The sequence below is a fragment of the Nocardioides allogilvus genome (assembly GCF_003047285.1).
Taxonomy (GTDB): Bacteria; Actinomycetota; Actinomycetes; order Propionibacteriales; family Nocardioidaceae; genus Nocardioides; species Nocardioides allogilvus.
Genome location: NZ_PZYX01000002.1, coordinates 1 through 55,984 on the forward strand (window position 1 = coordinate 1; position 55,984 = coordinate 55,984).

A 55,984-nucleotide genomic window follows, 5' to 3' on the forward strand; every position below is an offset into this window, starting at 1 on the left:
GGAACTCCTTGGGATACGGCTTCGGCATGGTGAACATCCTTCCAGCGAGGACGAATCCTCACAGGTCAGGTGTCAACCAAAGTCTGGGCAGTCCCCTATGCCCAGCCCCTGTGGTGTGTTCACGGCCGCATTCTCGCAGGACGCACCTGTCTGGACGAGGCGGTCCAGCCCCGACGCGAACAGCGATCCCACACTGGCACGCTCCGCGAGCCGATCGTCACGCGGAGCGACCCCCCTTGACGTGATGCTGGTCGCCAGCTAAAGCCGTCTCGTCAACCGAAGCGGGACATTCCCCCGTCCACAGGAACGAGGGTGCCGGTGACATACGACGAGGCTGGGGATAGCAAGAATGCCGCCACCCGGGCGAACCCATCCGGAGTTCCGTGCCGACCAAGGGGTACGGCGCCTGGTTCGAGACGAGACGAGTCGTTGGCACTTGCCAGCAGTCCGTTCACCCTGGTGCCTCGCGGCCCGAGCTCACCTGCCAGCTCGAGGGCCACAGTGGCGAGACCACGTTCCAGCGCGTCAGCGACAGCCTGACCGGTGCCCGGCTCGTAGACCGCAGTGGACAAAGCGAGAGCAATCGACCCGCCGGCCGGCAGGGAGTCAGCAAGGACTCGCATGGCACGAACGGTGCGGAGGAACATGTCCTGGAAGGAGTCGGTCCACGCTGCATCGGTCACCTCCAGAGCCCCTCCCTCCCGGATGTCCCCAGCCGAGATGACCGCGCCGTCCAGCCGTCCCCACGTGGCCTCGGCGCAGGCGACCAAGTGGGCAGGGGCCTGCCCTTCTCCGGGCGCCACAGCAACAGCGTGGGAGGCACCAAGGTCTTCCACAAGCGTGGAAAGGTCGTGTTCGCCGCGGGCCCCGAGCACCACTCGCGCGCCCTCAGAGATCAGTACTCGGGCCACTTCTCGGCCCAACGTGGTCGCCCCGTCGTCGACGAGGTACACCCGCCGGTCGAGATCGAGGTTCATGTCGCAAGCCTAGGCCGTCATCACCGCTGTATCTGCATGACGACGGCCTTGGGCTCGGTGAAGAACTCGCGGCTGAAGTTGCCGCCTTCACGGCCTACGCCTGAGTCCCCGACACCGCCGAAGGGCGTGCGCAGGTCGCGGACGAAGAAGCAGTTCACCCACACCGTCCCCGCGCGGAGACGGGAGGCGACGCGGTGCGCCCGGGACAGATTTTCGGTGAACAGCATCGCGTTGAGTCCGTAACGAGTGTCGTTAGCCAGGCCGACGACCTCGTCCTCGGACTCGAAGCGGTTCACCACGCACACCGGTCCAAAGATCTCGTCGCAGTACGCCGGCGCAGTCAGCGGCAGGTCGGCGACGATGGTGGGACGGACCAGCCACCGGCCGTCCTCGTCGACGCCCCCAGTGAGGACCTTGCCTCCGTCGGCACCAACGCCCTCGACGTACGACGACACCTTTTCGAAGTGCTTCCTGCTGGCCAGGCTGGAGAACTTCGTCGCCGGGTCGAACGGGTCGCCAATGACCAGAGCTTCGGCGGCAGCCACAAAGCGGGCCATGAACTCCTCGTAGATCGCCGCGGCGACGTAGAGCCGCGATCCAGCGAGGCAGATCTGACCTGAGTTGCGGAAGATCGCCTCGACCGCCCAGTGCACGGCGTTGTCGAGGTCGGCGTCCTCGAAGATGATGTTGGCGCCCTTCCCGCCGAGCTCGAGCGAGACCGGTGCAAGGTGTCCGGCGGCCGACGCCATCACGTGCTTGCCGGTCGTGGAAGACCCCGTGAAGGTCACCCGGTCGACGCGGTCGTCGGCGGTGAGGGACGAGCCGGCCGGGCGGCCGTGCCCATTGAGCACGTTGAGCACGCCCGGAGGGAAGCCTGCCTCCGTCGCGAGCCGACCCAGCATCGTCACCGACGCCGGCGTGTCCTCGGACGGCTTGATGATGCACGTGTTGCCCCAAGCGAGCGCCGGCGCGATCTTCCAGCTGGCCATCATGAGGGGGAAGTTCCAGGGACTGATGGCCGCGACCACGCCGGCGGGTCCGTACTCGCTGTACGAGTGGTGCCCGGAGTCCATCGGGTAGACCTCACCGCAGTGGTCGCGCTGGTGATCGGCGAAGAAGCGGAAGTTCCACACCGAGCGCCCGACGTCGTGCTTGGACTGGGCGAAGGGCTTGCCCATGTTGGTGGTGTCGAGGGTGGCGAGCTCGTCGGACCGCTCCTCCATCAGGTCGGCCAGCTTGTGGATCGCAGCCGCCCTCTCCGCCCGGCCCAGTCGAGGCCAGTCGCCCTCGTCGAAGGCCTGGCGCGAGCTTGCCACGGCTCGGTCGGCGTCCTCGGCGGCACCCTCGGCCGCGTCGGCCCAGACCTCCTGCGTCCAGGGATTCCACACCTCGAAGGTGGTGCCGTCCGCGGACGGCACCTCTTTGCCGTCGATGACGTGACCAAAGAACTGGCGCTCGCTCATGGCGTCCCCTCTCGTTGCTTGCGCTCGGCGATCGTGACGTCCCCGGCAGCCCAGTGGGTCTCGGGCACCTCGCGCACGACGATGCGCACACTGGCCAACGGCGCGTCGACGGACTCGCTCGCCGCCTTCGTCAGCGCACTGATCAGCGTCCGGATCTGCTCGGGAGTGCGGCCCTCCGTCAGGGTCACCTCGATGAACGGCATCACTCGCCTCCGTTGATGAAGATCGAACCCAGGTGGGTGAAGTGCATCGCGGTCGACGAGTTCGGCGGCGCGGGTACGGCGTCGGTCATCCCACCGGTCAGCACGATCCAGCCGGGCTTGATGACGTGTCCGCGCTTCGCGAGTTCGTTGGCGGCCAGCGCGAGCGCCTCTCCTGGGTGCCCCAGGACCGCAGCGCCGGTCGCCGAGTCGACGACCTGCCCGTCCACCTCCACCAGCGCTGCCTCCAGCGTCAGGTCCAGTCCGCTCGGCGGCAGCCCGACCGGACCGGTGACGAACACGCCGGAGGAGGCGTTGTCGGCGGCGACGTCGCCTGCCTTGAACCGGAAGTCGCGGTAGCGGCTGTCGATGATCTCGGCACCGCCCCAGACGGACTCGACCGCACGCATCGCGGTGGCACAGCTCACGCCTGGACCGGTGAGCTCCCGGCCCATGACGAAGACGATCTCGGGCTCGATGCGGGGGTGGATCAGCCGGGACTGCGGGACCGGGTCACCGGCGGGCAGGACCATTGCGTCGGTCAGCCACGCCACGAAGGGCACGTCGATGCCCATCCGCTGCTGCTTGGCCTTGCTGGTCAGGCCGAGCTTGATGCCGACGAGCGTCTCGCCGCGGTCCAGCCGCGCCTGCAGGTTCCGGTCCTGGATCTCGTAGCCGGTCGCCAGGTCCAGCTCGGGCCACTCGTCGGTGAACGGTGCCCGATCGACGCGCTCGTCCTCGCAGCGCAGCAGATCGGCTCCGACGGAGGCGACATCCCAGGCCATCAGCGGACCCCCGACCCGGCGAGGTCGCCGAGCTCCTTCTCCTGGGCGAGCTCGAGCGCGATGTCGATGATCATGTCCTCCTGGCCGCCGACGTAGCCGTACTCGCCGACCTTCTGCAGGATCTCGTGGGCCGGCACGCCGTAGCGCTCCGCCGCCCTCTCGGCGTGCAGCAGGAACGAGGAGTAGACGCCGGCGTACCCCTGGGTGATCGAGGACCGGTCCATCCAGGGCAGTCGCGGGATGAAGGGCCGCACCACCTCCTCGGCCGCCGAGAGCACCTCGCCGAGATTGATGCCGGTGCGGATGCCCATCCGCTCGAACGTGGCCGCGAGGACCTCGGTCGGCGAGTTGCCGGCACCCGCCCCGAGCGCGCACAGGGCACCGTCGACCTGCACCGCGCCGTTCTGGTACGCCAGGACGGAGTTGGCGACGCCCATGCTGAGGTTCTGGTGGCCGTGGAACCCCACCTGCGCGCCGTCCCGACCGACTTCCTCGACCACCGCGGTGATGCGCTCCTGGGCGTCAGAGAGGATCAAGGCGCCGGCCGAGTCCACGACGTAGACGCACTCCGCACCGGCATCCACCATGGTCCGTGCGTTCCTGGCCAGCACGTCGGGGGTGGTGCTGTGCGACAGCATCAGGAAACCGACGGTCTCCATGCCCAAGGCCCGTGCCTCGCCGAAGTGCTGGGTCGACACGTCGGCCTCGGTGCAGTGGGTCGCGATCCGAGCCACGGAGGCTCCGACTGCGTGCGCCTGCTTGAGGTCCCGGACTGTCGCCAGGCCAGGGAGCATCAGCACCGCGATCTTCGCCTGGGTGGCCTCATCTACTGCGGCCCGGATGAGGTCGAGCTCGTCGACGAGGCTGAAGCCGTAGTTGAAGCTCGAGCCGCCGAGACCATCGCCGTGGGTCACCTCGATCACCTGGACGCCGGCGCGGTCGAGCGCCGAGACGACCCCGCGCACCTGCTCCTCGGTGAACTGGTGGCTCATCGCGTGCGAGCCGTCTCGCAACGTGGAGTCGGTGATCCGCAGGTCCCGCTCGCCACCGGCCGCGGTGGCGTTGGCGAGCACCTCCGTCTCGGTCACCTCGCGGTCGACCACCGGAACGTCCTCGGGGCGGATCGTCATGTCACCCATCGCGGTCAGACACCTGCTTCCTGGGGCATCGTTGTCGTGTCGGGCAGGTCGCCGAGGTCTGCCGACGACTTCCACGTGGTGTCGACGCCGAGCCGGTGCGCGACCATGAGGTCACCCACCCGCGCGGCGGCGGCGGTGATGATGTCGAGGTTGCCGGCGTAGTCGGGCAGGTAGTCACCGCGCCCCTTGACCTCGATCGGGATGAAGACCCGAGCCTGGCCGCGCCAGGCGTCGCGGGCCGGGTCGAACTGGGGTGCGGCGCGCAGGTGGTAGCCCGGGACGTACTCCTGGACCGTGGCCTCCATGGCGTGAATCGACTCGAGCAGCCGGTCCTGGAGCTCGCCGGGCTCGCCAGCCTCCGGCGGGATCGCGCAGAACACCGTGTTGCGCATCATCAGCGGCGGCTCGACCGGGTTCAGGATGATGATTGCCTTGCCACGCTCTGCCCCGCCGACGACCTCGACGGCGTTGCTCGTCGTCTCGGTGAACTCGTCGATGTTGGCGCGGGTGCCGGGCCCGGCCGACCGGCTCGACACCGACGCGACGATCTCGGCGTACGGCACCGGGACGACGGAGGAGACGGCGCTGACCATGGGCACGGTGGCCTGTCCCCCGCAAGTGATCATGTTGACGTTCGGGGCGTCGAGGTTGAACGACAGATTAACCGGCGGGCAGAGGTAGGGTCCCACGGCGGCCGGGGTCAGGTCGACGGCGAGGATGCCGGCCTCGGCATAGCGGGGCGCGTTCGCTGAGTGCGCCTTCGCCGAGGTGGCCTCGAAGACGATGTCGGGGAGCTCGTCCTGGGCGAGGAGCCAGTCAACACCCTCGGCGCTGACCTCCAGCCCGAGCCGCTTCGCACGGGCGAGGCCGTCCGAGGTCGGGTCGACGCCCACCATGTAGCGGGGCTCGATGATGTCGCTGCGTCGGATCAGCTTGAACATCAGGTCGGTGCCGATGTTGCCGGGCCCGACGATCGCTGCCGTTGCCTTGCCCTTGCTCATGCGGTTTCCTCTCGAGAGCTGTCGAAGCGGGCGGTGACGCTGCCCAGCCCGGCGAAGGTGGCGGTGACGGTGTCTCCGGGGGCCACCGGGACCATGGCGCAGACCGCGCCCGGCAGCACCACGTGGCCCTCCTCGAGCGTCACGCCACGCGCGCCGACAGTGTTGGCGAGCCACACCAGGGTCCTCAGGGGCGAGCCGAGCACGGCTCCCCCGGCGCCGGTCCCGACCACCGACCCGTTCCTGGTCATCACGGCTCCGGCGAGGCGCAGGTCGACGTCGCTGATCGCGGTCGGGGTGGACCCGAGCACCAGGGCCCCCGAGCTGGCGTTGTCGGCGATCGTGTCGAGCAGTCCGATCTTCCAGTCCTCGATGCGGCTGTCGACGATCTCGAGCGCAGGAAGGACGAAGTCCACCGCAGCCAGCGCCTCGTGCGCGGTGACGCCGGGACCACGCAGGGGCCGCTTCAGCACGAACGCGATCTCCGGCTCGATGCGTGGCTGGATGAACCTGTCCGCCGGGATCGGCTCGTGCTCGAGGTAGAAGAAGTCCTCGAGGAGGTGGCCGTAGTCGGGCTGGTCCACCCCCAGGAGCCGCTGCATCGCGGCGCTGGTGAGGCCGACCTTGTGGCCCCTGACGGTGCGGCCGGCTTCGGCGAACCAAGAGATCTGCAGCAGCTGGATGGCGTAGGCGTCCTCGAGGGTCAGCCCGTCGTACGTCGACGTCAGCGGCTGCACCGGCTTGCCGGTCGTGTAGGCGTCGAAGAGCGACCGCGCCGCTGCGGTGCGGGTCTCCTGATCGAGTCCAGGGCGTGTCACAGGTCCAGCTCCAGCCGCTCGCAGGTGGGCTTCGAGCAGCAGATCATCATCTTGTCCATCGCAGCCTGCTCCCGCTTGGTGAGCACCAGGTCCTGGTGGTCCACGGTCCCGGACAGCACCGGGGTGACACAAGAGCCGCAGATCCCGTCGCGGCAGTCGTTCTCGACCTCGATGCCCAGGGCCAGGACGGTCTCGAGAATGTTCGCGTCCGGGCGCATGCGCAGCGTGTGACCCGACCTCGCCAGCACCAGCTCGTAGTTGTCGCCGTCGAGCGGGACCGGCTCCGGACGGTCGACACCGGCCCTGCTGAACAGCTCGAACCGGACGATGTCCTGGTCCGGGCCGTGCACGCGCTCGGCTGCCGCCTGGACCGCACGCAGCAACGGGAGCGGCCCGCAGACGTAGACGAGGCCGTTATCAGGCAGCGCCTTGACGACCTCGTCCAGGTCCGGCCTCCCGTCGGTGTCCTCGGCGAGGAAGGTGGCCCGGTCACCGAGGGCGCCGAGCCGCGTGCGGAAGGCCATCGTGCCGCGTGAGCGGCCCCCGTAGGTGAGCGTGAACGGGCGGCCCTCGCGGTCCAGGTGCTCGGCGAACGCCATGATCGGGGTGATGCCGACACCGCCGGCGACCAGGGCATGGAAGGGCGCGTCCTCGAGAGCGAAGCTCTGCTTGGGGCGGGTCACCAGCAGCCGCTGGCCGACCCTCAGCTCGTCGTGGACGTACCGCGACCCCCCGCGCCCCTCGGGCTCGCGAAGCACCGCGATCTGGTAGTGGGACAGGTCGGAGGGATCTCCGCAGAGGGAGTACTGCCGGGTGCTGCCGTCGGGCACGTACACGTCGATGTGCGCGCCCGGCTCCCAGACGGGCAGCGGGTCGTTGCTCTCGATGCGCTCCAGCCGCAAGGACAGGACCCCTTCCGCCTCGAGGGTCATCTGGGTGACGACGAGCTCGCGCTGCTCAACCATGGGTCGGCCCCTCCACCAGGCCGAGGAGCTTGCGCACCTCGGCGAACGACGTGTCAGGGTCCGACACGTCGAACCACACCGACGGGATCCCGAGCGCCTCTGCACCGCGGATGTTCGAACTCTGGTCGTCGAGGAAGACCATGTCGGCGAAGCCCACGTCGAGTCGCTCGGAGAGCAGCTCGTAGAGGCGCGGCGCGGGCTTGAGATGGCCCTCGACCGAGCCGTCGACCACCACGTCCACGTCGCCGACGATCTCGATCCCGTCGATCCACTCCTCGCTGTGGAACGCGCGCAAGTCGTTGGTCAGGATGGCGACCTTCAGCCCCTCGGCATGTGCGTCGCGGACCAGGGCTCGCGCCTGCTCCCGCACCAGCGCGGGGCGGGGCGGATCGTAAAGGTGGGCGATCATCGCGCGGATGTCGGACCCGTGACCGGTATGGCGGTCCCACTCAAGGGCTCGCTCGTCCCAGTAGTGGCGCTCGGTGATCCGCCCCGCCTGGAGGTCCGCCCACGTCGGGTCAGGCTGGTCCACCGTGGCCAACGGGCCACGCTCGTGGAGCAGAGCGTGGGCCGGTGTCCCGGGCAGCTTGGCCACGAGCTCGAAGGGCGTCAGCAGCACCGGGCCGCCGAAGTCCAGGACGAGTGCAGGTCGGGTCATCTCAGTGCTCCGGCTCCTCGATGATGGCCCGGTCGAAGAGCACGACGTTGCCGGTCCACTTGCAGGCCGCGCACCAGGTCAGGAACACCCGGTCGGTGCCGCTCCACCACTCGGTGATCAGCCCGCGATCCAGCGCAGCAGAGCAGCCCGGGCAGAACTTGGGCTTGTCCAGGAGGTGGTGGGCGGCATCGGAGGCGAACCAGTCACCAGGAGGCGGTAGCCGGTACGGGTCGGGAGGAAGTGCCGGCATCGGCCCGTGATGGGCCGCGCGTCGCGCCTCCTCGTTGAGGTCAGGCACCGGAGCCTGCCTTGTCGCGCGTCTCCGCCGCAGCGTGGTGCAGGGCGAGCAGGTCCTCACGGATCGGGCTGTAGCGCATCGACCCGCCGTTGATCCACGCATCGACGAACTCCGTGCCGGCCCCGAACTTGTCCTTCTCGCACGGCAGGTGGATCACGTCGTGCTTGTCGCGCACGACACCCGGCGGGTCCTCGCCGTCCTCGACCGCGGCCATGGCCTCCTTGAACATCTTGCGGAGCATGGCGACGCCCTGGTCGGAGCGTCCGAGGTGTTCCTGCGACCGGTCGGTGATCGCGCCCTGCGAGACCCACGCCATCACGTCCTGCCCCTCGACGTAGTCGGTGATGAACTCACCGTTCTCGTCGCGGTACGGGAACTCGTAGACCGAGGGCCGATCCTGCTTCTCCCACTCCCCTCCCTCGGGGTGGTGGAGGGTGTAGAAGAGCTTCCAGGTCGTCGTGTCGTCGATGGGGACCCGGATCTGCATCTGGTCGATCCACTGGCCACCGACGCGCATGCCGTAGGGGAACATCAACGGGTGGCCGATGGCCCAGTCGTCGCTGTCCTCGCCGTGACCCTCGAGCACGCGGCGCTTGATGATGCCGTACTCGAACTCCTCGAAAGCGACCTTGATGTGCTTCTTCTGGAAGGACTTCGGTGCGTCGAATCCCTGGGTCTCGCCGAGGAACTGGAAGTACGCGCCGTGCAGCCACTCGACGTGGTGCGGGTCGACGGAGTTCTCCATGATCTGCAGCCAGTTGCACGGCAACGTCGCCGTGCCGACCTCCCGGATGCCGTCGAGCACGTAGACGTCGAAGGGAGGCAGCTCGGGCACCGGACCGGGACCGACGTAGACCCACACCATCCCGCCCATCGTCTGGGCGGAGCCGGCCTTGGCCTTGATTTTCTCGCGGAACGTGGTGTTGTCGTTCTCGGCCGGCTGCTCGACGCACTGTCCGTCGAAGTCGTACTTCCAGCCGTGGTAGCCGCAGCGGATGCCGTCCTCGTGCACGATGCCGTAGGTCAGCGACGCACGACGGTGCGGGCAGGCTTCGCCGATGATGCCGTACTTGCCGGACGGGGTCTTGTAGAGCGTCCAGTTCTCCCCGAGCAACCGGACGGTCTTGCTGGGCCTGGCGTCGAAGTCCTGCTCGAACGCGATCGGGTACCAGTAGCGGCGCAGCAGCTCGCCCATCCTGGTGCCGGGTCCGACACGGGTCATTTCTTCGTTCTGTTCAACGGTCAGCATCGATGTTGCTCCTTCTCGTCTGGTGGTCCGGGGCGCCCGGTCCGGCTGGAGAGCGCGTGCTCTCAGTCCAGGACCGTGACCTTCCCGGTGTTGCCGTCAACCCGGAGCATCTGTCCGGTCTTCAGGTTCTTGGTGCCGAAGGCCGTGCCGGTGACCGCCGGCAGGCCGTACTCGCGGCAGACGATCGCTGCGTGGCTCATCATTCCGCCGACGTCGGTCACGGTGGCTTTGATCTTCCCGAAGACCGGTGCCCACGAGGGGGCGGTCAGCGGGGCCACGAGGATCTCCCCCTCCTGGATCTCGCCGATCTGGTCAGCGTTGAAGATCACCCGCGCCGGTCCCTCGACCAGCCCCGGCGACGCGGCGAACCCGCTCAGCGACCCGTCGTCGGAGTCACTGCCCGTGTTCAGCCAGGCCGCCACCGAGTCGGAGGTGATGCCCCACAACATGACGGTGAAGGGCTCGGTCACGACCTCAGGCGGAACGCCGAGAGCGGGCGGCGCCGACCAGGTCTTGAGGGACTCGTGGACGCCGTGGCGACGCTCGATCTCCGCCGGCCAGTACGCCGGACCGCGCGAGGGAGCGCCCACCGACCATCCGGCGTAGAGGTCGAAGAGCACGTCGGCGAGCTCGTTCCGGCGGAACATGAAGACGTCGTCGACCTCGGTGATGAAGCCTGCGGTCTTGAGCACCTCGCCGAGCTCGCGCATCTTGCGCCAGATCACCGAGTGCGCCCAGTGCTCGACGTAGAAGTTGTGGTTCTCGACGTAGGGGAAGACGGTGCGCGAGAGGCCGAGCTTGCCGTCGAAGGCGGCGCGGTCCTCGTCGGAGTCGAGCAGCTCGCGGTACTCCGACACGACCCGGTCGCGCTCGGTGTGCAGCGCCTCGACCGGTCGGTTGAGGTCGACGCCCTCCTTCACCTTGGCGATGTAGTCGGTGATGTAGCCCAACGGCACCTCGACGTTCTGGATCCAGATCTTGTCGGAGTGGTAGAAGCCGGAGCCGGTGGAGAAGTTGAACCAGGGCTCGGCGGCCTTGTCCCACTCGGCGATCCAGGCACGGCCGGCCTCGTCGGTCTCGAGCTTGGCCCACACGTCCTCGGGGCTGCCGCCGTCGAAGTGGCTGTCGATGCCGCTGCTCACGGCCAGCCGGGCGAGCGACTTGAGATGGTCGTCGGGCTTGAACAGGTCGACGTCCACGCCGGCGACCATCTTGGCGATCGCGAGGTCGGGGATCGAGGGAAAGGCGGCCTTGCAGAACCCGAAGAAGTCGAGGTAGGCGGCGTAGCCGAGGTTGAGGAACTCGAAGTGGTACTGCCACAGCGTGACGACGTGGTCCAGCAGGCGGTGGTACGTCGACAGCAGCCGGTCACCCGAACCGCGCCCGGCACCCGAGGTGATGACGTCGAGGTCCTCCATCTCCGGCAGGGCGCTGAAGTCGAGCTCGGTCATCTGCTGGACGAGGGCCCGCACCTTGACCAGCCAGTCGTCGTACAACCGGTCCCAGTTGGCGAAGTAGAAGCCGGCCCGCTCCATGAAGTGCGGGACCCGGGCCTCGATGTCGGCCTCGGGGGCGGGGACGGGGCTCAGGAAGACGTAGCCGTTCAGGATGCGGAAGTCGACGCCGTAGGCGGGCGGCACCAGGTAGTGCCGGGTGTTGTACTGCCCGAGCGAGGCGATGGCCACCTCGAAGACGTGGGCGTCCCAGGGCGTGAGGGCCTCAGGCCAGTGGACGCCGTCGTGGAACCAGAAGCCCGCGTCCTCGTAGTCGCGTCGCTCCTCGGAGAAGACCGCGGAGTAGGAGTAGAGGTCCTGCCAGCCCTCGGCGCCGTCGGGCGCCTCGATCTCGAAGGGGCTCGGGAAGCGATCAGCCATGGGAATCAGTCCTTGCGTCTGGGTGGGTTCGAGTCGGAGGGGATGCGCGTAGCGCTGTGCTGACCCGAGTCAGCCCGTCGCGGCCCCCTTTCTGGCGGACAGCGGATTGACGAGGGTGTCGACGATCGAGGCCATCAGGTCCGTCGTGCGGGCGACGGAGTGGCGCTTCTTGCTCCACACGGTCTCGGGGCGCGCCTGCAGGAGCACCACGTCGGAGCCGGACGGCAGGTCGTCGTCGAGCGCCCACTCGATGTCCTGGGGGCAGCCGTAGTGCTTCTCCGCGGTCCTGGCCAGCCGTGCGATGGCGATGATCTCGTCGTCGGTGAGCGACGGTGCGTTGACCTTGTCGTCGGACAGCTCGACCCGGGTGACCCTGGGTGCGGCGCCGTCGTCGGACTCGGTGAGCAGGTGGGCGTGGGTCTTGGGGCTGATCGTGCGGCGGTTGATGGTCCACATGACCTTGTCGACCAGGAAGTTGTCGGGCGTGACGTCGCCGGAGACGACGCCCTCGCCGAAGCCCCAGGCGGAGTCGATGCAGATGCCGGACCTGTCTCCGTTGCTGGGGTCGAGAGTGAAGGCGACCCCGGCGGCGCGCGGACGGACCATCTTCTGCACGGCGACGGCCATGTCGACCTCGTCGTGCGGGTAGCCCATCTCGGCGCGGTAGACGATGGCGCGCTCGGTGAACAGGCTGGCCCAGCACTCGCGGACCTTCTGGCGCACGGCGTCGATCCCGCACACCCAGAGATAGGTGTCGTGCTCACCGGCGAAGGACGCGTCGGGCGAGTCCTCCGACGTCGCAGAGGAGCGCACGGCGACGGGCACGTCCGGCACGCCGGCGAGTGTGCACAGCTCGGCGTAGCTCTCGTCGAGGAGGCTCTGGTGCTCGTCCAACAGCCGCCAGCTCGTCACCATCTCGCGCGCCCGGGCCGCTGCCTCCTTGAGCGCGGCGGAGTCGGTGATGTCGGTGGCAGCGAGGAGCTCGCTGATGCTCGGCATCAGGCCGGAGGCCTGACCGGCCTCGGCGAACGCTCGGGTGGTGATCGCGAAGCCCGGCGGGACGGGAAGTCCTGCCTGGCTCATGACCCCCAGCGAGGCGCACTTGCCACCGACGTGCGGGTGGTGCTCGGTGGCAAGACTTCCGAACGGCACGATGCTCGGGTACTCGGTCATCTCGTGTGCTGTCATGTTAGTCATTCCTGGAAGCGGGGGTCGGAGTTGGCGGGCAGGGCATCGAGGTCGGGGATCACGACCTCCTGGACGCGGTTGCGGTAGAGCACGAGCGCGGTGTGGCCGCCCGCGACGAGCCGAACGCGCACGAACTCGGTGTTGAAGGGCTCGCCCGGGTCGTAGCCCATCGCGAGGGTCGCGAACGCCCGGATCGGGCCGGAGTGCGTCGCGACCACGACCGTGTCGGCCGATGTCCGCGCGTGGGCGTCGAGGATGCCGCGCCAGAAGCGACGCACGCACGAGACGGGCGGTTCGAAGTAGAGCATCGGCATCGTCAGCCAGTGGGTGATGGGGTCCCCACCGCCCTTCTGGATGCCCCAGAATCGGTCGATGTCCACCAGCCAGCCGGGCCGTTCGCCCAGGCCGACGCGCTCGTACTTCTCGATCTCCCGGTGATAGATCCGGAAGGCGCTGGTCACGTCGCGCGGACCCTCGGGGGTAGCGACCTCGAAGTTGCGGAAGTTGGGGTCGTCGAGCAGCTCGCCGATCTCGGGGCGGCCCCTACCGAAGAGCTCGACGTTGTCGAGGAGGCCGCGCCGTATGTGCTCGGCGGTCTGGCGGGCGCGATTGGTCGGGGCGCACAACAGCTCGAGCTTTGTGCCGTCGGTGACCCGGCGGGCGAGCTCCTGCCCGCGCCGGTGGGCCTGCCAGGAGCCGAGCGGGGTGAGGCCGGACTCCGAGGAGTAGCCCTGTGTCTCCCCGTGCCGGACGAGGTAGATGTCGCAGTCGACGTCGGCGATCTGGTCACGGCGCTCCGGGACGATCTCCTTGGTGCGGGTCACCTCGGCCCACGCGCGCGAGGAGCCGACGACGTTGCCGTCGTACTCCACGGGCTCCGCGCCGGCACCCCGGTTGCGGAACTGACGCAGGTAGAGCGGGACGGACTCGTCGGACTCGTCGGGCGTGGCCGGCGGCGCTCCCTTGCGGGACTGGTGACGGTTGAGGTATGCCGGCGCGTCCGGTCGCTCGGTGCGTGGCAGGGAGGCCGGCTTCTCGATGGTCATCGCCGGCCTCAGCTGTGCACCGTGAGGAACTGCTGGTTCACGACGCCGTCGTAGTAGAACATCGCCCGCCCCATCTCGGCCTCGGTCCAGGTCACCGGCTCGGCCCCGGGGTCGACCCAGTAGCCGCCGGTGAACATCTCGTTGCGATTGCCGACCGGGTCGAAGAAGTAGAGGCACTGACCGCGCGTGACACCGTGGCGTGTGGGGTTCATCTCGATGTTGACGCCGTGGTAGACGCAGGCGTCTGCGGCGTTGCGCAGGTCGTTCCAGCCGTCCACCCAGAAGGCAAAGTGGTGCAGCCCCTGGTTGGGCCCGGTGATGAAGGCGATGTCGTGCGAGCGGTGTGACACCTCGAGCCAGCTGGCGATCTGGTAGCCGTCGTCGCCGACGATCTGCTCGGTGAGCCGGAAGTCGAGGTGCTCGGTGAGGAACCTCGTGTTGGTGTCTACCTCCTCCGCCGTCAGGAACACGTGGTCGACCCTCGGCGGCGCGATGCCGACGAGACCCATCGGGCGCGGTGGCGGGTTGGTCTGCGGGAGCAGGTTGCCGACCTGCTGCATCCCGTAGACCAGTTCCATCTCGTGCCCGCTGGGCAGGAGGAACCGGATCGACGTGCCGTGGCCGGGCGCCCATTCGTCGGCCGCATACCGGCGTACGGCGATGCCGGCTGCCTCGAGGCGCTGCTGGTAGTGGTCGAGGTCCTCCGCATCGGTAACCTTGAACCCGAAGTGGTTGAGCCCGTGGGTCGGCTCGTGGGTCAGGACGACACTGTGGTGCTGGTGCTCGTCCCAGCACTTCATGAAGACGCGCGAGGAGTCGCGCGCGGTCTCGATCATGCCGATGACCTCGGAGTAGTAGGCGGTCGCGAGCTCGAGGTCCGGCACGCGGAGCTCGACGTGGGACAGGCGCAGGATCGTCATCAGGTGTGCACTCTCATGAAGCGTTCGTTGAGCTCGCCCTCGTAGTAGAAGACGGCGCGACCGATGTTGTCCTCGGTCCAGGTCAGGGTCGGGAAGTCGGGATCGGGGCGGTAGCCACCGGTGAAGACCTCGTTGCGGGTGCCGAGGGGGTCGAAGAAGTAGATGGTCGAGCCGCGAGTGATGCCGTGACGCGTCGGACCGACGTCGAGCTGGATGCCGTTGTAGGCGAGCACGTCGGCCGCGTCACGGACGTCGTCCCAGTCGTCGAGCCAGAACGCAAAGTGGTGCAGGCCTCCGTTGGGGCCGTGCACGATCGCCAGGTCGTGCGGTGAGTGCGAGCGCTCCAGCCAGGTGCCCAGCTGGTGGCCGTTCCCGTCGAGGAGCTGCTCGGTGATGCGGAACCCCAGCACGTCCATGTAGAACTGCGTCGACTCGCCGACCTCCTCGGCGTTGATGAGCATGTGGTCCATCCGCGGCGGCGCGATCATGTCCCGCGGGAAGGGCTGATCGTCCGACGCGTTGTCGGGCAGGTGCCGCGGCCGGGTCGTCCCGACCTTCTCCACGTCCGCGACGAGCTCCATGACGTGGCCGCTTGGCGTGGAGAACCGGATCGACTCCCCCTGGCCCAGCGTCTGCCCCTTGCTGATGCGCTCCACGGGGAACCCGTAGCGCGACACCCGATTCTCCAGGTCAGCGAGGTCGTCCTCGTGGTGGACCTTGAACGACATCAGGTCCATCCCCATGCGTGGCGCATAGCGCAACCGCAGGGAGTGGTGGTCCTCTTCGTCCCAGCACTTGAGGTAGACCGAGTCCTCGGTGCGGGCGGTGACGTCCATGCCCATCACGCCGGTGTAGTAGGCGGCGGCCAGGTCGAGGTCGGTGCAGGTGACGTCTACGTGACCGAGCCGCAGGATTCCGCGAGGACGGCCGGCGACGGTGCCGCGGGATTGCTGCCGCGAGTCGGATGGGTCGACCCGCAGACCGTCGGCCGGTTCACCGAACGGAAAGTCGCGGGTCGTGCCTGCTGGAGTCCCCTCGGCGAGATCGACATGTCCCGCCTCGGGAGCTGTGACGCCGTTCACTTTTGCCATGTCCTGAACGTAGGACGGTCTGGACCCAAGCCGGATACGGTGTTCCTCCATGCGGAACGCAAAGTCCTACGTGGTCGCAGAGGGGTGACGCTGGGATGGTGGACAGCAAGGCGACCCCCGAGGCCAAGCGCGAGGCGGTGCGCGACTACGTCTGGGCCGTGCACACGACCTACCTCGACCATGTCCAGCACCTGCCGCCCGGTGAGCGGGCGCGGCTACCCCTGGTGGCGGCCGACAACGTCACGGTCATCGCAGCGGCCGCCCGCGGGCTGCACCTGATCGCCACCTCCGATGCGCTCCCTGCTCCCATCGGGCAGGAGGTCGAGATCGTCGACGAGCACCTCGGCACGCGGTGGTCACTACGGTTCTTCGACCCGTCGGTGATCCCCGCCCTCGGTGTGTCGTCCGATGACCGCGCGGAGTCGGTCCGGGCAACCCTCGGCGTCTCCGGCGCGATCTACCACCTGACCGTCGCGGACGGTGGTGGCCTGACGCCGCACCACGCCCAGCACTCCGGTGTCGCGCTGGCCAACCTGCACGCGAAGACGTCTCGCGACCTCGACCGGCTCCGGGGGGAGCTCCCGCGCCAGGCAGCGCTGGTGGACGAGTTCGCGGCGTGTGTACGCCTCGACCTGGACCAGGCCGCAGCGCTGGTGGCCGCCGAGCTCTCCAGCGGCAGGCTGGTCCCGGTGCCCGGGACGACCGCAGCCTCCTCCCTTGCCGCCCTGCTCGAGGACGTTCGGTCGCGATGACGCTCTCCAGCGTCGCCACCGCTGCCCGGATCCTGCGCGAGTTCGGCAAGCACAGCACCCAGTTGGGAGTCAGCCAGCTCGCCCGTCGTGTCGGGGTCGGCAAGAGCACCGCGCACCGAGTGCTGTGGACGTTGGTCGAGGAAGGCCTCATCGAGAAGGTCGAGGCGACCGGCCTGTTCCGGCTCACCTCGACGATGGGCTCGCTGGGCGCCAGCGCCGAGACCTCGCAACGGCTGCACGAGGCGGCGACCAACCCTCTCGACCAGCTTCGCACCAAGACCCGCGGCACGATGCACGTCGCCATCCTCGACGGCATCGACGTGCTCTACGTCGAGCGCCGAGAAGGCCTCGGCGCCATCCAGGTCTTTCGTGCCGTCGGAAGTCGCAACTCCGCCTACATGACGGCCAGCGGAAAGGTGCTGCTCGCATTCCTCCCCACCGAGCAGCAACGAAGCCTCGTGCAGGAGATCCGCCTGACCCCGAAGACCTCGCGGACGATCACGACGCGTCCCGCGTTCCTCGCCGAACTTGGTCGCGTGCGCAGCCAGGGATACGGCGAGAACCGCGGCGAGTGGCAACCCGGCATGTGCTCGATCGCAGCACCCATCCGCGACCCGCTGGGCCAGGTGGTCGCCTCGGTCTCCGTGGCGGAGTACGTCGAGGACGTCGAGCCCGGCCTGCGTCACCTCGCCGGCCCGATCATCGAGACCGCGAAGCGCATCTCTGCCGGACTGGGGTGGCTCGAGTGACCGGGTCCTGGGAGCGTCTGTGCCTCGTCGAGGAGGTGCTCAGTGACCGACCTCTCGGCCTCGTGGTCGGCGACACCGGCCAGGACCGCGACCGTGTGTGCGTGGTCGCCAAACCGGACGGGCAGTTCATTGCGATGCTCGACCGCTGCCCGCACCGCGACATCGCGCTCTCCGGCGGGCTCGTGAAGGCGGGGGTGCTTACCTGCCCCGGCCACTTCTGGTGCTTCGACCTCGAGACGGGTCGGCGCACCGACGAGCCAAGCCACGCGGCGACCCTTTACCCGACTCGCGTGGTCGACGGCTGGGTCGAAGCCCAGGTGCCGGCACCCGCGCCCCGCGTCTCGATGCGCGAGTGGCTGCTCGCACAAGCCGAGCGCGCCAAGGATCCCGAGATCGGTGAGTCGGTGGTCGTAGACGGGGTGATGACTAACTACCACGACGAGGGTTCGGGTCCGCCGGTCGTACTCATCCACGGCTCCGGGCCAGGAGTCAGCGCCTGGGCCAACTGGCGCCTGACATTGCCTGCGCTCGCCGAGAACTTCCGGGTGCTCGCGCCCGACGTGCTGGGCTTCGGCTACACCGAGCGGCCCTCGAACCCTTGCTACGACCTCGAGGTCTGGACGGGTCACCTGCTCGGGTTCCTCGACGCGCTCGAGCTCGACCGCGTGTCCCTCGTGGGGAACAGCTTCGGTGGCGCCCTAGCGCTGAGCATCGCCACGAGGTTTCCCGACCGGGTGGACAAGCTGGTCCTAATGGGCAGCGTCGGCGTCCCGTTCGAGCTCACCCCGGGCCTTGATGCCGTCTGGGGCTTCGAGCCGTCCCTTCCTGCGATGCTGGATCTCATCGGCGTCTTCTCGCACGACCCATCACTGCTCACCGAGGACCTGGCCAGGCTCCGCCTAGACGCGGCCATCCGACCCGGCGTGCAGGAGGCCTATCGCGCGATGTTCCCGCGACCGCGGCAGGCGAGGGTCGACGCGCTGACCATCGACGAGGATCGGGTCCGCGGCCTCCCGCACGAGACGCTCGTCGTACACGGACGCGACGACCGGGTCATCCCGCTGAACAACTCGCTGCGCCTCCTGGAGCTCATCGATCAGGCTCAGCTGCATGTGTTCGGACGGTGCGGACACTGGGTGCAGATCGAGCACGCCGAGCGGTTCAACCGGCTCGTGGTCGACTTTCTCAGTTGAGCAGGAATGCAACGAATCCGCCTCAAGCACTGCGGAGACTGGCGCGACTGCAGGATCTCCCGTAGGCCGAACCTCCACCGACAAGGCTCCGGCCTAAGGAGTCGGCCGCGGTGGTCTTTGGCCGTTTGACCCGTCCGGTGACTTGTTCCGGTGACGGGTCCCTATCCGGACGAGCCAACAAAGCTCCCCCGGGTTGCCCTCACTCCCCAAACTTCGAACGCGAGTCCACGACAGCGGCCCTGCCCGCATCGCCTTCCTGACGATCCCGACACTCGGTCCGCCGTCTTCTCACATGTTCCTGTCCACACGTCCCCGGTCCCTCCACCGCCTTTGCCTCCGCCCTCCCTTCGACTGCCCCTGTCCTCCAGCCCCTCTCTGACCCACCTCCCTTCCTTCCCCTTCATTCGCCACACACCTCTTTCATCCAGGTTCGCCCCCCTGGCCACTCGGAGCAGGGTCGTGGCCTTGAGGGGTGTGACGATGACACTGCACAAGCTGGCGGCCGGGTCGGGGTACGAGTATCTGACCAGGCAGGTCGCGGCACTCGACTCGACGGAGAAGGGCGCCACTCCTCTGGCTGACTACTACGCAGCCAAGGGCGAGGCGCCGGGCCGTTGGCTGGGCCGAGGGCTGGTCGGCATCGACGAGCTCGAAGTCGACGACGTCGTCACGGCGGAGCAGATGACTCACCTCTTCGGCAGCGGCTGCGATCCGGTCACCGGGCAACCCTTGGGGGCCGCTTACAGGGTCTTCACGAATGAGACCGCCGGCGCCTTCGCTACCCGGGTCGGCGAGCTCCTCGCGGATACGCCGAAGCCGAGTGCGGCCAAACGGGCAGCGGCGCGGACCACCACGGCCCACGAGATGTTCGTCGACGAGCATGGCCGCGAGCCGACGGCATCCGAGTTGTCGTCCGCGGTGGCGCGCTACTCGCGACCGCGGCAGACGGCGGTGGCGGGCTTCGACCTGACCTTCAGTCCGGTGAAGTCGGTCTCCACGTTGTGGGCGATCGCACCACCGGAGATCGCCCACAAGATCGAACAGGCCCACGCCGCGGCAATCAACGACGCGTTGGCCTTCATCGAGCAGAAGGCTCTCTTCACGAGGGAGGGCAAAGACGGCGCCCGCCAGGTCGAGACGCGCGGCCTGATCGCCACCGCGTTTACGCACCGTGACTCTCGGGCCGGCGACCCGGATCTGCACACCCATGTCGCGGTCGCCAACAAGGTGCAGACCAACGAGGGCAAGTGGCTCTCCATTTACGGGCGGGTGCTGCACCAGCACGTGGTCGCCGCGTCGGAGACATATAACACCGCACTCGAGCGCCACCTCGCGACGACCCTCGGCGTGAGGTTCGCCGAACGCCCCGGGACTGAGCGCGAGAAGCGGCCCATCCGGGAGATGGTCGGCATCGGCGGGGAGCTTTGCGTCGCGTGGTCGAGCAGGCGGGCCGACATCGTCGCCCGACAGCGCGAGTTGGCGCGTGAGTTCCACGAGACGCACGGACGGTCGCCGACCCCGATCGAAACGGTGGCACTCGCCCAGCAGGCGAACCTCGAGACTCGCGAGCGGAAGAACGAGCCACGCTCGTCGGCCGATCAGCGCAGGACGTGGCGGGCCGAGGCGGTCGAGTTGCTCGGCTCGGAGCGAGCCGTCGAGGCGACCATCAGCGCCGCCGTACACCCGTCCGAGGACTTTGCTCCGGTGTCGGTGAAGACCGGCTGGCTCCGTCAGGTGGCTGCAGACACATTGGCCGAACTGGAGCAGCACCGCGCGACCTGGCAGAGCTGGCACATCCACGCCGAAGTCCAACGGCAGATCCGAGATGCGGATCTGCCGCCCGAGTACCTCCCCGAGATCTCTCGCATGATCGCCGACGAGGTCGTCCGCCTGTCGGTCCACCTCACCCCCGACCTGGATTCGATCCCTGAGCCCGGCACGCTCCGCCGCACGGACGGGACCAGCGTCTACCGCCATACCGGCCGCGACCGCTTCAGCTCGACGCGCGTACTGGAAGCCGAGCAACGCATCGTCAGCGCCGCGGCAGGCGCAGACGCGCCGAGATGGACCAATGACGACGTCGAACTGGCCATCCTGGCCGCCCGCATCAACGGCACCGAACTCAACGCCGACCAGGACCAGTTGGTCCGCGCGATGGCCACCAGCGGCCGGCGCGTGCAGCTCGCACTCGCACCAGCCGGAGCAGGCAAGACAACAGCGATGCGGGTTCTCGCGAACGTGTGGACCGAAGCGGGGGCGGGCGTGCTCGGGCTCGCCCCGTCTGCAGCAGCCGCGGCCGCACTCCGCGACGCCACGGGCGTGCCGTGCGAGACGCTCGCCAAGCTCGCGCACGACCTCGACATGCACCCCGACTCGGCGCTGGCGGCCGCCGTCGGCCCCAACACCTTGCTCGTCGTTGACGAAGCTGGCATGGCCGACACCATCACCCTCGACCGGATCATCGGCGCCGCGATGGAACGCGGCGCCACGGTCCGGCTGATCGGCGACGACCAACAACTCGCCGCTATCGGCGCCGGCGGAGTTCTGCGCGACATCGCTCGCACCAGCGGCGCCGTACGACTGGATGAGGTCGTGCGGTTCGACGATCCGATCGAAGCCGACGCTTCGCTGGCGCTGCGGGAAGGAAACCGCCGGGCCCTCGGCTTCTACCTCGACCACGAGCGCATCCACTCCGGGGATCAAGAATCCGTCCTTGCCGAAGTCTTCGACGCCTGGCGCCGCGAGCATGATGCGGGCCGGGACTGCCTGATGTTGGCGCCGACCCACGAACTCGTGCGCGAGCTCAACGAGCGAGCGCGCACCGCGCGGTTTGCAGACGCGATCCCTGACGACGAGGTGCGACTGAGGGACGGTACCCACGCGTCGGTCGGCGACGTCGTGCTCACGCGCCGCAATGAGCGTCGGCTCTCTTTGAGCGGCAGCGACTGGGTCAAGAACGGCGACCGCTGGATCGTCGCCGGCATCCGGGACCGCGGCCTGACCGTGCAGCATCGCGACTCCGGACTCATCACCGTGCTGCCGGCCGAGTACGTCGCCGCCCACGTCGAGCTCGGCTACGCCTCCACGGTCCACACCGCCCAAGGCTTGACCACCGATGTGATGCACAGCGTCATCACGGGTGAGGAAACCAGGCAACTGCTCTACACAATGCTGACGCGCGGCCGCGTCGAGAACCACGTCCACGTGATCACGGACCACCTGGGCGACGAGCACGAGTTCGAGCTGCCCGGAATCACCGAACAACTCACCGCCACCGAGGCCGTCGAACGCGTGCTGGCCCGCGACGGCGCTGCCGTCTCAGCGACCTCCACCCGTCACGACTCCGCCACGCCCGAAACACGACTCCACGACGCCACCACGAGGTACGCCGACGCAGTGGCCCTGGCCACGCAACGGATTCTCGGCGCCTGGGATGACGAGTCCGTCGCGCCCGGCCCGCTCCCGTGGCTGCCTGACGCGCCGGCCGAGGTGGCCGACCACCCGCGGTGGGGCCCATACCTAGCCGCCCGAGCACGCCTCGTGCACACCCTCGCCGCTGAGGCCCGCGAACGGGCCGACGCGACGCTGCCCTCTTGGTTCGATGACTACGACGACGTCCTCACCACTGACCTGCGCTCCGAGCTCGCGGTCTGGCGGGCAGCACACGGCGTGGCAGCAGACGAGCGCACCATGACAGGACCAGTACCCGCGGACGATCGAGCCGCGCGGTACCGCCGACGCCTCCTCGGCAGGATCAACAGTCGGTACGACGCAACCGTTCGTATCTGGGAACGTCGGGTGGTCGCGTACGTCGGCCGCCACGACGAGCAAACGCTCGATCTGGCCCGAGAGCTGGACCGGTTGCGGCGGCAGGGCTTCGATCCCGAGCGACTACTCAGGAGTGCCATGGCCAGTCCCCTGCCCACGGAACACTCGACGTCAGCCCTCGCGTATCGGATCCGCAAGGTCACCCGACCCAGGCCGGCCCCCCAACGCGAGCGGGACCTGTCACACGCCCGAACAAGTCCGCGCGCGCAGGGGCCTGGACTGGGGCTGTGAGTGTTAGGCCGGATAGTTGAACTGCGCCGCGTGCTCGTCGATGTGGGCCCAGAAGTAGAGCTCGAGGAGTTCCGCCAACTCCACCGGTGGTAGGTCATGCGTCGCGACGAAGTCCCGCAGGTCGTCGACGATGTGCTCGTCCCGGGCGAAGGCTCCGAGTTGGTCGAGCGACGTTGCCGCTCGTCGCCGCGCCGTTCGCGTCGGAATCTTGCCGAATCTCATGGCGGACTCCACGGCTTTGGGAGCGGTGAGACCGCCGCGTCCTCGACGTGACGGGGTTGCGTGCTCATCAGCAGCCGTGGCGAGCCGATGAAGCAGGCTGGCGTCCTGGAAACTGATTGCGCCGGCGAGCAATGCCGCTTGAATGAGGTGGCCCGACTCGGATTCCGCGTTGGTCTCCAGGTCGGGGACGCTGGCCAGCGACTCGAGAACGGCATCGTCGTCACACACCCACGTGTTGGCCCAGGTCTTGTCGCTCCTGCGCGCCGAGTCGCCATGCCCGAGTTCGTCGAGTAGAGCGCGGCGGACTCTTCGGAGGATGGTGGCCGCAACGCACCGCTCCACCGGCTGGTTCCTGATTTGCAGCCAAAGCTCGCCGGCCGTCAGTGCGTCGATGTCCGGCGAAAGATCGCGCAACCCGTTGGCCACTCGCGTGGCGCCCGGAAGCATCAGCCAGGCCAGGACCACGGCCGCCTCGGCATCTTGTTGAGCCAGCAGATGCAGATGGGCCAGCAAAGGGTCCTTGGTCGTCGCGGGAACCCGACGTGTCCACTTGGATAGGTCGAGCACGTCGTCGACCACAGCCAGCTCGGGATTCTGGTGACACCAGCGCTTCCACGCAACGGCCGCCGCCTTCATCGCCGGGCCATCGACGTCATCCACGCCAAGACACTTCGCCACGCTCATTGCCCCACTCCTTCCAATGTCCGGGCAGACGCCTGCCACGGTGCGGGCAGACCCGCTTCACTAGGTAGGTGCGCAGGCACGTCCGGATTTGGCCAGGAATCGCCGTACCCACCGCGCATCAGGTGTCTGTGGTTGCTGCCATCTGTGCAGGTCGGAGCGCGAATCGCATGATCTGCCCATCAAGATCTGGTCGGATATCCTTGGAGCATGTCCGGGCATTCCTTGCTCGTGTACGCCCGCCGCGCGGCCGGGCTGACGCAGGCTGCACTCGCGCGGCTCGCCGGCACGTCGCAGCCGACCCTGTCGGCATACGAGCGCGGCACGAAGTCGCCCTCATTGGCCGTCGCCGACCGGATCGTGGAGGCCGCCGGCCACCACTTGGAGGCGGTGCCGAACTTGGAGTTCGTGGAGGTGCCAGGCCAGCACGGCTTGCACCCGTTCTGGCTGGCCAACGAGCTGTGGCGGCTGGATCCGGCACGCGCGTTCAGCACAGTCCTGCTTCCCGGACCCGATGACCACTGGCCGGCGCCTCGTCGCCTCTACTACCTCCACGAGCGCAACGACCGGGCGCGCGCCTACGAGCTGATCCTCCGTGACGGCAGTCCGAGCGACTTGCTCGACTACGTCGACGGCGTTCTGCTCGTCGACATCTGGAAGGACCTCGACCTGCCCGGCCCCATTCGCCGAGCCTGGCAGCCGTTGATCCGCAAGACCTTGCGAACGAGCCGGCAGCGGCCCGTGCCCCGTCCGGAAGGCGACGGACCACCCGGCGCACTCCTGGGACTGCGACCGAGTCAGCGGTCCCAGTATCTGCAGTTGGGGAAGCACATGTCGGAGGACGATCGCAGCAGTTGAGCCGCCTCCCCCCAACGCCGATCCGCCAGCGTCACCTCGGCGGGCCTTCCCGCCTTCGAATGGGCGTGTGGCCCGATGCCTCCAACCAGCTCCGTGCTCGGCCGCGCTGACGGTCGCTTGAGAACGCGTGCCAGCGGGTGATCAGTGCTGGTCGCTCGGACAACCTGTCCTTGAACCGGCGGAAGGCACCACGCCCCGAGATGGCGTGGGCCAACCGGTCCCCGAACTCCTGATCGTCAAGGTCCTCAATGAACCTCTCCATGTCCCGGTATCCCTGATGCGATCCCTCGCAGTGCACCCACAGCCAGCGTTCCGGGTCGTCATCGTCTTCCTCGATTTCGCCGACCTCCTCGGCGTACTCGATGGCGGATTGGGGCCATACCTCCCCTGTGCGCAGGTCGATGCGGCCGCCGCCGTGGACCGGGTCGCCCTCAAGGACCATGGCGAGCTCCTCCAGGTCGACCGGCAGTGGGCGCAGCATCGGGGTCGGTCCGCTGCCCAAGGCCGCGGCGAGTGCGTCAGCCAGCTCCTGGTCTCCGTCCCAGTCCCGTTCACGCAGGGCGGTGACGCACGCGTGCGCGAGGTCGACGGCCCCCTCGGCACTGTCCCAGACCGCCGCGAGCAGGCCGTCGCCGATCAGCTGCAGCGAGTCATCGGGCCACGGCTGGCGGCGTAGCTCGGTGACCAGTTCCGCATGGTCGCAGCGCATCGCCATCGACCGCAGCTGAGTCAGGGCTTCGCGATCGTCCACGGTCACCCGTTCGCCAGCGCGTTGTCGCGGGTCTCCATCAGCTTCTTGCGACGAGCCGACACGAGGAGCCCCGGATCTCCGAGCTCAATGGAGCTCGTGGCGTGCCTGGTTGACATTCCGGCAGCCCGCATCAGGGTGCCCGCGCGGTCTGACACGGAGCCATTGATTCCGAAGTGCGCGAGCAGGTCCTTGGCCGTCAACGCGGCGGACCACACACCGGCGGTCCGGTTGCCCGTGGTGATGACCCACGCGACGGCGGCAGCGCCGCGCACCGGTGAGCCCTTCCGGGCGAAGACCTTCGGGTCATTGCGAGCGGCGCGAGACAGGAAGCGCCGCATCGCCGTTCGGTGCTCGACGTCGAACAACTCCTCGGCACAGCCGTCGCACAACTCGAGGATCGCGCCTACGGCAGGCCGAATCTCCTCAGGGATGCCCTGCCAGTCCAAGGTCTCGTCGGGCAGCGGCAGATCGTCGAGCACCATCAGGGTGTCTAGTCCCCCGACGTCGCGCGCGATGTACTCCAGCGTCCACTCGCTGTCGCTCAGACCGCCGAGCCGCTCGGTCGCCAAGAGCGCCTCCGCCAGACCGGCCATCGCCTGTTGTCGATCGCTGTGGATCAGCTGCGCGTATTCCGGCTCGTGCTGGTCGACCGCGGCCAGTGTCTCGGTGGTCAGATCGGCGCGGATGTCGTTGCGGTCGTGGCAGTAGCGAATGTAGGCACGCACCAGATCCGGCAGCTTGGCGAGATACGACGGCTCGGCGATCACCTTGCGCGGGAACCAGTCGGCCAGAAGCATCTCCACCGTCACCGGGCTCCACCGCCACGGGTCGCCTGTCGCATAGCCGGTGCAGAACCACAGCACGCTCTCCAGAAGGGTGCGCCGCTCGTCATCGTCGAAGGCCGCACCGAACCGGGAGGCGAAGAACTCGGCCGCCACCGCCGTCGTCTCCTCCGCGGACCATTCCTTCCAGTCTGGAGCAGCGCCTCCGGCTGGCATCATCCGAAGCATCCACTCGACCAGGGGACGGCACATCGGCCAACCGTCCGAGGTCAGCGGCGGATACAGCTGCGCCCCGGAGCTGATCGCCGCCTCGATCACCGCCCGCGCCGTGGCCGGATCAGTTCGAGTCAGCGACTGGTCCGCGTCGTCGATCAGCGTCCCCATCTTGATCGCAAGATCCTCCAGCGGCTCCGGGACCACGAACGCGTCCTTCACGACCGTGCCGAGGTTGTGGTCGACATACACCAACGCCGACAGCTGCTCCCCCGACGGCAGCGTCACCCCGATCAGGTAGTCGTCGCCGTCGCCCAGCACATGGGTCATGAACCAGACGTCCGGGTCCAGCCGTGCTTGATCGAGGCACGTCAACCAAGACGGCAACGGGTGACGACGCGTCTCGAGCTCCCGACTGATCCGGGCGGCCATCACCTCGTCCGTGGTCAGCGCCCTGATCACGAACAGCGCGGCGGTCGTCTCGGCGTACGGCGTCCCGACGAACGACTCGACCAAATCGCCCAGTCCCGGCCGCTGCTCCTTGACCGCGAACGGATCCCGGTTTCGCGGGTCGGTCACCTCCAGCAACCCGCTGACCACGGCAAGGAGATCCAGCGGGTCGCCGGACCGGAGCCCTCGACGCAGGCTCTGAAACAGATCCTGGTCCTCCGCACCGTGACCTGGGCGGGTCTGTGCGGCCGGCTGGCGTCGTCGCTGCGGCTGGTGTCCCTGGACGCGGCCATGCTTCTTCTTCGGCACACCCAAACCCTACGAGCAAGGGAGTCCAAAGCGCGACGTCACCGGATCAACGGGATTCAATCCGATCGACGAAAGCCTGGACTCGCACGACCGCCTCGTCGACGGTGGAAGCAAGGCCGAGTTCCTCCAGCCCTTCCAACGCGCGTTCGTAGATAGGGCCCCAGTGCGGATGTGCCACCACCGTCGCCGGCCATTCGTGCTTGGCACGTGCCTCGAACACGGCGGCGCAAGCCGCACGCGTCGAGGCCAACGGCCCGTCGATCATGAGTGCTTCGAGCAGCTGCAGGTCCACGAGGTCGTGAGCGCGGTCGTTAGTGCGCGGCTCGTCAACGCGGTCCGTGCACGCATGGATCTTCTGAGCGATCTGCCAAGGCAGCGTCATGCACGGCACGGCTGCACTGTCCGGCAGACCAACGAGTGCGAACGCCTCGGAGGAGACATTGTCGTAGCCGTCGGCGTTGCCGGCCTCGACGGGCGAGACCTCAATCGGCACCGAGACGAACGGCCGACGTTGATAGTTGAGCTTCGCCGTGAATCGATGTGGGTGCGTGATCAGCCCAGGGACCTCAAAGGCTGCCGGTGGTGTGAACACCGCGGTGAAGCCCTCCCACCCGGAGGCGCCTGCCTCTACCAGGCGATCGTGGACGGTCTCGACGTCAACGCGGATGACGGCATCGAGATCCTTCGATGTACGCGATTCGGGAATCCCGCGCCGGAGTTCCAGTGACGCGCCGCCCTTCACCAGCAGCAACGGCTCGCCGCGCTCGTCGATCAGCGACGCCATGAACTGGGTGACGACGAGTACGCCGACGTGCTGCTGCAGTCGACCGAACACGACGCCCTCTCGCTTCGCCGCTGCGGTGAGACGATCACGCAGCGCTCGCAGGTTGGACGGCGAGGAGTCGTAGCGGGACGTCATGCCGAAGCACCCGACGCCGCAACGTCTGCACGAAGCGCCTCAGCCACGGGCTTGCGGATGAGCCCCTCTGCCTCGGCACGGTCGATGGCTCGCCGAAGCTGATAAGGGTCCGTGCCGTCATCGAGGCAGTCTCGGATGGTGCGCTCCGCCGTGGTGACCGCAATTCCAGTCGACTCCGTGACGTCGGAAGCAGGGAGTGCGCGACGGTGTAGTCGATAGAGATTCCCACCCGCGGCCCGCGGATAGTTGTCCCGTGGCACCGTCAAGTGAACCCGCGAGGGATTCACGTCGGAGATGCCATGCAGCACCAGTGCCGACTCGTGCGACACGACTCCACGCCCCAGTGACCACGCGACAGCCTCAGCCAGCTCGTCATGCTCGCCGCGAGGGAGGACGCTCACCCGATAGGCACCCCGGGCGACTCGTTCCAAACGTCCCCGCGCAGCGAGCAGACGCAGTTGTGTCGGGTCGATCCCCAGGTCGTGGGCGTCTCGAATCGTCACGTAGCCGTGTTGATCGGCCGCCCGTTCGACCAATTGGTCCCAGATTGCCATGTGCTCTAGCGTATCAAATAGATACGTTTCAGCACACATGCTTGAACCATTCATTCCGCCACCAAGGCCGACAAGCGCCGGGCGATTTCGGTGTCGCGGTCGGCGGCGGCGTGCTGATAGCGCATGGCCGCACCCGGAGTAAAGTGACCCAACCGCCCCATGAGCTCGGCAAGAGTCGCGCCAGTCTGGGCGGCGAGCACAGCTCCGGTGTGGCGCAGGTCGTGCCAGCGCAGATCCTCGCGTCCGGCCGCCTTCCGAGCCGGGTAGTAGACCTTGTAGAGCGTCGACGGCGCCATGTGCGCGTCGTGGTCGGCGGCAGCCGAGAACAGCAACGCGTCTTTGCCGGCTCCCGTGTAGTCCTTGAGGTGAGCACTCACGAGCGGCAGCAGGTGCGGCGGGATCGCCACGTCTCGAATGCCGGCGTCGGTCTTCGGCAGGCCGACGATCATCTGGCCGTCGGCACGGACGACCGCGCGGCGGATCTTGACCTGCTTGGTCCGCAGATCGATGTCGCAGCGTCGGAGCTCGGCAAGCTCACCGAAACGCATGGCGCACCAGGCTGCAAGCAGCGCCATCAACTGGTACCGCGGCGGGAGCTCACCAACGATCTTCTCGAGCTCCTGCAAGGACGCCGGCCTCACCTTGTGAACGCGTTTGGCATTGCCCGCTCCCCTGATGTGCGCCGGGTTGTACGGGATGAATGCACGCGGCCTCTCGGTCGCAGCACTCGTGAAGATCGTCCGCAGCAGGCTGTACGCCTGAGCCCGGATCGTCTCGCGACCCGGGGCCAGAGCGTCGTACCACTTGTTCACGTCGTCGGCCGAGATCCGATCGATGCGCTCGTCCCCGAAGGTCGGGTAGATGAACTTGTCGAGAAGCATCCGGTACTGCTGCCGCGTGGTCGGACGGAGCTCGCGTCCGCGGGTCTTCCTGGTCTCCAACCACAGGTCGCCGTACGCGCGCAGCGTCGGTGCCGCCCGGCGAGCAGCACCCCGGGCGGCAGCGTCCGGCGCCCAGACCTCCATCTCGATCTCCGCACGCCTGGCGGACAGCCACGCGATGGCGTCATCCCTTGCGCCGAAGGTCACCGGACCGCGGTAGAGCCGACCATCCGGGCCGGTGTAGCCGGCGCGATAGCGACCGGACGCCAACTTCTCGATCCGCCCGAAGCCACGCCTCGTGCGCCCCTGTTCCTTGACCAACTTTTTCGCCCCCAGTATCGCCTTTCGTGGAACAAGCGAGGAATAGTGGCGTCAAAACGTGTCCAAGATTGTCCGGTCGTGTCCAGACGCAATATGGCCTCTGACCTGCGAGTTTACGTCAGATCGGCCCGAACTTGGAACACTCCAGATGACCCGCTTCTCAAAGGTTCAAACCCAGTATCGCCCACCACACGGATCGAGCCCCTGACCACTGGTCAGGGGCTCTTTCGTTGTCGTCCGCCGATCGGATGTCGCGCCCGAGCGCAGGCAACCCGAGCGCCCGCCCGCGGCGTAAGACTGGTGACACGCCATCCGACGACGAGGAGCACACCCGATGCGGCGAGAGCAACGCGAGGCGGACTTCACGGAGTTCTACCTTGCTCGGCGAGAGGCGCTGCGCCGGACGGCCTACGTCATCGTCCGCGACTGGCACACGGCTGAGGATCTCACCCAGCAGGCGATGATCAAGCTGTATGCCGCGTGGCCCCGCGTGCGTGACGACACCGCTGATGCCTACGCCCGCAAGGTCGTGGTCAACGAGTGCCTGAGCCATCTTCGCCGGCGCCGCGACGTCCCGGTCGAACGCTTGCCCGACCGGGCCACACACTCCCACGAAGCGTCCGTCCTCGACGTCAGCGCAGCTCTCGACCTGCTCGCACCACGGCAGCGGGCGATCGTCGCCCTGCGCTTCCTCGACGACCTCTCGGTGCTCGACGTCGCGCACGCCCTCTCCGTGTCCGAGGGCACCGTCAAGAGCCAGTCGTCGAAGGCGCTGGCCACCCTCCGCACCCACCTGCCCCAGCTCGTCCTGACCGAGGAGATCTGATGACCGAGCACGACCTCGCCACCCTGATCCGCGACCACGTGGCCGACGGACCGCCGTACGCCCACGGGTCCGCCGAGATCCTGGCCGGGGGGCGTCGCAAGGTACGCCGCACCCGCGTGGCAGTGGCCTGCACCGGGATCGCCGTGCTGGCCGTCGGTGCGGCGCTGGGCCTGCCCCCGCTGCTGGGCGACCAGGCCGGGCCCGAGCGTTTCATCGACCCGGCCATCGCCGCCTCGATCGAGGCCTACGACGTCACCACGATGCCGCGCACCATGGATGACCACGCGCGGTCGATCCTGGTCGGGTCCGTGCCCGACCTCGGGCCGGCGGACTTCGTGGCCTTCGACGACCAGAGGCAGGAGCTGCCGGAGCACTACTGGGAGATGGCGAGCGGTCTGGTCACGCGCTACGGCGTCGACTCCCCCCACCGGATCACCGTCACCGTCAATCACTCGCGCGGCTCGGCCGAGGGTGATCCGGAGCGCTACTGCGCCGAGGGCCTCGAGGCCGGCTATGACCTGGAGTGCGCCGTCGAGCGCACCGAGTCCGGCGAGGTCGTCATCACCAAGCTCATGGCGATGCGGCCGATGCGCGGCGCGTCAGGCCTGCAGGCGTGGACCGACGACTTCATGGCGGTCACGGCCGACGAGCTCGACACGGTCCGACCCGACCGGCTGTGGTTCTCCCAGGAGGTGAAGGTGGTCAAGTCCGAGACGTTCGTGACCTACGTCAGCGAGGTCGTGCAGGCACCGGACCTGGCGACGGCGCGCGAGCGCCTCGTCGTGCCCGCCGACGACCTGGCCACGATCGGCCTCGACCCTGCCCTGGTGATGCCGTCGCCGCCGCCGGGCGAGAACGGCTGCCCGCAGTGGACGATGCCGACCATGGAGGTGGGCTGCACCGGATAGGCGAGCTCGTAGGTTCGCCCGGGTAACGCCGCGCGATCAGCCCTCGGCCGTGTCTTCCCCGTGCGTGCCGGGGCGCGGCGCCCACGGCAGCTCCTTGGCCGGGCGTACGACGATGAGCCGGTCGCCGCGGGCCAGCAGCGTGACGACGGGGTCGAAGTAGCGGTAGACCTTCTCGTCCCGCACGACGGCGATGACCTGGTCGGGCAACGACTGCGGGGGCTTGCCGACCTCGCCCACGAGCAGGTCGCGCTCGGCGACCTCGAGGCCCTCGCCGTAGGTCAGGAGGTCCTCCATCACGGACCCGAGCATCGGCGACATGGAGGAGAGGCCGAGGAGGCGGCCGACGGCGTCGGAGGAGGTGATGACGGAGTCGGCGCCCGACTGGCGCATGAGCGGGACGTTCTCCTGCTCGCGGACCGCGGCCACGATCCACGCGTCGGGGTTGAGCTGGCGCACGGTGAGGGTGGACAAGACGTTGGACGCGTCGCTGTCGGTCGTGATGATGACGTGGGTGGCGAGCTCGACGCGGGCGCTGCGGAGCACCTCGCGCCGGGTCGCGTCACCGGTGATGACGGCGAGGCCGTCGCGGTGCGCCTCCTCCTTGGCGACGATGCTCGGGTCGACCACGATGATCGCCTCACGGTCGTGGCCGTTGTTGACGAGCGTCTCGATCGCGCTGCGCCCCTTGGTGCCGTAGCCGACGACGACGACGTGCTCTCCCATGTTCTTCCTCCACCGGGCGACCCGGAACATCTCGCGGCCCTGGGAGGCAAGGACCTCCAGGGTGGTCCCGATCAGCAGCACCAGGAAGGCGATGCGGGCGGGGGTGATGATGAAAGCGTTGATCAGCCGAGCGCGCTCTGACACGGGCGCGATGTCGCCGTAGCCGGTCGTGCTGAGCGTGACGGTGGTGTAGTAGATCGAGTCGATCAGGTCGATCTTTCCGGTCGGGTCGTTGCCGTCGGTGTAGCCGTCGCGGTCGAGGTAGACCAGCAGCACGGTGCCGACGAGGATCCCCAGCGCAGTCAGGAGCCTTCGGCCGAGCTCCCACCACGGCGAGCGGACCGGGTCGGGCAACGCGATGCGGGCGCCGTGGGGGGCCGCCGTCGTCGCGGGTTGGTCATGCACGGCCGGAGTCTTTCACGCCGCGTCCCGGGACGTGATCGCCTGCCGCAGCCGCTGCACGATTTCCTGTCGCGCCTTGGTCGTGGTGCCCTGCGGGAAGACGGTGTCGAAGGCCGCGTTGACCGCTGCCCCGATCAGGACGGCGATGGCCAGGAGATAGAGCCACAGGAGTACGGCGATGGGCGCGGCCAGCGGCCCGTAGATCGACCTTGACTCCGCGGCAGTGACGGTGAGGACCCAGCGCAGGGCATAGGAGCCGGCGATCCACGCGATCAGCGAGAACGTCGCGCCGGGCAGGTTGAACGCCCAGTTCGTCCGCACGGGCACGGACACGTGGTAGAGCGTCGCGAGGAAGCAGATGCACAGCACGATCACGATCGGCCAGTAGAACGACATCACGAAGTCGAAGCGGGGTGGCAGCCAGTCCCGGATCAGCGACGGCCCGGCGACGACGAGCGGCAGCGAGATCATCCCCGTCAGCATCGCCAGGATGTAGAGGGCGAAGGAGAGCGCTCGCGTCTTGACGATCCCCCGGTGCCCGCCGAGTCCGTGCATGATCGTGATGGTGTCGACGAAGACGTTGAGCGCCCGCGAGCCCGACCAGAGCGCCAGCACGAAACCCACGGAGACCACGTCGAAGCGGCCACCCCGCAGCACGGAGTCCAGCGTCGGCGTGATGACGTCCTCGACGGCCTGCTCGGTCAGTCCTCGCGACGCCAGGTCGATGATCGCCCCCTGGACCTCGGCGATGTCGGCCGGGGAGAACTGCTCGGTGACGTAGCCCACCGCACCTGCGAGGGCGAAGATCAGCGGTGGCACGGAGAGGACGGCGAAGAAGGCTGCCTCGGCAGCCAGGCCGGTGACGCGGTAGCGCATGCAGGAGCCGACGGTCGCGACGACGAGCCGCCACACCTGGGCGCGGACGACGACCCACCTCGCCTGGAGGGAGCGCAGCACGGAATGCTGCGAACTCGCCTCGGCCATGGGCCTACGGTAGCCACATGGACGCGTCGATCAGGGCAACCGCCAACCAGACTCCCCCACTTGTTGGTCACAATGTCGTCACCTCCGACGTCGCGCTGACCGAGGCGATCACTCGCCACGGATCCGCGGAGCTGGTCGAGGACCTGACGCTGCTGGGGGTCGAGGCGGGCACCGCCGAGGCCCGTGAGCACGGGATGCTCGCCAACCGGCACCACCCCGAGCTGACGCCCTACGACCGTCACGGCAACCGCATCGACGAGGTCGCCTTCCACCCCTCCTGGCACTGGCTGATGGAGCGCGGCATCGGCCACGGCCTCGCCGCCGCTCCCTGGGAGTCCGACGCGCCCGACGCACACCTGCGCCGCGCCGCGGGCTTCTTCGCCTGGTCGCAGACCGAGCCCGGCCACGGCTGCCCGATCTCGATGACGTACGCCGCCGTGCCGGCGCTGCGAGCCGATGACGCGATCGCCAAGGAGTGGACGCCGCTGCTGGCGTCGCGCCGCTACGACCCGGGCGTGCGCGCCCGCACCGACAAGGTCGGCGCACTCGCGGGGATGGGGATGACCGAGAAGCAGGGCGGCTCGGACGTCCGCGCCAACGTGACGCAGGCCCGAACCACGTCGGAGGACGGCTTCTACACGCTGCACGGGCACAAGTGGTTCACCAGCGCTCCGATGAACGACCTGTTCCTCGTGCTCGCCCAGACCGAGGGCGGCGTGACCTGCTTCGTGGTCCCCCGCGTGCTGGCCGACGGCACGCGCAACCAGCTCGACGTGGTGCGGCTCAAGGACAAGCTCGGCAACCGGTCCAACGCGAGCTCGGAGCTCGAGTTCGACGGGACCGTCGCGCAGCGCCTCGGCGACGAGGGCCGCGGCGTACGCACCATCATCGAGATGGTGGCCGCGACCCGGCTCGACTGCGTCCTCGGCTCCGCGTCGCTGATGCGGCGCGCGCTGGCCGAGGCGTCGTGGCACGTGACCCACCGTTCCGCCTTCGGCGGCCGGCTCGTCGACAAGCCGCTCATGCAGAACGTCATCGCCGACCTCGCCGTCGAGTCCGAGGCCGCCACCGCGCTCGCGCTCCGGCTCGCCGCCGCGGTCGACCGACCCGGCGATGCCCACGAGGCGGCACTGCGGCGGATCGCGCTGCCGCTGGCGAAGTTCTGGGTCTGCAAGCGCACGCCCTTCATGGTCGCCGAGGCGCTCGAGTGCCTCGGGGGCAACGGCTACGTCGAGGAGTCGGGCCTGCCCCTGCTCTTCCGCGAGTCCCCGCTCAACTCCATCTGGGAGGGCTCGGGCAACGTCAACGCTCTCGACGTCCTGCGCGCGCTGAGCCGCGAGCCCGAGGTCCTGGAGGCCTGGCTCAACGAGGTCGGTGCCGCCCACGGGGCGGACCCCCGGCTCGACCGGGCCGTCGAGGACACCCTCGCCCTGCTCGGCGACACGGCCACCCTCGAGGTCGGGGCCCGGCGCCTCGCCGGCCAGATGGCCGCGTGCCTGCAGGGCTCGCTGCTCGTCCGGTTCGGCCCACCCGAGGTGGCCGACGCGTTCTGCGCCTCGCGGCTCGGGACGTCGTTCAACGGCACGTTCGGCACGCTGACCGGCGGCGACCTGCGCGCCATCGTCGAGCGCACCACGCCGGTGCTGTGATGGCCACCCGCGAGTGGGACGCCACGGCCTACGACGCGCTGCCGCTGCCGCACGTCGCGTGGGGCGCGCGGGTGCTGGACCGGATGCGGCTGGGCGGTGACGAGCGCGTGCTCGACGCCGGCTGCGGCACCGGCCGCGACGGTGCCGCGCTGCTGGAGCGCTGGCCCGACGTGCGCCTCGTCGGCATCGACGGCTCGGCCAAGATGATCGAGCAGGCCCGCCGCAAGCTCGGGGACGCGGTCGAGCTGCACGTCGCCGACCTGACGCAGCCCCTCCCCCTCGACGAGCCGGTCGACGCGGTGATGAGCGTGGCCGCCTTCCACTGGATCGAGGACCACGACCTGCTCTTCGCCAACCTCGCGGCCGTGATGCGCCCGGGGGCCCGGCTGACGTCCGACTGCGGCGGACAGGGCCAGCTCGCGATCATGACCGCCGCGCTCGTGGCGGTCACCGGCGACGGGAAGTTCGGCACGTCGTTCAAGGGCATCGACGAGACCCGTGCGTCGCTGACGCACGCGGGCTTCGACGTCGAGGACGTCCGGCTGCGCCCCGACCCGCTGCGCCTGGAGGACCCCGAGCTGATGGAGAACTACCTGGCGACGGTCAACCTCGGCTCCCACCTCGTCGACCTGCCGATCGCCGAGCAGCGCGACTTCGTACGCCGCGTGCGACTCGCGATGACGGAGCCCGTCATCGACTACGTGCGACTCGAGATCGACGCCGTACGCCGCTGACATGCCCATCGGCGCCCGGGAGGACCCGGGCGCCGACGTCTCGATGGCTCAGACCAGTGCTGGCTCGCGCTCCTCGCTCCGCGGCTCCGCAACCGGGTCGCCGTAAGCCTCGTCCTCGTCGAGCATCGTCGTCTCGTCGAACGGGTCACCACCGGCCAGCACGCGATCGAGCTGCTCGCGGTCGAGGCCGCCGGTCCAGGTGCCGATCAGCACGGTCGCGACGGCGTTGCCGGCGAAGTTGGTGACCGCGCGGCACTCCGACATGAAGCGGTCGATCCCCACGATCAGGCCGACGCCGTCGAGCAGGTCGGGCCGGTGCGAGCTGAGCCCGCCGGCGAGGGTGGCCATGCCGGCGCCCGTGACACCGGCCGCACCCTTCGAGGCGATCATCATGAAGGCCAGCAGCGAGAGCTGCTCGCCGATCGACAGCGGGTCACCCATGGCCGAGGCGATGAACAGCGACGCCATCGTCAGGTAGATCGCGGTGCCGTCGAGGTTGAAGGAGTAGCCCGTCGGGACGACGACGCCGACGGTGGACTTGTCGACCCCGGCGTGCTCCATCTTCGCGATCAGCCGTGGCAGGGCCGACTCCGACGACGAGGTCGAGACGATGAGCAGGAACTCCCGGGCGAGGTACTTCAGCAGCGCGAAGATGCTGATGCCCGTCGTCACCTTGAGGAGGACCCCGAGGACGACGAACACGAAGACCGCGCAGGTGGCGTAGAACCCGAGCATCAGCACGGCCAGGCTCTTGAGCGCGTCGATGCCGGTCTCGCCGACGACGCCGGCCATGGCACCGAACGCGCCCACCGGAGCGACCCACATGACCATGGTCAGCACCTTGAAGACCAGCCGTTGGGCGTGGCCCACGCCGCGCAGGATCGGCTCACCGGAGCGGCCCATGGCCTGCAGGGCGAAGCCCACCAGCAGCGCCACGAGCAGGGTCTGCAGCACCTCGCCCGAGGTCAGGGCGGACAGCATCGAGTCGGGGATGATCCCGAGGAGGAGGTCGGTCGTGCTGGCGTGCGCGCCCGCTGCCTGCTCGGCGCCGGCGGACGCGGTCTCGTCCGTGAGGTGCAGGCCCGCACCGGGCTGCAGCACATTGCCGACGAGCAGGCCGATGGCCAGGGCGACGGTCGACATCGCGATGAAGTAGCCGAGTGCGAGGCCGCCGACCTTGCCGACCTTGGCGGCGCTGCGCACCGAGCCGACGCCGAGCACGATGGTGCAGAAGATGACCGGCTGGATCATCATCTTGATCAGCGCCACGAAGGCCTGGCCGATCGGCTTGAGCTCGACGGCGAACGCAGGTGCCACCAGGCCGACGGCGATGCCCAGCGCGACGGCGGCGATCACCGCGAGGTAGAGGTAGTGCGTCCTGTCCTTGCGTCGTACGGCGCCTGGGGCCGTGTCAGTCGTGGTGCTCATGATTCCTCCAGAAGCGGCCGGGGCGGGCGCCCAGTGCCATGGCCACCAGACTGGGCCCGGCTGTGATCCAGGTCACCGTTGTGTTCGTTGAGTTCACAGCAGGCACAATGCGCGCATGGGCAGGTCACGCGAGGGCTCGGTCGCCCGCCAGGTGCTGCTGCTCCAGGTGCTCGTGGTGCTGCTCGTCGTGGTCGTCGGCGTCGCACTGGCGGTCTATGACGCACGCCAGGACGCGCGGGACAGCGCGGTCGACCGGTCGGTCTCGGTGGCCCAGACCGTGGCCGACTCCCCCGCCGTCCACGACGCCCTCGACGATGCCGACCCGTCGGCGCCCCTGCAGCCCTTCGCCGAGAACGTGCGCACCGACACCGACGTCGACTTCGTCGTGGTGATGGCCCTCGACCGGACCCGCTACACGCACCCGGACCCCGAGCAGATCGGGAAGAAGTTCATCGGCGACCTCGGCGGCGCGCCAGCGGGGCGGGTCTTCACCCAGGAGTACGCCGGAACGCTCGGGCCCTCGATGCGCTCGGTCGTGCCGGTCACGGTCGACGGCACCGTGGTTGCCCTCGTCTCGGTCGGCATCACGATCGAGACGATCGACAAGGCGCTGCCCGCGGCGCTCCTGCGTGTCGCGATCGCCGCCCTGGCCGTGCTCGCCGGCGGCCTGCTGGGCGCCTGGCTGATCAGCCGTCGGCTGCGCCGCCAGACCCACGGTCTCGGGGAGCAGGAGCTCGGCCGGATGTACGAGTACCACCGCGCCGTGCTCCACGCCGTCCGCGAGGGCCTGCTGCTCCTCGACGACCAGGACCGCGTGCAGCTCGTGAACGACGAGGCGCGCCGGCTGCTCGACCTGCCTGCCGACGTCATCGGCCGCGACGTGGGCGACCTCGGGCTTCCCCCGGCGCTCGTGCAGGCGGCCGTCGGCGAGACCGCGGAGGCCGACGACGTCTACGTCGCCGGGGACCACGTGCTGGTCGTGAGCTCCGCGCCCGCGCTCTGGAAGGGCCGCGAGGTCGGCGCCGTCGTCACCCTGCGCGACCGCACGGAGCTGCAGGCCGTCACCGGCGAGCTCGACGTGGTGCGCGGTCTCACCGACGCCCTGCGCGCGGCCAACCACGAGTCCGCGAACCGTCTCCACACGGTGGTGTCGCTGATCGAGATGGGCCGGTCGCAGGAGGCGGTGGAGTTCGCCACCGAGGAGCTCCAGGTCGCCCAGCTGCTGACCGACCGGGTCGTCGCCGCGGTGGAGGACCCGGTCCTGGCCGCCCTGCTGCTCGGCAAGACCGCCCAGGCATCCGAGCGTGGCATCACCCTCACCATCGACGGCCAGGTCAGCACCTCGCGCCTGCGCATCGAGCCCCGTGACGTCGTGACCCTGGCCGGCAACCTCGTCGACAACGCGCTCGACGCCGCCTCCGGCACCGAGGGTCCGCGCGTCCAGGTCACCGTCACCTGGGACGAGACCCACCTCTGCCTCCGCGTGGGCGACAACGGACCCGGGATCCCCGAGGACGACCACGAGCACGTCCTCGAGCACGGCTGGTCGACGAAGGCGGGCGACGGCGTGGGTCGCGGCGTCGGGCTGGCGCTGGTCAGCCAGGCGGCCCGCCGCAACGGTGGAACCGTCCGCATCGGCCGCTCGCCCCTCGGCGGCGCCGAGGTCGAGGTCACCGTGGGAGAGCCCGCATGAGCGTCCGGGTGCTCGTCGTCGAGGACGAGGCGATCGCCGCGGAGGCCCACAGCGCCTACGTCGGCCGGATCGACGGCTTCGAGGTCGCGGGAGTGGCGCGCTCGGCCGCCGCGGCGATGCGGCTCCTCACCGCGGACCCGACCATCGACCTGGTCCTGCTCGACATGCACCTCCCGGACGGGCACGGCCTCGGCCTGCTGCAGCGGATGCGCGCCGCCGGTCACCTGTGCGACGTGATCGCCGTGACGTCCGCGCGCGATGCCGACGTCGTCCGGCACGCAGTCGCGCAGGGGGTGGTGCTCTACCTGCTCAAGCCGTTCTCGTTCGCGACGTTCCGCGCCAAGCTCGAGCAGTACGCCGACTACCGCACCGGCCTCGCCGGTGCCGCCGACGACGTGGTGCAGGACGAGGTGGACCGGCTCCTCGGCGCCCTGCGTCCGTCCGCCGCGACCGCGCCGCTGCCCAAGGGCATGAGTGCGGAGTCGCTGCGCCAGGTGACCGCGGTCCTGCGCGACTCCCCGGTCGCCCTGTCGGCCACCGAGGTCGCGGCCGCCGTCGGGTCCTCGCGGGTGACCGCTCGCCGCTACCTCGAGCACCTCGCCGACTCCGACCTCGTGACCCGGACGCCGCGGTACGGCGGGTCGGGCCGCCCCGAGGTGGAGTACCGCTGGCGGACGCGCTGATGTCAGGCCAGGGCCGCGGACACGACCTCGCGCGCCTCGGCCTGCACCTGGGCGAGGTGGTCGGGTCCCCGGAAGGACTCGGCGTAGATCTTGTAGACGTCCTCGGTGCCGCTGGGCCGGGCGGCGAACCACGCCGACTCGGTGGTGACCTTGAGGCCACCGATCTTCGCGCCGTTGCCCGGGGCCTCGGTCAGGCGCCCGGTGATCTCCTCCCCCGCCAGGGAGGTCGCGGTGACGTCGTCGGGTGACAGCGCCGCCAGCTTGGCCTTCTGCGCCCGGTCGGCGGGAGCGTCCACGCGGGCGTAGGCGGGCTCGCCGTGCTCGGCGACGAGGGAGGCGTAGTGCTGGCTGGGGGTCGAGCCCGTGGTCGCGAGGATCTCGCTGGCCAGCAGCGCCAGGACCAGCCCGTCCTTGTCCGTCGTCCAGGTCGAGCCGTCCGTCCGCAGGAAGGAGGCCCCGGCCGACTCCTCGCCGCCGAAGCCGAAGGACCCGTCCATCAGCCCCGGCACGAACCACTTGAAGCCGACCGGCACCTCCACCATCGGCTTGCCGAGCGAGGCCGCGACCCGGTCGATCATCGAGCTCGACACCAGCGTCTTGCCGATCCGCGCCGTCGCGGGCCAGTCGGGGCGGGCGCCGCCGAAGAGGTGTCCGATCGCGACCGCGAGGAAGTGGTTGGGGTTCATCAGGCCACCGTCGGGCGTGACGATCCCGTGCCGGTCGGCGTCGGCGTCGTTGCCGGTGGCGATGTCGTAGTCGTCCTTGCGGCCGATCAACGACGCCATCGCGGACGGGCTGGAGCAGTCCATCCGGATCTTCTCGTCCCAGTCGAGGGTCATGAAGCGCCAGGTCGGGTCGACCAGCGGGTTGACCACGGTCAGGTCGAGGCCGTGGCGCTCGGCGATCTCGCCCCAGTAGGCGACGCTCGCCCCGCCCAGCGGGTCGGCGCCGATCCGCACCCCGGCCGCCCTGATGGCGGCGAGGTCGACGACGGACGGGAGGTCGTCGACGTACGAACCGAGGAAGTCGTAGGCGCCGGCGGCCGCGCGGGCACGGGTGAAGGGGATGCGGCGCACGCCGTCGAGCCCGGCGGAGATCAGCTCGTTGGCGCGCGCGGCGATCACGCTGGTGGCGTCGGTGTCGGCCGGGCCGCCGTGCGGCGGGTTGTACTTGAAGCCGCCATCGGCGGGCGGGTTGTGCGACGGCGTGACGACGATGCCGTCGGCGAGGCCGGGGCCGGTCGTGCGGCCGCCGTTGGCTCGGATGATCGCGTGCGAGACCGCCGGGGTGGGCGTGTAGCCGTCGCGGTCGTCGACGAGCACCGTGACGTCGTTGGCGACCAGCACCTCGAGCGCCGTTGTCCACGCCGGCTCCGAGAGCGCGTGGGTGTCACGACCCATGAAGAGCGGGCCGTCGTAGCCCTGGTCGCGCCGGTAGTCGCAGATCGCCTGCGTGGTGGCGGCGATGTGGGTGTCGTTGAACGACGTCTTGAGGCTCGAGCCGCGGTGCCCGCTGGTGCCGAAGGCGACCTGCTGGTCGACGTCCTCGGGGTCGGGCTGCTGCGTGTAGTAGGCCGTCACGAGGTGGGCGACGTCGACGAGGTCGGACGGTTGGGCGAGTGTTCCTGCGCGGGAGTCCGGAGCCATGGCGCCATCCTGTCGTCGCGGGGGTGCGCACGTCGAGAAGGACTCGCGACCGCCTGTCGATTTCCCCCCACGCCATCCGTCACAGTGTCGAGGTCGCAAACCGCGACCCCGGACGACAGCCACGAGGAGTTCTTCGATGAGCCGCTACCTGATCCTGCTGCCCGCCCCTGAGGCGGAGTGGGCGGCCCTGCCCGCCTCCGAGCACGAGAAGGGGATGCGCTCGCACGGCCAGTTCCAGCAGGACCTGCGCCAGGGCGGTCACCAGGTCGTCGCCGTCGGACCGCTGGAGCCGTCGGTCCTGGCCACGTCGATGCGACCCGGCGACGACGGCGGAGCGGTGGTGACCGAAGGCCCGTTCAGCGAGACCACCGAGCAGGTCGTCGGCTTCTACCTCCTCGACAGCGAGGACGAGGACGACCTGCGCGCCGCGTGCGAACGCTTCGCTGCCCGGGGCGAGCACATCGAGTTCCGTCGCATGGCTGTCTAGAGGAACCGGATGAGCGATCCGGCCGACGCCCTGGCGTCCACCGTGCGCGAGGAGTGGGGCCGGCTGACGGCCCTGCTCCTCGCGCGCTACCGCCGCCTCGACCTGGTCGAGGACGCCCTGGGCGACGCCGTCGAGGCAGCCGCTCGCACCTGGCCGACGGACGGCGTGCCCGACCGGCCGGCGGCGTGGCTGCACACCGCGGCCAGCCGCCGCGTCATCGACCGCCTGCGCACCGAGGCCGCGGCGCACCGTGCCGAACCGCTGCTCGTCATCGAGGGCTCCCGCCTCGCAGGAGACCGGGTGATGGCCGATCCCGGCACGCTCGTCGAGGACGACCTGCTGCGCCTCGTGCTGATGTGCACCCACCCCGCGCTGGCGCCCGAGGCGGCGAGCGCCCTGGCCCTCCGGCTCGTCCTGGGCGTGCCGACACCCGACATCGCCCGGTTGTTCCTCGTGCCCGAGCCGACGATGGCCGCGCGGATCACCCGGGCCAAGAAGAAGATCGTCGGCGCGGGGATCCCGTTCGCCGTCCCCGACGCGAGCGTGCTGCCCGACCGGCTCGACTCCGTCGCCCAGACGGCCTACCTCGCGTTCACGGCCGGCTACTCCCCCGGCACCGGCGCCGACCTGCTGCGGGCCGAGCTCGCGGGACAGGCGATCGGCCTGGTGCGGGTCGTGCTCGCGCTGCGACCCGACGAGCCGGTGCTGGTGGCGCTGCTCGCGCTGATGCTCTGCCAGCACTCACGCCGCCACGCCCGGGTCCACGACGGGCGGCTCGTGCTGCTGGCCGACCAGGACCGCACCCGGTGGCAGCACGACGACATCGCCGAGGCCCGACGACTGCTCGACTCCGACACGCTCCTCGCTCCGATGACGGTGCAGGCAGCGGCGTACACCCTGCAGGCGAGGATCGCGTCCGAGCACGCGCTGGCCGCGTCGGCGCAGGACACCCGGTGGGAGCGGATCGTCGGGTGGTACGACGTCCTGCTGGACATCGCGCCGACACCGGGCGCGCGCCTGGCCCGGTCCGTGGCGGTGGCCGAGGCACGTGGCCCGGCCGCCGGCCTGGCGGCGCTGGAGGGCATCGACATCCCGACGTCGCACCGGGTCGCCGCCGTACGAGCCGAGCTCCTGAGCCGCGCCGGTGACGTCGACGCGGCACGGGCGGCCTACGACCAGGCGATCGCCGCCTGCCGCAACGAGGTAGAGCGGGCACACCTGGAGTCGCAGCGCGACGCGCTCTGATCAGCTCGCAGGCACGTCCTGCTGCTTGGCCAGGACGGTGAGCCCGTCCTCGATCGCGAAACCGCGCGCGCGGTCGGCCTCGGGGTCGACGCCGATCTGTACCCCGGCCGGGACGACGACGCCCTTGTCGAGGATGCAGTTGCGCACGACGGCGCCCTCGCCGATGCGGACCCCGTCCATCAGCACGGAGTCGGAGACCTCGGCACCCTCCTGCACATAGACCCCCGGTGAGAGCACCGACTGGCTCACCGACGCCCCGCTCACCACGACGCCCGGCGACAGGATCGAGTTGAACGTCGTGACCGCGCCACCGGCGTGGCCCTCGACGAGCTTGGCCGGCGGGTGGGGACCGTGGCTGGTGAAGATCGGCCAGTCCTTGTTGTAGAGGTTGAAGACCGGCAGCGGCGACACGAGGTCCATGTGGGCGTCGTAGTAGGAGCGCATCGTCCCGACGTCGCGCCAGTAGCCGCGGTCGCGGTCGGTCGAGCCGGGCACGTCGTTGTCCTTGTAGTCGTAGACGGCCGACTCGGTGCGGTCGACGAACCACGGCACGATGTCGCCGCCCATGTCGTGCTTGGAGCGCTCGAGCTCGGCGTCGCGCGTGACCGCATCGACCAGCGCATCGGCGTCGAAGACGTAGTTGCCCATGGAGGCGAGCACCTGGTCGGGAGCGTCGGGCAGGCCCACCGGGTCGGTCGGCTTCTCCAGGAAGGCGCGGATCCGCTCCGGGCTCGCCGGGTCGACGTCGATCACGCCGAACTGGTCGGCCAGCGAGATCGGCTGGCGGATCGCGGCGACGGTGCAGCCGGCGCCGGACTCGATGTGCGCCTCCACCATCTGCGCGAAGTCCATCCGGTAGACGTGGTCGGCGCCCACGACGACCACGATGTCGGGCTGCTCGTCGACGAGGAGGTTCTGCGACTGGAAGATCGCGTCGGCGCTGCCGAGGTACCACCGCTTGCCGACGCGCTGCTGGGCCGGCACCGGGGTGACGTAGTTGCCGAGCAGCGTCGACATCCGCCAGGTCGTGGTGACGTGCCGGTCGAGGCTGTGCGACTTGTACTGCGTCAGCACGACGACCTTGAGGTAGCCCGAGTTGACGACGTTGGACAGTGCGAAGTCGATGAGGCGGTAGATCCCGCCGAACGGCACTGCCGGCTTGGCCCGGTCCGCAGTGAGCGGCATCAGCCGCTTGCCCTCACCGCCGGCCAGGACGATGGCGAGGATCTTCTTGCGACCGTGGGCGCTCATGTCCCGAAACTAGTGGCGCAGGCTCCGGGCGACCACCCTTGCGCACGAGTAGGTTCACGACCATGCGCGTCGACGTCCTCAGCAAGGAATACCCGCCCGAGGTCTACGGAGGCGCCGGCGTGCACGTCGCCGAGCTCGTCCGGGCCCTGCGCGCACGGTCCGGCGTCGACGCCCGCGTGCGGTGCTTCGGGGCGCCTCGCTCCGAGCAGGGCACGACGGCGTACGGCGAACCCGACTCGCTCTCCGGCGCCAACCCGGCGCTGCGGACCCTCGGCGTGGACCTCGCGATGGTCGACGACTGCGCCGGGGCGGACCTGGTGCACTCGCACACGTGGTACGCCAACATGGCCGGCCACCTCGCGGGCCTGATGCACGACGTCCCGCACGTGCTCTCCGCGCACTCCCTGGAGCCGATGCGGCCCTGGAAGGCCGAGCAGCTGGGCGGCGGCTATGCCCTCTCGAGCTGGGTGGAGAAGACCGCCTACGAAGGCGCCGCCGGGGTCGTCGCGGTCAGCGCAGCCATGCGCGACGACGTGCTGCGCAGCTATCCGGCCGTCGATCCGGCGAAGGTGAGCGTGATCCACAACGGCATCGACACCTCGCAGTGGTCGCCCACGCCCAACCCCGACCGGGTGCGATCGCTCGGGCTGGATCCCGACCGTCGCAGCGTCATCTTCGTCGGCCGGATCACCCGGCAGAAGGGGCTGCCGCTGTTCCTGCGGGCGGTGGAGTCGCTGCCGCCCGACGTGCAGCTGATCCTGTGTGCCGGCGCCCCCGACACCCCGGAGATCGCCGCCGAGGTGCGTGGGCTCGTCGAGGGGCTCGCGGCCACCCGCGACGGTGTCGTCTGGATCGAGGAGATGCTCCCCCGCCCCGACGTCGTCGCGCTGCTGACCGCTGCGACCGTCTTCGCCTGCCCGTCGATCTACGAGCCGCTCGGCATCGTCAACCTCGAGGCGATGGCCTGCGAGACGGCGGTCGTCGCCACCGCGACCGGTGGCATCCCCGAGGTCGTGGTCGACGGGTCGACCGGGTGGCTGGTCCCCATCGAGCAGGCGAGCGACGGCACCGGCACCCCGCTCGACCCCGAGCAGTACGTCGCGGACCTGGGCGCCGCCCTCGTCGACGCCGTCTCCGACCCCGACCGGGCCCGCGCGTTCGGCGTCGCCGGCCGCCAGCGCGCGATCGAGTCGTTCAGCTGGGACGCCATCGCGGAGCGGACCCTGGCGCTCTACCGCTCGTTGCTCTGAGCCGCCGCGTAGACGCGCGGACATTGCGCGCCCGCGTCGGCTCCACCGAGCGTGACCCGCGGCTGGCGTCGGGACCAATGTCCGCGCGTCTGCGGGCCTGTGGATGACGCCTGCGCCGGACACGCGATTCGAGCATGCTCAGCCACATGGACGTCGTCTCCGTGATCGAGCGCTCGGGAGGTCTCTCCTCCCGGGCCCCTCTCATCGCGGCGACCGCACGGCTCGATGTCGACCGGGCGGTCCGCGACGGCAAGATCTTCCGCGCCGGCCACGGTCGCTACGCACTGCCGAGCGTGGGTGAGGCAGCCCGGATCGCGCACGGCGCGAACGGTGTGCTCAGCCTGACCAGCGCCGCCCTCCACCACGGTTGGGAGGTCAAGCTGGCGCCCGACAAGCCACACGTCACCTTCCCGCGCCATCGCAACATCCCCGCGAAGTGGCGGGAGAAGGTGACCATCCACCGAGGCGACCTGATGATCGACGACATCACCGATGGCGCCACCAGCCGCGAGCTCACGCTGACGCAGTGCCTGCGCCTCCTGCCCGACGACGAGGCCCTGGTGATCGCGGACTCCGCGCTGCGTCACGGTGAGGTGGCCACCCTTCGACGAGCCGTCGCCTCTGTCCGCGGACGTGGGCAGGCGAAGGCCCAGCGCATCGGGGAGGGCGCGCGTGGCGAAGCGGCCAATGCCTTCGAGTCCGCGACCCGCGCCATCTGCAACACGGTGCCGGGGTTGCACGTCGAGCCGCAGGTGGTGATCTCCACCCCGACGTGCTGGGCCCGCCCGGACCTGGTCGACCAGGAGCGCAGGCTCGTCGTCGAGTGCGACTCGTTCGAGTGGCACGCAGTGCGAGAGGGCTTCCGCAAGGACGTACGGCGCTACACGCTGCTCGTCGCGGAGGGCTGGACGGTCCTCCGGTTCATCTGGGAGGACGTGATGTTCCGCCCCGAGTGGGTTCGAGACGTGCTCGTCCGCACCGTCGGCGCAGACGCGCGGACATTGGCCCGCACGGCGTGGCCCTTCGCCGCCTGACACCGCGCCAGCCCACGACCAATGTCCGCGCGTCTACGCGCGGACCGAGCGAGCGGTCAGCTGAGCTCGAGACCCGGGTAGAGCGGGTGCTTCTCGAGCAGCTCGTCGGCACCGGCCTGCACGCGGTCGGCGACCCCGTCGGCCAGGGCATAGGACGCCTTGCTGGGGTCGCCCGCCTTGGTGGTGCCGGGCTGGGTGTTGGTGAGCACCTCGACGATCAGCTCGGCGACCCGGTCGAACTCGTCGTGGCCGAAGCCGCGGGTCGTGAGCGCCGGGGTGCCGAGGCGGATGCCGGAGGTGTACCAGGCGCCGTTGGGATCGCTGGGCACCGAGTTGCGGTTGGTGACGACGCCGGCGTCGAGCAGCGCCGACTCGGCCTGCCGACCGGTGAGGCCGTACTTCGTGACGTCGAGCAGCACGATGTGGTTGTCGGTGCCACCGGTGACGAGCTTGGCGTCACGGGTCAAGAAGCCCTCGGCCAGCGACTTCGCGTTGTCGGCGATGTTCTGGGCGTAGGTCTGGAACTCGGGCTGGCGGGCCTCGGCGAGCGCCACGGCCTTGGCCGCCATCACGTGCGACAGCGGGCCACCGAGCACCATCGGGCAGCCGCGGTCGACATCGGCCGCGAACTCCTCCTGCGCCAGCACCATGCCGCCGCGCGGGCCGCGCAGGGACTTGTGGGTCGTGGTCGTGGTGACGTGGGCGAAGGGCACCGGGTTCTCGTCACCGGTGAAGACCTTGCCCGCGACCAGACCGGCGAAGTGGGCCATGTCGACCATCAGCACGGCGCCGACCTCGTCAGCGATCTCGCGCATCTTCGCGAAGTTCACGCGTCGCGGGTACGCCGAGTAGCCGGCCACCAGCACGAGCGGCTTGAACTCCTTGGCCTTGGCGCGCACCACGTCGTAGTCGAGCAGACCGGTCTCGGGGTCGGTGCCGTACTGCTGCTGGTGGAACATCTTGCCGCTGATGTTGGGGCGGAAGCCGTGGGTCAGGTGACCGCCCGAGTCGAGGGACATGCCGAGCAGCCGCTGGTTGCCGAACTCGTGGCGCAGCGACTCCCAGTCGGCCTCGGTCAGCTCGTTGACGTTCTTGGCGCCCAGTCGCTTGAGGGCGGGCGTCTCGATGCGGTTGGCCAGGATCGACCAGAAGGCGACGAGGTTGGCGTCGATGCCCGAGTGCGGCTGCACATAGGCGTACGGCGCCCCGAACAGCTCACGGGCGTGCTCGGCGGCCAGCGACTCGACGGTGTCGACGTTCTGGCAGGCGGCGTAGAAGCGGTGCCCGACGGTGCCCTCGGCGTACTTGTCGCTGAACCAGGTGCCCATGGTCAGCAGCACGGCCGGGGACGCGTAGTTCTCCGAGGCGATCAGCTTGAGCGAGCCTCGCTGGTCGGCCAGCTCCTGTCGGGTGGCGGCCGCGATTCGCGGCTCGACCGACTCGATGACCTTGAGGGCCTGCTCGTAGGCACCGGAAGTGAGCTGGGAGATGGAGGCATCCGTCATGTCCTCAGCCTAGAGGCCCGGACGGGCAGGATGGACATCGAGCCCGCACCGCAGGCGGTGTGACGTGCGCCGCACACGGACAGCAAAACCCGCATGAACTCAACATGTCCATCTCACTATGTGGCGCCGCATCTCTCATCATGAGATTTCGTCTTGTCGGGAGAGTGTCCGAGCGTTGAGACTCCTTGACATGACTCTTGCTGTGACCTCCAAGTTCCTCGTGGTTCGACGCCACGTGGACTTCGGTCGTACTCGCAGCTCGATGTGTTGGCATCGCTGATTCGCCGCCCAGTCACCCGCACGTCACCGCGCTCACCGTCGCGCGCGGCCCTCAGCGAACAGGATCACCCCCCTCATGCCTGACCTCCGCTTCAAGCCAGAGCCTGCCCAGCACACCGAGATCCCGCGCCCCAAGCGCGCCGAGGGTCAGTGGGCGCTGGGCTACACCGAGCCGCTGAACAAGAACGAGCAGTCCAAGAAGGACGACGACCCGCTCAACGTTCGCAACCGGATCCTCTACACCTATTCCAAGCGCGGCTTCGACTCCATCGATCCGGCCGACCTGCGTGGTCGCTTCCGCTGGATGGGGCTCTACACCCAGCGTGCGCCCGGCTTCGACGGTGGCAAGACCGCGCAGCTGGAGGAGGAGGAGCTCGACGACCGCTTCTTCATGATGCGCGTGCGCACCGACGGGCAGATCCTCGACGCCGACGCCCTGCGCGCCCTCGGTGAGGCCTCGACGGCCTACGCCCGCAACACCGCGGACATCACCGACCGCAACAACATCCAGTACCACTGGATCGACATCGTCGACGTGCCCGCGATCTGGGAGCGCCTGGAGGCAGCCGGCCTCACCACGCTCGAGGCCTGCGGCGACGGGCCCCGCCCCTTCCTGGGCTCGCCGGTGGCCGGGATCGCCAAGGACGAGATCATCGACGGCTCCGAGGCGCTCGCCGAGATCAAGCGGCGCGCACTGGACAACCCGGCGTTCTCCAACCTGCCGCGCAAGTTCAAGACCGCGCTCACCGGGCACCCCAGCCACGACGTCGCGCCCGAGATCAACGACGTGTCGTTCGTCGCGACCGTCCACCCCGAGCACGGCCCCGGTTTCGACCTGTGGGCCGGCGGTGGCCTCTCGACCAACCCGATGCTCGCGCACAAGCTCGGCGTCTGGATCCCGCTGGACGAGGTCGCCGACGCATGGGAGGGCGTGGCCGGCATCTTCCGCGATTACGGCTACCGCCGCCTGCGCTCGAAGGCCCGCCTGAAGTTCCTGCTGGCCGACTGGGGCGTCGAGAAGTTCCGCGAGGTGCTCGAGAACGAGTACCTCCACCGCAAGCTGATCGACTGCGCCTCGCCGGCCGCGCCCGTGCATCAGGGCGACCACGTCGGGATCCACGAGCAGAAGGACGGCAAGTTCTTCATCGGCGCGACGCCGGTCGTGGGCCGCATCGACGGCACCACGCTCACCGCTCTCGGCGACCTGGTCGAGCAGTACGGCGCCCGCGGCGCCCGCCTCACGGCGTACCAGAAGCTCGTCGTGATCGGCGTCGACGGTGCTGACACCGAGGCCTTCGCCGAGGGGCTGGAGAAGATCGGCCTGACCGCTCGTCCGAGCAACTGGCGCCGCCGCACGATGGCGTGCACCGGCATCGAGTTCTGCAAGCTGGCCATCGTGGACACCAAGGAGCGTTCGCGCGCCCTGGTCACGGAGCTGGAGAAGCGGTTCCCCGAGCTGGACACGCCGATCTCGGTCAACGTCAACGGCTGCCCCAACGCCTGCGCCCGCACCCAGGTCGCCGACATCGGCCTCAAGGGCATGCTGGTGCTCGACCAGGACGGCAACCAGGTCGAGGGCTTCCAGGTGCACCTCGGTGGCGCCCTCGGACTCAGCTCCACCTTCGGCCGCAAGCTGCGTGCCCACAAGATCACCAGCGCCGGCCTCGACGACTACATCACCAACGTCGTGCAGGCCTACCTCGCCGATCGCACCCCGGACGAGCTGTTCGCCGACTGGGTCGCGCGCGCCGACGAAGTGCACCTGCGCGGCGAGTCCGTCGTGGAAGTCGTCTGACATGAGCGAGCGAGCGGCTGCCCAGCACTGCCCCTACTGCGGGGAGACGACGTTGTGGCCGCGCGAGGACGGGTGGGAGTGCCGCTCCTGCCTGCGTGCCTTTGCCGTCACGTATCTCGGCATGATCCCCAGAGGAGGTGGCGAACGATGAGTCTGTCCACCCAGGCTGCCCGCGACTTCAAGGGCACACACACGGCCGGCCGCACGCCGGAGGAGCTCCGCGAGCTCGTCTCCCACGTCGGCGCCGAGCTCGAGCTCGCGCCCGCCGAGAACATCATCGAGTGGGCCGTAGCGACCTTCGGCGACCGCTTCTGCGTGACCTCGTCGATGGGTGACGCGGTGCTCGCGCACCTCGCGGCCAAGGTCGCCCCCGGCCTGGACGTGGTCTTCCTCGACACCGGCTACCACTTCGTCGAGACCATCGGCACGCGCGACGCCGTCGAGGCCACGCTGCCGGTCAACCTGATCACCATCCGACCCGAGCTGAGCGTCGCCGAGCAGGACGCGACGTACGGCAAGGACCTCTACAAGACCGATCCCGACCTGTGCTGCAAGCTGCGCAAGGTCCAGCCGCTGGCGGACTCGCTCGCCGGCTACGACGCGTGGGCGACCGGCCTGCGTCGCGCGGAGACCCACAACCGCGTCATCGCACCGGTGATCGGCTGGGACGCCCGCAAGGGCAAGGTCAAGGTCTCCCCGCTCGCGCGCTGGAGCGACGAGCAGATCGAGACCTACATCGCCGACAACGGCGTGCTGGTCAACCCGCTGGTCTACGACAACTACCCCAGCATCGGTTGCTGGCCGTGCACCCGGCGCGTCGCTCCCGGCGACGACCCGCGCAGCGGGCGCTGGGCGGGCACGAACAAGACCGAGTGCGGGATCCACTCATGAGCTCCACCCCCAACGACAAAGGCGTCGATTCGCACACCACCACCCGAGATGGGAGGCCCAGCTGATGGCCGCTCCTGCATTGGTTGCCCTGGCTCACGGAAGCCGCGACCCTCGCTCCGCCGCAACGATCAAGGCCCTCGTGGCCGAGGTCAAGACGATGCGCCCCGACCTGCGCATCGAGACGGCGTTTCTCGACCTGTCCAAGCCGTCCTTCGACACGGTGGTCGACCGACTGGTGAAAGCAGGGTTCGACGAGATCGTCGTGGTGCCGCTGCTCCTGACCGAGGCGTTCCACGCCAAGGTCGACGTCCCGGGCGCGATCGCTGCCGCCACCTCGCGCCACGAGGGGCTCAAGATCCGCGCGACCCGCGTGCTGGGCATGGAGGCTGCGTTCCTCGAGGTGCTCGACGTCCGCCTGCGTGAGGCGCTCAAGGAGGCCCGGGTGCGTGAGCTCGACGCTCTCGTGCTCGCCGCCGCCGGCTCGTCGGACCCCCTCGCCAACCAGGCTGTCGCCCGACTCGCCCGCACCTGGGGCACCCGCCACAAGCTGCCGGTGACGGCCGCCTTCGCGTCGGCCGCTCCCCCGGCCGCCGGTGAGGCCGTGCGCGCCTTCCGGGCCGAGGGCCGCCGACACATCGCTGTCGCGTCGTTCTTCCTCGCGCCGGGCTTCCTGCCCGACCGGGCTGCCGAGCTCGCGATCGAGGCCGGGGCGGTCGCCGTCTCCGAGCCGCTCGGTGCCCACCCCGAGGTCGCGCGCGCCATCCTGGCTCGCTACGCCGTCGGTGCCGTGGAGCTCGTGCCGGTCTGATCGACACTGCCCCACCAGCACGTCCCCGGTCGCCCGGTTCCGCTCACGCGGGGCCGGGCGACTGTCTTCTGGTCACCCGACGAGCCGGGCCAGCAGGTGCTCGAGCTGGCGGGCGGGATCCGCCGTCATGCCGCCGTGCACGGGCCCGGGTTGCAGGACGGTGCTCTTCGGCGCCTTCAGGAAGCCGAACCGCTGGCCCGGCGACTGCAGGGCGGCCGCACCGCCGCGGGCGTCGCCCCGGCAGACACCCTCGACGAAGGCGAGCGCCGCACACACCGCATCCACGTCGAGGCGCGGATCGAGGGCGCCCAGCCGGTCCCGGTCGCACTGCCAGGCGACGTCGAGGAAGTCGGCAGCCTGGCAGTAGAGCACCACCCCGACGTTGACGAACTCCTCACGCTCAGGGCGCGGGACGCAGCGCAGGGCGACGTACTGGTAGGCGAGGCGGCTCATGACGGCGCCCCCGGCAGCCAGGCGCGCGTGGCGAGGCGCGCGGTCAGGAAGGCGACGTACGCCGCTCGGAGCTCTGCGGCGCTCTCGGCGCCGGGCACGGGTTCGAGCCAGGCGTCCGGCACCTGCGCGAGCACGTCGGCGAAGACGCCCTCGTCGAGCAGAGCCCGGATCCGCGCGTCGGCGTCCGGGACCTCCGCGGCACAGTCGGCCATGACGTGGTCGGTGATGTCCCACGACTGACGGGCGAACCGCTGGGGATCGCTCACTCCCCCGGACCACCCGTGGTGGAAGTAGAGGGAGGCGCCGTGATCGATCACCCAGAGCTCGCCGTGCCACACGAGCAGGTTGGGGTTCTTCCACGACCGGTCGACGTTGGCAGTGAACGCATCCAGCCAGAGCACGGTCGCCGCCTCGGCGGCGGAGGTGCTGAGCTCGCCGTCGTAGCCGAAGGAGCCGGGCAGGAAGTCAACCCCGAGGTTGAGCCCGACGCTCTTGGTGAGCAGGTCCTGCACCTCCTCGTCGGCCTCGTAGCGGGCGATCTCGGCATCGAGGTCGAGCGCGACCAGGCGCGGCGTGCGCAGCCCGATCCTGGTGGCGAGCTCGCTGACGATGACCTCGGCCACCAGCACCTTGAGCCCCTGGCCCGCGCCGCGGAACTTGCAGACGTAGGTGCCGAGGTCGTCGGCCTCGACGATGCCGGGCAGACTGCCGCCCTCGCGCAGGGGCGTGACGTAGCGGGTGACGTCGACCACCGGCAGGCCGGTGGCCGGCTTCGCAGTCGTGCTCACGCGACCGGCGCCTCGTCGGCGAGCCGTCGCTCCTGCTCCTCGACATCGAAGTCGGCCACCGGCCACTGCAGGTCGAGACCGCGCAGGGCGTCGAGCAGGAGCTGGGCGACCGCGAGGTTCCGGAACCACTTCTTGTCGGCCGGGATCACGTGCCAGGGCGCGACCTCGGTGTTCGTGCGTTCGAGGGCGATCTCGTAGGCCTCGCGGTAGGCCGGCCACAGCGCCCGCTCGTCCAGGTCGCCGGGGTTGAACTTGTAGTGCTTCTCGGGGTTGTCGAGGCGCTCCTGGAGACGGGCCTTCTGCTCGTCGGCGCTGATGTGGAGCATGCACTTGACCAGCGTCGTGCCCTCGGCCACGAGCCTGGCCTCGAAGTCGTTGATGGCGCCGTACCGCCGCTCGATCTCCTCGGGCTCGGCGAACCCGCGCACCTTGGCGATCAGCACGTCCTCGTAGTGCGAGCGGTCGAAGACGCCGACGTAGCCGGGCGCCGGCACACCCTTCTCGATCCGCCAGAGGAAGTCGTGCGCCTTCTCCTCGTCGGTCGGTGCCTTGAAGCTGGTGATCCGCACGCCCTGCGGGTCGATCAGGCCGACGGCGTGCCGCAGCACCCCGCCCTTGCCCGAGGTGTCCATGCCCTGGAGCACGAGCAGCACCCGCCGCTCGGAGCCGGCGGTCCGCTCGGCCCACAGGCGCTCCTGCAGGTCGGCCAGCTCGGAGGCCATGGCCGCCAGCGCCGCCTCGCCGTCGGCCTTCTTCCCCGTGAACCCGGGCGCGGCGTCCGTCTCGATGGCACTCAGGTCAACGGGGCCGGGGCTGAGGCGGAGCTGGGCGGCGATCGCGTCGGTCATGGGCACATCATCGCGCACCGAGGAGGCGCTGCTCGTCAGGCCAGGACGCGGCGTACGTCGAGGGTGCAGCCGACGACGGTCGCCACCGAACTGTCCGTCTGGGGCTCGTCGAACCACACCCCCTGCTCGAAGCCGAGCTTGTCGAGCACCCGCAGGCTGGCCGCATTGCGGTGGTCGGGAGCGGCGAAGTAGGCGGCCGCGGCCGGCAGCCGGTGCTGGGTCTTCAGCATCCAGGCCCAGAGGATCGGCACCCCCAGTCCACGCCCGACCCACTCCGGCTCACCGATCGCGTAGTCCATCCCGATCGCGTCCGGGTCGGGAGCCAGCAGCGCGTACTCGGGATAGTCGCCGATGCGGTAGTCCTGCACGAAGCCCACCGAACGGCCGTTGACCTCGGCCACCCAGATCCGCGTCGGGCTGGTGCCGTCGATGTCCGCGGAGTATTGCTCGGTGACGCGCTCCAGGGTCGGTTCACCGTCGGCTGCCCACCACTGGAGCACGTGCGGCTGCTGGCGCCACTGCGCCACCTTGGGCAGGTCGCCGCGGGTCATGGGCCGCAGCGTCACGGCCCGGTCGTGGTCGATCAGGAACTTCTTGACCTCACCGGACAGGTCGAGAGGCACCGGCACGCCGCTGAGCGAGCCGGCCGTCCGGACCGCGGCAGCCCGCCAGGACTCCCCGTCCCGCACCACACCCGACAGCTCGTGGCCCCGGTCGGCGATCGTCAGCCGGATGGTCATGGGCGCTCGTCCGGGCCGGGCAGCAGTCGGGGCATGAGCCGAGACTAGAGCTCCTCGTCGGGCTCTGCATCCAGTCGCAGCTCGTCCTTGACGATCGCGAACGCCATTCCGGCGCCGTAGCCCTTGCGTGCGAGCATCCCCACAAGTCGCTGGGTCGCCTTCTGCTGCTCGAGGCCACGGACGGAGCGCAGCTTCTTGCGTACCAGCACCCGGGCAGCGGCAGCCTCGTCGTCCGGGTCGATCTGGTCGAGGGCGTCACGAGCGACCTCGTCGTCGATGCCCTTGCGGCGCAGCTCGTGGGCCAGCGCACGTCGGGCCAACCCCTTGCCCGGCTGTCGCGACTCGATCCACGCCCGGGCGAAGGCCTCGTCGTCGATCAGGCCGACCTCTTCGAAGCGGTCGAGCAGGCGCTCGGCCAGCTCGGCCGGCACCTCCTTCTTCGCCAGCTTGTCGGCCAGCTCCTTGCGCGAGCGGGCCTGGCCGGTGAGGGCGTCGAGGAGGATCTTGCGCGCAACGGCCTCCGGGTCCGCGGGCGGTCCGAGGGCGACCTTGTCGGGCGGCGGCGGAGCCGACGAGGGCTCTCGGGTGCGACCCGTCGCCCGCTCCGTCGACCGGGCGCGAGAGGCGCCGGACTTGCGCCGCGGGCGGCCTGTCGGCACCCGCTCGAACGGCTCGTCGGGCTCGTCCGACTCCGCGGCTCCGGACTTGGACAACCGCGACGAGCGAGTCCAGGCCTCGACCCCGGCGTGGACGTCTCCTGCCCACGCCGGCGCCGGCCGGTCCTCGCTCACCACACCCGTCCTCGCAGTTCATCCGCGCCGGCCCCTGGTTCCGCGGGGCCGGCTGCGCGGTCAGAAGTCACTCACACCGATCGGCTCGTCGGAGAGCTCGTCGGCCGGGGTGTCGACCTGCGGCCCGACGCCGAGCTTCTCCAGGATCTTCTTCTCCAGCTCGTTGGCCAGGTCGGGGTTGTCCTTGAGGAAGGTGCGGGCGTTCTCCTTGCCCTGCCCGAGCTGGTCGCCCTCGTAGGTGTACCAAGCGCCAGCCTTGCGGACCAGGCCCGCCTCGACACCGACGTCGATGAGGCCACCCTCGCGGCTGATGCCCTTGCCGTACATGATGTCGAACTCCGCCTGCTTGAACGGCGGGGCGACCTTGTTCTTCACGACCTTGACGCGGGTGCGGTTGCCGACCATGTCGGTGCCGTCCTTGAGCGTCTCGATGCGGCGCACGTCGAGGCGCACCGAGGAGTAGAACTTCAGCGCCTTGCCACCGGTGGTGGTCTCGGGCGAGCCGAACATGACGCCGATCTTCTCGCGCAGCTGGTTGATGAAGATCATCGTCGTCTTGGAGTTGTTGAGGGCACCGGTCATCTTGCGCAGTGCCTGGCTCATCAGTCGGGCCTGGAGACCGACGTGGCTGTCGCCCATCTCGCCCTCGATCTCGGCCCGGGGCACCAGCGCGGCCACCGAGTCGATCACGATCAGCGACAGGGCGCCGGAGCGGATCAGCATGTCGGCGATCTCGAGTGCCTGCTCACCGGAGTCGGGCTGGGAGACCAGCAGGGCGTC

At 69.4% G+C, this 55,984-nt stretch carries 52 protein-coding genes (1 of these 52 cut by a window edge); 18 read left to right on the top strand and 34 right to left on the bottom strand.

Annotation, left to right across the window (positions count from 1 at the left end; all coding sequences use genetic code 11):
- Positions 1-272 precede the first annotated feature (272 nt).
- The 16 genes from C9J87_RS03315 to C9J87_RS03390 form a co-directional block, all read right to left on the bottom strand.
- Entirely contained in the window at positions 273-977 is a 705-nt protein-coding gene (locus tag C9J87_RS03315) for an SDR family oxidoreductase (protein ID WP_107704748.1), read from the bottom strand.
- A gap of 20 nt (positions 978-997) precedes the next feature.
- On the bottom strand, positions 998-2,440 hold the full coding sequence (locus C9J87_RS03320; RefSeq protein WP_107704749.1) for an aldehyde dehydrogenase: 1,443 nt from the start codon (positions 2,438-2,440) through the stop codon (positions 998-1,000).
- Positions 2,437-2,646 carry a tautomerase family protein gene (locus tag C9J87_RS20115; protein WP_408635502.1) on the bottom strand — a complete coding sequence of 70 codons (210 nt, stop codon included), beginning with the start codon at positions 2,644-2,646 and terminating at the stop codon, positions 2,437-2,439. The genes C9J87_RS03320 and C9J87_RS20115 overlap by 4 nt, the downstream gene beginning before the upstream one ends.
- Entirely contained in the window at positions 2,643-3,425 is a 783-nt protein-coding gene (locus C9J87_RS20120) for a 2-keto-4-pentenoate hydratase (RefSeq protein ID WP_107704751.1), read from the bottom strand. Before C9J87_RS20120 ends, C9J87_RS20115 begins: the two co-directional genes overlap by 4 nt.
- Positions 3,425-4,555 carry a 4-hydroxy-2-oxovalerate aldolase gene (gene dmpG / locus C9J87_RS03335; protein ID WP_198652257.1) on the bottom strand — a complete coding sequence of 377 codons (1,131 nt, stop codon included), beginning with the start codon at positions 4,553-4,555 and terminating at the stop codon, positions 3,425-3,427. The genes C9J87_RS20120 and dmpG overlap by 1 nt, the downstream gene beginning before the upstream one ends.
- Before the next feature lie 14 nt (positions 4,556-4,569).
- Complete coding sequence (locus tag C9J87_RS03340) at positions 4,570-5,565, bottom strand: acetaldehyde dehydrogenase (acetylating) (RefSeq protein ID WP_107704753.1); 996 nt, start codon at positions 5,563-5,565, stop codon at positions 4,570-4,572.
- Entirely contained in the window at positions 5,562-6,380 is an 819-nt protein-coding gene (locus C9J87_RS03345; protein WP_107704754.1) for a 2-keto-4-pentenoate hydratase, read from the bottom strand. Before C9J87_RS03345 ends, C9J87_RS03340 begins: the two co-directional genes overlap by 4 nt.
- Positions 6,377-7,345, bottom strand: coding sequence for a PDR/VanB family oxidoreductase (locus C9J87_RS03350; protein WP_107704755.1), 969 nt, complete (start codon positions 7,343-7,345; stop codon positions 6,377-6,379). The genes C9J87_RS03345 and C9J87_RS03350 overlap by 4 nt, the downstream gene beginning before the upstream one ends.
- Positions 7,338-8,003, bottom strand: a complete 666-nt coding sequence (locus C9J87_RS03355; protein ID WP_107704756.1) for an HAD-IA family hydrolase — start codon at positions 8,001-8,003, stop codon at positions 7,338-7,340. The genes C9J87_RS03350 and C9J87_RS03355 overlap by 8 nt, the downstream gene beginning before the upstream one ends.
- Position 8,004: 1 nt before the next feature.
- Entirely contained in the window at positions 8,005-8,301 is a 297-nt protein-coding gene (locus C9J87_RS03360) for a hypothetical protein (protein ID WP_198652259.1), read from the bottom strand.
- On the bottom strand, positions 8,294-9,550 hold the full coding sequence (locus tag C9J87_RS03365; protein ID WP_107704757.1) for an aromatic ring-hydroxylating dioxygenase subunit alpha: 1,257 nt from the start codon (positions 9,548-9,550) through the stop codon (positions 8,294-8,296). The genes C9J87_RS03360 and C9J87_RS03365 overlap by 8 nt, the downstream gene beginning before the upstream one ends.
- 62 nt (positions 9,551-9,612) lie before the next feature.
- A complete protein-coding gene (locus C9J87_RS03370; protein ID WP_107704758.1) occupies positions 9,613-11,424 on the bottom strand; it encodes a PEP-utilizing enzyme in 1,812 nt (603 codons plus the stop codon).
- Positions 11,425-11,493: 69 nt separating this feature from the next.
- Positions 11,494-12,612 carry a PEP/pyruvate-binding domain-containing protein gene (locus C9J87_RS03375; RefSeq protein ID WP_198652261.1) on the bottom strand — a complete coding sequence of 373 codons (1,119 nt, stop codon included), beginning with the start codon at positions 12,610-12,612 and terminating at the stop codon, positions 11,494-11,496.
- A 5-nt stretch (positions 12,613-12,617) separates the two neighbouring features.
- Positions 12,618-13,658: a histidine phosphatase family protein gene (locus C9J87_RS03380; protein WP_107704760.1), complete on the bottom strand. Its 1,041-nt coding sequence runs from the start codon at positions 13,656-13,658 to the stop codon at positions 12,618-12,620.
- 8 nt (positions 13,659-13,666) lie between these two features.
- On the bottom strand, positions 13,667-14,578 hold the full coding sequence (locus C9J87_RS03385; RefSeq protein ID WP_107704761.1) for a catechol 2,3-dioxygenase: 912 nt from the start codon (positions 14,576-14,578) through the stop codon (positions 13,667-13,669).
- Positions 14,578-15,669, bottom strand: coding sequence for a catechol 2,3-dioxygenase (locus tag C9J87_RS03390; protein ID WP_107704762.1), 1,092 nt, complete (start codon positions 15,667-15,669; stop codon positions 14,578-14,580). The genes C9J87_RS03385 and C9J87_RS03390 overlap by 1 nt, the downstream gene beginning before the upstream one ends.
- Before the next feature lie 98 nt (positions 15,670-15,767).
- On the opposite strand from C9J87_RS03390, the gene C9J87_RS03395 reads away from it, so the two are divergent.
- From C9J87_RS03395 to mobF, 4 genes are all read left to right on the top strand, one after another.
- Positions 15,768-16,421: a hypothetical protein gene (locus C9J87_RS03395; protein WP_157953106.1), complete on the top strand. Its 654-nt coding sequence runs from the start codon at positions 15,768-15,770 to the stop codon at positions 16,419-16,421.
- A complete protein-coding gene (locus tag C9J87_RS03400) occupies positions 16,418-17,170 on the top strand; it encodes an IclR family transcriptional regulator (RefSeq protein ID WP_107704764.1) in 753 nt (250 codons plus the stop codon). The genes C9J87_RS03395 and C9J87_RS03400 overlap by 4 nt, the downstream gene beginning before the upstream one ends.
- Positions 17,167-18,363 carry an alpha/beta fold hydrolase gene (locus tag C9J87_RS03405; protein WP_198652263.1) on the top strand — a complete coding sequence of 399 codons (1,197 nt, stop codon included), beginning with the start codon at positions 17,167-17,169 and terminating at the stop codon, positions 18,361-18,363. The genes C9J87_RS03400 and C9J87_RS03405 overlap by 4 nt, the downstream gene beginning before the upstream one ends.
- 480 nt (positions 18,364-18,843) lie before the next feature.
- A complete protein-coding gene (gene mobF / locus C9J87_RS03410; RefSeq protein WP_157953107.1) occupies positions 18,844-22,422 on the top strand; it encodes a MobF family relaxase in 3,579 nt (1,192 codons plus the stop codon).
- A 3-nt stretch (positions 22,423-22,425) separates the two neighbouring features.
- Here mobF and C9J87_RS03415 read toward each other — a convergent pair whose 3' ends face one another.
- Positions 22,426-23,328, bottom strand: a complete 903-nt coding sequence (locus C9J87_RS03415; protein ID WP_107704767.1) for a hypothetical protein — start codon at positions 23,326-23,328, stop codon at positions 22,426-22,428.
- A gap of 207 nt (positions 23,329-23,535) precedes the next feature.
- On the opposite strand from C9J87_RS03415, the gene C9J87_RS03420 reads away from it, so the two are divergent.
- Positions 23,536-24,183: a helix-turn-helix domain-containing protein gene (locus tag C9J87_RS03420; RefSeq protein ID WP_107704768.1), complete on the top strand. Its 648-nt coding sequence runs from the start codon at positions 23,536-23,538 to the stop codon at positions 24,181-24,183.
- Positions 24,184-24,214: 31 nt separating this feature from the next.
- Here the strand turns inward: C9J87_RS03420 and C9J87_RS03425 are convergent, their stop codons facing one another.
- From C9J87_RS03425 to C9J87_RS03445, 5 genes are read right to left on the bottom strand one after another with little or no spacing between them, the layout of a single operon-like run.
- Positions 24,215-24,934, bottom strand: coding sequence for a UPF0158 family protein (locus C9J87_RS03425; protein WP_198652265.1), 720 nt, complete (start codon positions 24,932-24,934; stop codon positions 24,215-24,217).
- A gap of 2 nt (positions 24,935-24,936) precedes the next feature.
- Positions 24,937-26,688: a hypothetical protein gene (locus tag C9J87_RS03430; protein WP_157953108.1), complete on the bottom strand. Its 1,752-nt coding sequence runs from the start codon at positions 26,686-26,688 to the stop codon at positions 24,937-24,939.
- Between the two features lie 46 nt (positions 26,689-26,734).
- Positions 26,735-27,607 (bottom strand): nucleotidyl transferase AbiEii/AbiGii toxin family protein, encoded by an 873-nt coding sequence (locus C9J87_RS03435; protein ID WP_107704770.1) that lies wholly within the window; start codon positions 27,605-27,607, stop codon positions 26,735-26,737.
- Positions 27,604-28,161: a type IV toxin-antitoxin system AbiEi family antitoxin domain-containing protein gene (locus C9J87_RS03440; RefSeq protein WP_232819818.1), complete on the bottom strand. Its 558-nt coding sequence runs from the start codon at positions 28,159-28,161 to the stop codon at positions 27,604-27,606. Before C9J87_RS03440 ends, C9J87_RS03435 begins: the two co-directional genes overlap by 4 nt.
- 50 nt (positions 28,162-28,211) lie before the next feature.
- Complete coding sequence (locus tag C9J87_RS03445) at positions 28,212-29,363, bottom strand: tyrosine-type recombinase/integrase (protein ID WP_107704772.1); 1,152 nt, start codon at positions 29,361-29,363, stop codon at positions 28,212-28,214.
- A gap of 334 nt (positions 29,364-29,697) precedes the next feature.
- Between C9J87_RS03445 and C9J87_RS03450 the strand changes: the two genes are divergently transcribed.
- Together C9J87_RS03450 and C9J87_RS03455 are read left to right on the top strand one after the other, a co-directional pair.
- Complete coding sequence (locus C9J87_RS03450) at positions 29,698-30,189, top strand: SigE family RNA polymerase sigma factor (protein ID WP_107704773.1); 492 nt, start codon at positions 29,698-29,700, stop codon at positions 30,187-30,189.
- Positions 30,189-31,097 (top strand): hypothetical protein, encoded by a 909-nt coding sequence (locus C9J87_RS03455; RefSeq protein ID WP_107704774.1) that lies wholly within the window; start codon positions 30,189-30,191, stop codon positions 31,095-31,097. Before C9J87_RS03450 ends, C9J87_RS03455 begins: the two co-directional genes overlap by 1 nt.
- A 36-nt stretch (positions 31,098-31,133) precedes the next feature.
- Here the strand turns inward: C9J87_RS03455 and C9J87_RS03460 are convergent, their stop codons facing one another.
- Together C9J87_RS03460 and C9J87_RS03465 are read right to left on the bottom strand one after the other, a co-directional pair.
- Positions 31,134-32,225 carry a potassium channel family protein gene (locus tag C9J87_RS03460; protein WP_036490860.1) on the bottom strand — a complete coding sequence of 364 codons (1,092 nt, stop codon included), beginning with the start codon at positions 32,223-32,225 and terminating at the stop codon, positions 31,134-31,136.
- 12 nt (positions 32,226-32,237) lie between these two features.
- A complete protein-coding gene (locus tag C9J87_RS03465; RefSeq protein ID WP_036490858.1) occupies positions 32,238-33,206 on the bottom strand; it encodes a YihY/virulence factor BrkB family protein in 969 nt (322 codons plus the stop codon).
- A gap of 17 nt (positions 33,207-33,223) precedes the next feature.
- Here C9J87_RS03465 and C9J87_RS03470 point away from each other — a divergent pair, with 17 nt between their 5' ends.
- Positions 33,224-34,855: an acyl-CoA dehydrogenase family protein gene (locus tag C9J87_RS03470; protein WP_010833365.1), complete on the top strand. Its 1,632-nt coding sequence runs from the start codon at positions 33,224-33,226 to the stop codon at positions 34,853-34,855.
- Entirely contained in the window at positions 34,855-35,589 is a 735-nt protein-coding gene (locus C9J87_RS03475; protein ID WP_036490855.1) for a class I SAM-dependent methyltransferase, read from the top strand. The genes C9J87_RS03470 and C9J87_RS03475 overlap by 1 nt, the downstream gene beginning before the upstream one ends.
- Before the next feature lie 48 nt (positions 35,590-35,637).
- On the opposite strand, the gene C9J87_RS03480 is transcribed toward C9J87_RS03475, so the two are convergent.
- The gene (locus C9J87_RS03480; RefSeq protein WP_010833363.1) at positions 35,638-37,017 is read right to left on the bottom strand and encodes a cation:dicarboxylate symporter family transporter; all 1,380 of its coding nucleotides are present in this window, start codon (positions 37,015-37,017) and stop codon (positions 35,638-35,640) included.
- A gap of 115 nt (positions 37,018-37,132) precedes the next feature.
- Here C9J87_RS03480 and C9J87_RS03485 point away from each other — a divergent pair, with 115 nt between their 5' ends.
- The gene (locus C9J87_RS03485) at positions 37,133-38,710 is read left to right on the top strand and encodes a sensor histidine kinase (protein WP_010833362.1); all 1,578 of its coding nucleotides are present in this window, start codon (positions 37,133-37,135) and stop codon (positions 38,708-38,710) included.
- A complete protein-coding gene (locus C9J87_RS03490) occupies positions 38,707-39,393 on the top strand; it encodes a response regulator (protein ID WP_010833361.1) in 687 nt (228 codons plus the stop codon). Before C9J87_RS03485 ends, C9J87_RS03490 begins: the two co-directional genes overlap by 4 nt.
- Positions 39,394-39,395: 2 nt before the next feature.
- Here the strand turns inward: C9J87_RS03490 and pgm are convergent, their stop codons facing one another.
- A complete protein-coding gene (gene pgm, locus C9J87_RS03495) occupies positions 39,396-41,039 on the bottom strand; it encodes a phosphoglucomutase (alpha-D-glucose-1,6-bisphosphate-dependent) (protein ID WP_010833360.1) in 1,644 nt (547 codons plus the stop codon).
- Positions 41,040-41,175: 136 nt separating this feature from the next.
- On the opposite strand from pgm, the gene C9J87_RS03500 reads away from it, so the two are divergent.
- Positions 41,176-41,526, top strand: coding sequence for a YciI family protein (locus tag C9J87_RS03500; protein WP_010833359.1), 351 nt, complete (start codon positions 41,176-41,178; stop codon positions 41,524-41,526).
- A gap of 9 nt (positions 41,527-41,535) precedes the next feature.
- Positions 41,536-42,771, top strand: coding sequence for an RNA polymerase sigma factor (locus C9J87_RS03505; RefSeq protein ID WP_010833358.1), 1,236 nt, complete (start codon positions 41,536-41,538; stop codon positions 42,769-42,771).
- On the opposite strand, the gene glgC is transcribed toward C9J87_RS03505, so the two are convergent.
- Positions 42,772-44,022 carry a glucose-1-phosphate adenylyltransferase gene (gene glgC, locus C9J87_RS03510; protein WP_010833357.1) on the bottom strand — a complete coding sequence of 417 codons (1,251 nt, stop codon included), beginning with the start codon at positions 44,020-44,022 and terminating at the stop codon, positions 42,772-42,774. It lies immediately after the preceding gene.
- 62 nt (positions 44,023-44,084) lie between these two features.
- Between glgC and glgA the strand changes: the two genes are divergently transcribed.
- Both glgA and C9J87_RS03520 read left to right on the top strand, forming a co-directional pair.
- The gene (gene glgA, locus C9J87_RS03515) at positions 44,085-45,272 is read left to right on the top strand and encodes a glycogen synthase (protein WP_010833356.1); all 1,188 of its coding nucleotides are present in this window, start codon (positions 44,085-44,087) and stop codon (positions 45,270-45,272) included.
- A 146-nt stretch (positions 45,273-45,418) separates the two neighbouring features.
- Complete coding sequence (locus C9J87_RS03520; RefSeq protein WP_157953109.1) at positions 45,419-46,306, top strand: DUF559 domain-containing protein; 888 nt, start codon at positions 45,419-45,421, stop codon at positions 46,304-46,306.
- Positions 46,307-46,362: 56 nt separating this feature from the next.
- On the opposite strand, the gene C9J87_RS03525 is transcribed toward C9J87_RS03520, so the two are convergent.
- Positions 46,363-47,811: a glycine hydroxymethyltransferase gene (locus tag C9J87_RS03525; protein WP_107704776.1), complete on the bottom strand. Its 1,449-nt coding sequence runs from the start codon at positions 47,809-47,811 to the stop codon at positions 46,363-46,365.
- Between the two features lie 355 nt (positions 47,812-48,166).
- On the opposite strand from C9J87_RS03525, the gene C9J87_RS03530 reads away from it, so the two are divergent.
- The 3 genes from C9J87_RS03530 to C9J87_RS03540 all read left to right on the top strand — a co-directional run bounded on the left by C9J87_RS03530 (position 48,167) and on the right by C9J87_RS03540 (position 51,584).
- Positions 48,167-49,885, top strand: a complete 1,719-nt coding sequence (locus C9J87_RS03530) for a nitrite/sulfite reductase (RefSeq protein ID WP_107704777.1) — start codon at positions 48,167-48,169, stop codon at positions 49,883-49,885.
- A gap of 147 nt (positions 49,886-50,032) precedes the next feature.
- On the top strand, positions 50,033-50,776 hold the full coding sequence (locus C9J87_RS03535; protein WP_010833352.1) for a phosphoadenylyl-sulfate reductase: 744 nt from the start codon (positions 50,033-50,035) through the stop codon (positions 50,774-50,776).
- Between the two features lie 64 nt (positions 50,777-50,840).
- Positions 50,841-51,584 carry a sirohydrochlorin chelatase gene (locus tag C9J87_RS03540; RefSeq protein ID WP_107704778.1) on the top strand — a complete coding sequence of 248 codons (744 nt, stop codon included), beginning with the start codon at positions 50,841-50,843 and terminating at the stop codon, positions 51,582-51,584.
- A gap of 72 nt (positions 51,585-51,656) precedes the next feature.
- Here C9J87_RS03540 and C9J87_RS03545 read toward each other — a convergent pair whose 3' ends face one another.
- The 6 genes in view from C9J87_RS03545 to recA are tightly spaced (at most 60 nt apart) and all read right to left on the bottom strand, a layout consistent with a single transcriptional unit that may run on beyond the window.
- Positions 51,657-52,037: a DUF3037 domain-containing protein gene (locus tag C9J87_RS03545; protein WP_010833351.1), complete on the bottom strand. Its 381-nt coding sequence runs from the start codon at positions 52,035-52,037 to the stop codon at positions 51,657-51,659.
- Entirely contained in the window at positions 52,034-52,825 is a 792-nt protein-coding gene (locus tag C9J87_RS03550) for a HipA family kinase (protein ID WP_232819819.1), read from the bottom strand. The genes C9J87_RS03545 and C9J87_RS03550 overlap by 4 nt, the downstream gene beginning before the upstream one ends.
- Positions 52,822-53,673, bottom strand: coding sequence for a PPK2 family polyphosphate kinase (locus C9J87_RS03555; RefSeq protein ID WP_107704779.1), 852 nt, complete (start codon positions 53,671-53,673; stop codon positions 52,822-52,824). Before C9J87_RS03555 ends, C9J87_RS03550 begins: the two co-directional genes overlap by 4 nt.
- A gap of 35 nt (positions 53,674-53,708) precedes the next feature.
- The gene (locus tag C9J87_RS03560) at positions 53,709-54,413 is read right to left on the bottom strand and encodes a GNAT family N-acetyltransferase (protein WP_010833348.1); all 705 of its coding nucleotides are present in this window, start codon (positions 54,411-54,413) and stop codon (positions 53,709-53,711) included.
- Between the two features lie 44 nt (positions 54,414-54,457).
- On the bottom strand, positions 54,458-55,204 hold the full coding sequence (locus tag C9J87_RS03565; RefSeq protein WP_232819820.1) for a regulatory protein RecX: 747 nt from the start codon (positions 55,202-55,204) through the stop codon (positions 54,458-54,460).
- A 60-nt stretch (positions 55,205-55,264) separates the two neighbouring features.
- Positions 55,265-55,984: the 3' portion of a recombinase RecA gene (gene recA / locus C9J87_RS03570; protein ID WP_036490843.1), read on the bottom strand. The gene runs 333 nt beyond the window's last position; only the last 720 of its 1,053 coding nucleotides appear in the window; its start codon lies beyond the right edge, outside the window — the gene reads right to left on this strand; it ends in the stop codon at positions 55,265-55,267.

Excerpts from the sequence above, each read along its gene's own strand:
- C9J87_RS03525 (WP_107704776.1), bottom strand. The coding sequence starts at position 47,811 with ATGACGGATGCCTCCATCTCCCAGCTCACTTCCGGTGCCTACGAGCAG.
- C9J87_RS03455 (WP_107704774.1), top strand. The coding sequence starts at position 30,189 with ATGACCGAGCACGACCTCGCCACCCTGATCCGCGACCACGTGGCCGAC.
- C9J87_RS03540 (WP_107704778.1), top strand. The coding sequence starts at position 50,841 with ATGGCCGCTCCTGCATTGGTTGCCCTGGCTCACGGAAGCCGCGACCCT.
- glgC (WP_010833357.1), bottom strand. The coding sequence starts at position 44,022 with ATGAGCGCCCACGGTCGCAAGAAGATCCTCGCCATCGTCCTGGCCGGC.
- C9J87_RS03555 (WP_107704779.1), bottom strand. The coding sequence starts at position 53,673 with ATGACCGACGCGATCGCCGCCCAGCTCCGCCTCAGCCCCGGCCCCGTT.
- C9J87_RS03370 (WP_107704758.1), bottom strand. The coding sequence starts at position 11,424 with ATGGCTGATCGCTTCCCGAGCCCCTTCGAGATCGAGGCGCCCGACGGC.
- C9J87_RS03535 (WP_010833352.1), top strand. The coding sequence starts at position 50,033 with ATGAGTCTGTCCACCCAGGCTGCCCGCGACTTCAAGGGCACACACACG.
- C9J87_RS03400 (WP_107704764.1), top strand. The coding sequence starts at position 16,418 with ATGACGCTCTCCAGCGTCGCCACCGCTGCCCGGATCCTGCGCGAGTTC.
- C9J87_RS03355 (WP_107704756.1), bottom strand. The coding sequence starts at position 8,003 with ATGACCCGACCTGCACTCGTCCTGGACTTCGGCGGCCCGGTGCTGCTG.
- C9J87_RS03485 (WP_010833362.1), top strand. The coding sequence starts at position 37,133 with ATGGGCAGGTCACGCGAGGGCTCGGTCGCCCGCCAGGTGCTGCTGCTC.
- C9J87_RS03365 (WP_107704757.1), bottom strand. The coding sequence starts at position 9,550 with ATGCTGACCGTTGAACAGAACGAAGAAATGACCCGTGTCGGACCCGGC.
- C9J87_RS20120 (WP_107704751.1), bottom strand. The coding sequence starts at position 3,425 with ATGGCCTGGGATGTCGCCTCCGTCGGAGCCGATCTGCTGCGCTGCGAG.
- C9J87_RS03475 (WP_036490855.1), top strand. The coding sequence starts at position 34,855 with ATGGCCACCCGCGAGTGGGACGCCACGGCCTACGACGCGCTGCCGCTG.
- mobF (WP_157953107.1), top strand. The coding sequence starts at position 18,844 with ATGACACTGCACAAGCTGGCGGCCGGGTCGGGGTACGAGTATCTGACC.
- C9J87_RS03380 (WP_107704760.1), bottom strand. The coding sequence starts at position 13,658 with ATGACCATCGAGAAGCCGGCCTCCCTGCCACGCACCGAGCGACCGGAC.
- C9J87_RS03505 (WP_010833358.1), top strand. The coding sequence starts at position 41,536 with ATGAGCGATCCGGCCGACGCCCTGGCGTCCACCGTGCGCGAGGAGTGG.
- C9J87_RS03340 (WP_107704753.1), bottom strand. The coding sequence starts at position 5,565 with ATGAGCAAGGGCAAGGCAACGGCAGCGATCGTCGGGCCCGGCAACATC.
- C9J87_RS03320 (WP_107704749.1), bottom strand. The coding sequence starts at position 2,440 with ATGAGCGAGCGCCAGTTCTTTGGTCACGTCATCGACGGCAAAGAGGTG.
- C9J87_RS03450 (WP_107704773.1), top strand. The coding sequence starts at position 29,698 with ATGCGGCGAGAGCAACGCGAGGCGGACTTCACGGAGTTCTACCTTGCT.
- C9J87_RS03480 (WP_010833363.1), bottom strand. The coding sequence starts at position 37,017 with ATGAGCACCACGACTGACACGGCCCCAGGCGCCGTACGACGCAAGGAC.
- C9J87_RS03420 (WP_107704768.1), top strand. The coding sequence starts at position 23,536 with ATGTCCGGGCATTCCTTGCTCGTGTACGCCCGCCGCGCGGCCGGGCTG.
- C9J87_RS03500 (WP_010833359.1), top strand. The coding sequence starts at position 41,176 with ATGAGCCGCTACCTGATCCTGCTGCCCGCCCCTGAGGCGGAGTGGGCG.
- C9J87_RS03545 (WP_010833351.1), bottom strand. The coding sequence starts at position 52,037 with ATGAGCCGCCTCGCCTACCAGTACGTCGCCCTGCGCTGCGTCCCGCGC.
- C9J87_RS03530 (WP_107704777.1), top strand. The coding sequence starts at position 48,167 with ATGCCTGACCTCCGCTTCAAGCCAGAGCCTGCCCAGCACACCGAGATC.
- C9J87_RS03415 (WP_107704767.1), bottom strand. The coding sequence starts at position 23,328 with ATGAGCGTGGCGAAGTGTCTTGGCGTGGATGACGTCGATGGCCCGGCG.
- C9J87_RS03390 (WP_107704762.1), bottom strand. The coding sequence starts at position 15,669 with ATGGCAAAAGTGAACGGCGTCACAGCTCCCGAGGCGGGACATGTCGAT.
- C9J87_RS03560 (WP_010833348.1), bottom strand. The coding sequence starts at position 54,413 with ATGACCATCCGGCTGACGATCGCCGACCGGGGCCACGAGCTGTCGGGT.
- C9J87_RS03520 (WP_157953109.1), top strand. The coding sequence starts at position 45,419 with ATGGACGTCGTCTCCGTGATCGAGCGCTCGGGAGGTCTCTCCTCCCGG.
- C9J87_RS03465 (WP_036490858.1), bottom strand. The coding sequence starts at position 33,206 with ATGGCCGAGGCGAGTTCGCAGCATTCCGTGCTGCGCTCCCTCCAGGCG.
- C9J87_RS03385 (WP_107704761.1), bottom strand. The coding sequence starts at position 14,578 with ATGACGATCCTGCGCCTGTCCCACGTCGAGCTCCGCGTGCCGGACCTC.
- pgm (WP_010833360.1), bottom strand. The coding sequence starts at position 41,039 with ATGGCTCCGGACTCCCGCGCAGGAACACTCGCCCAACCGTCCGACCTC.
- glgA (WP_010833356.1), top strand. The coding sequence starts at position 44,085 with ATGCGCGTCGACGTCCTCAGCAAGGAATACCCGCCCGAGGTCTACGGA.
- C9J87_RS03440 (WP_232819818.1), bottom strand. The coding sequence starts at position 28,161 with ATGGCAATCTGGGACCAATTGGTCGAACGGGCGGCCGATCAACACGGC.
- dmpG (WP_198652257.1), bottom strand. The coding sequence starts at position 4,555 with ATGACGATCCGCCCCGAGGACGTTCCGGTGGTCGACCGCGAGGTGACC.
- C9J87_RS03470 (WP_010833365.1), top strand. The coding sequence starts at position 33,224 with ATGGACGCGTCGATCAGGGCAACCGCCAACCAGACTCCCCCACTTGTT.
- C9J87_RS03375 (WP_198652261.1), bottom strand. The coding sequence starts at position 12,612 with ATGACAGCACACGAGATGACCGAGTACCCGAGCATCGTGCCGTTCGGA.
- C9J87_RS03435 (WP_107704770.1), bottom strand. The coding sequence starts at position 27,607 with ATGACGTCCCGCTACGACTCCTCGCCGTCCAACCTGCGAGCGCTGCGT.
- C9J87_RS03315 (WP_107704748.1), bottom strand. The coding sequence starts at position 977 with ATGAACCTCGATCTCGACCGGCGGGTGTACCTCGTCGACGACGGGGCG.
- C9J87_RS03350 (WP_107704755.1), bottom strand. The coding sequence starts at position 7,345 with ATGGTTGAGCAGCGCGAGCTCGTCGTCACCCAGATGACCCTCGAGGCG.
- C9J87_RS03490 (WP_010833361.1), top strand. The coding sequence starts at position 38,707 with ATGAGCGTCCGGGTGCTCGTCGTCGAGGACGAGGCGATCGCCGCGGAG.